Raw genomic sequence first — 55,255 nt, forward strand, 5'->3', positions numbered from 1 at the left:
CGCTGCTGTCCTGGCTCATGGGTGATGTGCCCACGGCTTTCCGGGCCGAGGGCCGCGCGATCCTCGACGGACGCGACCTGACCGGCCTGCCACCCGAGGCGCGGCGCATCGGCATCCTCTATCAGGATCCGCTCCTGTTCCCGCATCTCGACGTCGCGGCCAACCTCGCTTTCGGCCTGCCACACGGCGGTACCCGCACAGGCCGGCGGGCGCAGGTCGCGGCGGCATTGGAGGAGATCGGGCTGGCCGGCTTCGGACCCCGCGATCCGGCCACGCTGTCGGGCGGTCAGGCGGCGCGCGTCGCGCTCATGCGGGTGCTTCTGTCGGGGCCGCGCGCGCTCCTGCTGGACGAGCCGTTCTCGAAGCTCGACGCGGGCTTGCGCGACCGGATGCGGCGCCTCGTCTTCGACCGCGCCCGAGCGGCCGCCATTCCAGTGGTGCTGGTCACGCACGACGAGGCGGATGCGGTCGCGGCGGGTGGGCGCGTCACCTGGCTGTAGCGATCACGCAAGCCGGTCGACAGTCGAGTATTTATGACAGGAAGAAGCCTCAGCGCCGTCTGCGCCGCCCCTCGGAGGCGGTGTTGAAGCTGACATCGGGCAGGGTCAGTTCCGCCATCAGGTGCGGGAACGGGTCGGTTGCGTGGGGGATCGCATTGGCGGCGACGAAATGTTCCTGGAACCGCGGCGCAATGGCCGTCTCGACCTTTTCGATGCGGCGGACCAGCGTCTCGATATGCGCGCGCAGGCCCCGATTGCAGAGCGCCATGCGCGCGCCGTGCCCGGCGGCATTGCCCGCGCTCGTGACCTTCGACAGTTCCGCATCGGGGATCATTCCCAGCACCATCGCGTGACGCGGCGAGATATGCGCTCCGAAGGCGCCCGCGAGCGTGACGCGGTCGACATGGTCCACCCCCGCCTCGTCCATCAGGAGCCGCGCCCCGGCGTAGAGCGCCGATTTGGCAAGCTGGATCGCGCGGATGTCGCCCTGCGTCACCTGGATGCGTCGGTCGCCGTCCTGCCAGAGCAGATAGGCGTGGGTGCGGCCCGTCAGTTCGCACCGCGGCGTGCCGACCTGCTCGGGCGATCCGATCAGTCCCCGCGCGTCGACGATGCCGGCCATGCGCATCTCCGCCACCGCCTCGATGATGCCGGACCCGCAGATGCCGGTGATGCCCGTCTGTGCCGTGGCGGCCGCGAACCCCGGATCGTTGGACCAGAGGTCGCTGCCGATGACGCGGAAGCGCGGCTCCCGGGTGGCGGGGTCGATCTGCACCCGTTCGATGGCCCCCGGTGCGGCGCGCTGCCCTGCGCTGATCTGCGCGCCTTCGAACGCGGGTCCGGTGGGCGAGGAGCAGGCGAGGATGCGGTCGCGGTTGCCCAGGATGATCTCGGCGTTGGTGCCCACGTCCACGATCAGGGTCAGGTCGTCCGCCTGATCCGGCGCCTCGGACAGGGCGACCGCTGCCGCGTCGGCGCCCACGTGTCCGGCAATGCAGGGCAGGATGTAGACGCGCGCAGCCGCTCCCACCGATGTCAGCTCGATCTCCGAGGCATTCAGGCGCAGCGCGTCCGAGGTGGCGAGCGCAAAGGGCGACTGTCCCAGTTCGACGGGATCCACGCCGAGCAGAAGGTGGTGCATGACCGGGTTGCAGACAATCACCGCTTCGAGAATGTCCTCCGCCGGCACGCCCGCTTCCGCCGCCAGTTCGACGGCCAGCGCGTCGAGCGCGTCGCGGACGGCGCGCGTCATCTCGGCATCGCCGCCGGGGTTCATCATCGAATAGCTGACCCGGCTCATCAGGTCTTCGCCGAAGCGGATCTGCGGGTTCATCACGCCGCCCGAGGCACGCACCTCACCCGTGGACAGGTCGCAGAGATGCGCTGCGATGGTGGTCGAGCCAAGATCGACGGCAAGACCCAGGACCGGCGCCTCCCGCAGGGCCGGGAACAGCCCGGTGATCGTGTCGCTGTCGTGGTCGACGGCCACCGTGATCTGCCATTTTCCCTGCCGCAGGACGGGCTGCAGGCGGGCCAGCAAAGGCAGTGGCAGCGTCAGGTCATCGAGGCCCCACTGGTCCGAGAGAGCCTCGCGCAGACGCTCCAGATCGCCGGAGGGGGCGTGCATGTCCGGCTCCTCCACCGTGACGAAGTGCAGGCGCGTGGCCGGGTCCATGACGATCGGCCGGTCGCTCGCGGCCTTTCGCACCACCTGGCGGTGGACCTGGCTCTCGGGCGGGACATCCAGCACCACGTCGCCCTGCACGCGGGCCTGGCAGCCCAGGCGCCGGCCGGCTTTCAATCCGCGCTTCTCGTCGTAGCGGTGTTCGACTGCATTGAACGGGCTCAGCGCGTCGGCGGCCACGGTCAAGCCCAGCTTCGGGAAGGCGCCGACACCGGGCTGCACCTGACATTTGGAGCAGATGCCCCGACCGCCGCAGACCGAATCCAGATCGACGCCCAACTGCCGCGCGGCATCGAGGACGGACGTGCCCTCCGCGATGCGGCCGCGCTTGCCCGAGGGCATGAAGATCACCTGATGGTCGGTCATCGGTGCGGCCCTCAGGCGCGGCTGCGGCCGCCGCGGCGCCCGCCGCTGCGGGCTCCGGAGGCGCGGGCGGCGGCAGAGGCTTCGGCGAAGGTCGCGCCCTCCTTCATCGCGTCGAGAACGCGGCTGAACCCGATCCAGCGCCCGCCGTTCGGATCGTGGTTCATCAGCAGGTTGGCGGCGTTGATCGCCTCCATCTCGACGGACCGGACGGGGTTCATGATGGCGCTGGTCATGCCTGCGCCGATGGCCATGGGCAGGAAGGCGGCGTTCACGCCGTGGCGATGAGGCAGGCCGAAGCTGATGTTCGAGGCGCCGCAGGTGGTGTTCACCCCAAGCTCGTCGCGCAGGCGGCGGACCAGCGAGAACACCTGATGCCCGGCCGTGGCCATGGCGCCGATGGGCATCACCAGCGGGTCGACCACGATGTCGTGCGCGGGGATGCCGAAGTCGGCCGCGCGCTCCACGATCTTCCGGGCGACGGCAAAACGGACGTCGGGGTCTTCGGAAATGCCCGTGTCGTCGTTCGAGATCGCCACGACCGGGACGTTGTACTTCTTGACCAGCGGCAGGACCAGTTCCAGCCGCTCCTCCTCGCCCGTGACCGAGTTGAGAAGGGGGCGTCCCTCCGCCGCCATCAACCCGTTTTCCAGCGCGCCGGGAACCGAGCTGTCGATGCAGAGCGGCACGTCCACGAGCGCCTGGACCCGCTCGACCAGCTGCTTCATCAGCGTCGGCTCGACGAAATTGTTGTCGGCGTAACGCTTGTCCGCGGCCATCTTGTTGGTGAAGACCGCGCCGGAATTGACGTCGAGAACCATGGCGCCGCAGGCGACCTGCTCCAGCGCGTCCTTTTCGACCGTCGAGAAATCGTCCATCTCAAGCTCGGCAGCCAGCTTCTTGCGGCCGGTGGGGTTGATGCGTTCGCCGATGACGCAAAACGGCTCGTCAAAGCCGATAACGACCGTCTTTGTCTTCGATTCCAGTACGGTACGCGTCATTCTTCATCCTTTGCGTGGTCGTTGAGCCAGTCGGCGGACGCCTTGATCCCGCCCAGCGGGAAAACATGCACGGACTCGATGTTGAAGGCAGGGTTGGCGGCCTTGTGGTGGGCTAGCTCCGACAGGAACTCCGTCGGCTCATAAGGTAGCAGCAGCTTGGTTACATCCGTCGCGCGCTTTTGCAGGACGCGGAGCGACGGTCCGACACCACAGGCGATGGCGAACTTGATGAGGGTCTGGAGTTTCGCGGGTCCGGCCGTACCGATGTGGACGGGCAGGTCCACGCCAGCAGCGCGGATCGCATCAGCCCATTCGATCACGGGACCGGCCTCGAAACAGAACTGGGTGGCCAGGGCCATGGCAGCGTTGGTGCGCTCGGAAAACTTCTGTTTCCAGGCAAGTGCTTCCGACACGTTCTTCATGCTGCCGTCGGTGTCGATGTCGCGGTTGCCTTCGGGGTGGCCCGCGACGTGCAGACGCTCGAAGCCGTCGAAGGCACCGGACTCGAGCAATTCCATCGAGGTGGAAAACTCGCCCACCGGCTCCGGCAGGCCGCCGGCGAGAATCAGGCCCTGCGTCACGTCCGCTTCCCCGCGGTACCGCGCGACCCAGTCGGTCAGGGTGGCGCGGTCGGCGATGATGCGGGCGGGGAAATGGGGCATCGGCTCCATCCCCTCGGCGCGCAGGCGGGCGGCGGTGGCGACCATGTCCTCGATCGGGGTGCCGCGGATATGCGCGACATAGACGCGTGTGCCGCGCGGCAGGATCGCGCGGAAATCGTCGACCTTCTCGGCGGTGCGGGGCATGACCTCGAGCGAGGCGCCGGTCAGGAAGTCCGCCAGCACGCCATTCGCGGGCGGGGCGGAGGATCTGAGAAAACCGAAGACCGCCATCAGACTTTTCCTTCCTTGCCGCCGGCCAAGGCCACGGCCTGCAGACGCTCGCGCGGCCATTCGGCATCGAGCGCAGTCGCGCGGGCTTCGGCCGCGGCGATGTCGTCGCCTTCGACCTCGCCCTCCGACACCTTGCGCCAGTCGGCCAGGTAGGCGTCGGTGTCCGAGGCTCCCGACCGCATGGCCGCGCGGTCGATGGCCTGCTCGAACCGTTCGGGCAGTTGGACCTTCGCGACGCGGCGACCCTTGCCGGCGATGACCTGCGCGGGAATGTCCCGCCAATAGACGACCGTGATCTGGGCCATGACACCTCCGGCTCTGGCGATTGGGCGAGGTATAGGGGGCGGCGCCGTCCCGTCGCGTCCCGATATCGACTTCGCGCCGCCCGATGGCGACACCCTGGGTCTAGCCTGCGCGTCGTGGGCGGACGAGGGGGGCGAACCATCGGATCCTTCAAGTCCGACATGAAGACTTCTTGTAAAACCGCCCATGCAGTGACTATTGTTTCCTTAACCAGAAATACGGAGGCGGCGATGCCACCGGAAGACCCGGCCCGGGGGCCGGTGCCCGATGCCGGTGCCACGCGCGCCGCCGGGCCCGCCCCGTTTGTGGGGCCGACCCAACGTGACCGGCCCGACCCGGCGGAGCTTTATGCCGCGCTGGATCTGGGAACGAACTCATGCCGCATGCTGATCGCGCAGCCCAAGGGCAGCCAGTTGCATGTCGTGGACAGCTTTTCCAAGTCGGTCCAGCTCGGCAACGGGTTGGAAGCGTCGGGTCGCCTGTCGCGGTCGTCGATGGCACGCACCATCGGCGCGCTCAAGATCTGTCGCCGGAAGCTGGAGATCCACGACGTCAAGCGAATGCGGCTGGTGGCGACCGAGGCCTGCCGGCGCGCGACCAACGCGCGCGACTTCATCGATCTCGTCCGGCGCGAGACGGAACTGCCGCTGGAGATCATCGAGCCGGAGGAGGAGGCGCGGCTGGCGGTCGTGTCCTGCGCCCCGCTGGTCAGCGCCAAGACCGAGCAGCTTCTGGTGGTCGACATCGGGGGCGGCTCGACCGAGCTGGTCTGGATCGACCTGACCCGCGTGCCGCGCCACGACCGCGCGCGGGCCATCATGCGCCTGCACGCCGGGTTCCAGGGGGGTGCGACCGACCCTTTTCCGCGCGCCAAGGTGGTCGACTGGATCAGCGTGCCGCTGGGGGTCGCCACGTTGAAGGATCAGTTCCGCGACGTGGCCGACGACGCGGCCCGCTTCGCGCTGATGTCCTGGCACTTCGAGGAATGCCTGGCCGAATTCTCGCCCTATGCCGATGCGGCGGGCGATGCGGATCCGGGGTTCCAGATCGTCGGCACCAGCGGAACGGTCACGACCGTCGCCGCCACGCACCTGAACCTGCGCCGCTACGACCGCAGCAAGGTGGACGGGCTGCGGATGACGACGCATCAGATTGACCGCGTCGTTCGGGGATATCTGGCGCAGGGGCCGGAAGGGCGGCGCAACGATCCGCGCATCGGGCGCGACCGCCATTCCCTCATCATGTCGGGGGCGGCGATCCTGCAGGCGCTGCTGCGGGTCTGGCCCACCGACCGCCTGTCGGTCGCGGACCGGGGCCTGCGCGAGGGGCTGCTCTATGCCCAGATGTCGGCGGACGGGGTGCTGGACGACGGGCCGTTCTAGACCGGCCTGATCAGCGCCAGATCGTCGGTCTGCGTCCGCGCGCGGGTCGGGAACTCCACCCGGTCGATCGCCCCGTCGATGGTCAGGAACACGTCCCTTAGGAAGACGGGATCGTCGAAATACCAGGTATGCGCGTTCGCGACTGTGGGCCCGCCGAGGTGCAGGTTGAAATACCGCCCGCAATGGATGTCCACGGCCTTGGCCGGCTTGGTCGCGGGCAGGCCGATACGCCCGGCGCGCGGGGCCACGCCGATACGCTTGATGTTCGACAGGCTCAGCACGTCGTCATAGTGGTTGTAGTAGTTCGTCAGCCGGACGCAGTGGCGGTAGAGCGACGACGACTTGGGGTTGCCGTCCGCCATTCCAGCCGCCGAGACGTCCGCCGCCACCAGCATGATCTGGCTGACCGACCAGCTGTTCTGCGCGATCGCGGGGCGGTCGTCGGCGTCGTCGAAGGCCTCGCGCACGACATAGGCACCCAGCGAATGGGCGAGGATGTGCATGTTGATCCGGCAGGCGGGCGTCTGGAGCGCGGCAAAGGTGCGGATGCCCTCGTCAACCAGGCGAAAGGCGGTCTGCTTGGCGTCCACCCGGTCCTCCAGGTAGTTCAAGGCGGTGTCGGCGCTGGGCCAGTCGAAGCTGACCACGACGCCCTTGAACCCGTTGGCCCGCAGGCCCGCCGCGATCTTGCGATGGCGGGAAAGGACGGCACGGGTCGAGGTGTTGAACCCGTGGACGTAGAACACGATGTCGCCGCGCCCCACGTCGCCGCCTTCGGGGGCATGGCGGGCTTCCTCGATGACCTGGCGAACCCAGGACGCTTTAGTAATGCGCTGGTTCGGGATCAGATCGGTCGCCCCGTCCGGCACCGCCAGAAAGCTGGAGGCTGACGGCTCGTCCCCGAAACGGCCGCCGCGGATGCCCCGCACCGAAAAGACGTGATCCATGACGGCCTCCCTCGCGTCTGTCGCCGGTTCATCCTAACGCGGCATTGCCGCTGCGACAGTAGGGCAATCCCCACTTGTGCTTCCCATCCCCCGCGGGACGACCTATCTGCGGGTCATGACCAAACCGCCCACCAGGAACACCTCCGGCCGCGGACGCCGCGATCTGACCGTCAAGGTCAAGACTGCGCGGGGCAGGCGGCTGTCATCGAAGCTGTGGTTGGAGCGGCAGTTGAACGACCCCTATGTCGCCCGTGCGCGGGCCGAAGGGTATCGCGGTCGCGCCGCGTTCAAGATCATGGAGCTTGACGACAAGTATCGGTTTCTGATTCCCGGCGCGCGGGTTGTGGACCTCGGCTGCGCGCCCGGAGGCTGGTTGCAGGTGGCGGTGCCGCGCATCAATTCCAACGCCGACGACCCGAAGAAGAAGGTCGGCCGGATCATCGGCGTGGACCTGCAGGAGGTGGACCCGGTGCCGGGGGCCGAGATCCACGTTCTCGACTTCCTGGCCGAAGGGGCGGACGAGACGATCAAGGGTTGGCTCGACGGTGAGGCGGATGTGGTGATGTCGGACATGGCCGCCAGCAGTTCGGGTCACAAGCAGACCGATCACCTGCGGATCATCGCGCTTTGCGAAGCGGCCGCGGAACTGGCCTTCGATGTGCTGGCGCCCGGCGGAACATTCGTGGCCAAGGTGTTGGCCGGAGGCGCGGAGGGCGAGTTGCAGAAGCGCCTGAAGCAGCGGTTCGCCAAGGTCGCCAACGTCAAGCCGGGGTCGAGCCGGGCCGACAGCTCCGAGAAGTTCGTGGTGGCGCAGGGGTTCAGGGGTCGCGAAGACACCTGACCTGTCAATCCTTGGGCGCCTCGTTCCCCCTGATCTGCTTCTCGCGCTCCTCGTCGATCACAAAATCGTCCGCGGCCTTGGCGGGCTTGTCGTATTTGCCCTTTTCCTGCGCGGGCTTCTTCTCGGCCTTGCTCTCTCCGTAGGGGTTTTCCTTGGCCTTTCCCGGGGCGTGGGGCTTTTCGGGGATGGGTTGCTGGCTCTTGGTCATGACGGTCTCCGTTCGTGGCTGTCAGGACAACGCGAAGCGCGGGCTGATGGGTCCGGGGGTTTGCGGCCCGCGACCCGATGTCCTAGCAACCCGGCACCCACAGGCGGAGGCGATCCCATGGCGCAGACCATCACCCGCAACGGCAACGCACTTGCGTATCGCGCGACGCCCGGCGCCGGCCCCGGCGTCGTGTTCCTGGGCGGTTTCAAGTCGGACATGCAGGGCACCAAGGCGCTTGCGCTCGAAGACTGGGCGAGGGCACAGGGGCGGGCATTCCTGCGCCTCGACTATTCCGGGCACGGGGAGTCGGGCGGTACGTTCGAGGAGGGCGGCATCGGCGACTGGTTCCGCGACGCCATGGCGGTGATCGAAAGCGCGACAACCGGCCCGCAGGTGATCGTCGGGTCGAGCATGGGGGGCTGGATCTCCCTGCTTGTCGCGCGGACCCATCCCGAACGGGTCGCGGGCCTGGTCACGATCGCGGCCGCTCCGGATTTCACCGAAGACGGATACTGGGCGGCCTTCGACCCCGATCAGCGGGCGACCGTCATGGACAAGGGGCGGATTTCGGTGCCGTCGGATTACGGCGACCCCTACGTCATCACCCGCCGGCTGATCGAGGATGGGCGCGACCATCTGGTGCTGCGGACGCCGCTGCGCCTGCACGTGCCGGTGCGGATGCTGCAAGGCACCGCCGATGAGGCCGTGCCGGTCGCCACCGCGTTGCGCCTTCTGGACCATATGGAAGGCGACGACATCCGACTGACATTGGTCAAGGACGCCGATCACCGCTTTTCCACCGGGCCCGATCTCGCCCTGATCCAACGGAGCGTCGAGGAGGTGATCGCGGCCATCTGACATACCGTTGCAAGCGTATGCAAAAACCGCTTGGACGGGCTGCGGCGCAGGGTCTAGGCTGCTGCCGGAGCATTGCAACTGGAGGCACCGATGGCCGAGCACCTGAAAACCGCGAAATCCCTGTCCGACCGGGCGGAGGATGACGCCAAGGTCCGCCAGTCGGTCGAGGAGATCCTGCACGACATCGAAGACCGGGGCGACGAGGCCGTGCGTGAGTTATCGAAAAAGTTCGACAGCTATTCGCCGGACAGCTTCCGCCTGACGCAGGACGAGATCGCCTCTCTGATCGGGGAGCTGTCGGAGCGGGAGCTCGACGACATCCGCTTCGCGCAGGAGCAGGTCCGCAACTTCGCGCAAGCGCAGCGGGACTCGATGCTCGACATCGAGGTCGAGCCGATCCCCGGCGTGATCCTGGGCCACCGCAACATCCCGGTGCAGTCGGTGGGATGCTATGTTCCGGGCGGCAAGTTCCCCATGGTCGCCAGCGCGCACATGTCCGTCGCCACGGCGTCGGTCGCCGGCGTGCCCCGCATCATCGCCTGCACGCCCCCGTTCAAGGGCCGGCCCAATGCCGCCGTGATCGCCGCGATCCACATGGGCGGGGCGCACGAGATTTACGTCATGGGCGGCATCCAGGCCGTGGGCGCCATGGCGCTCGGCACCCAGACCATCGACCCCGTGGACATGCTGGTCGGTCCCGGCAACGCCTATGTGGCCGAAGCCAAGCGACAGCTTTACGGCCGCGTCGGTATCGACCTCTTCGCAGGCCCGACCGAGACCATGGTGATCGCCGATGACACCGTCGATGGCGAGATGGTGGCAACCGACCTGCTGGGGCAGGCCGAACACGGCTACAACAGCCCCGCCGTCCTGCTGACGACCTCGCGCAAGCTGGCCGAAGACACCCTGGCCGAGATCGACCGCCTGCTGGAGATCCTGCCCACAGCGGAGACGGCGGGCGTCAGCTGGCGCGATTATGGCGAGGTCATCGTCTGCGACGACCACGGCGAAATGCTGGCCCTGGCCAACGATATAGCGTCCGAACATGTGCAGGTCATGACCGACCGCGACGACTGGTATCTGGAGAACATGCACAGCTATGGCGCGCTGTTCCTCGGGCCGCGCACCAATGTGGCCAATGGCGACAAGGTCATCGGCACGAACCACACGCTGCCGACGAAAAAGGCCGGGCGCTATACCGGCGGTTTGTGGGTCGGCAAGTTCATCAAGACGCACAGCTATCAGAAGATCACCACGGACGAGGCGGCAACGCGCATCGGGGAATACGGCTCCCGCCTCTGCATGCTCGAGGGGTTCGTGGGCCACGCGGAGCAATGCAACGTCCGCGTGCGCCGCTATGGCGGGATCAACGTGCCCTACGGTGAGGGTGCACCCCGGCGCGACGCGGCAGAATAAAGATGCTGCACCGGCTGGGCGATTGCGACGCAACGGCGATGGAGGAGGCTGTCCGCGCTTTCGTCACCGCCGACGCCGTCGTTCACCTGTTCCATCCGCTGGGTGACGTGACCGGCGGCGCGGAGTTCGTGCGGGCGGCGCTGGGGCCGCTCTGGGCCGCGTTCCCGGATGCGGAGCGGCGGGTGGACATCTCGATGACGGGCGTCGACGGGCACGGAGAGACGTGGCTGGGGCAGGCCGGGCACTACGCCGGCCGCTTCGCCGCGCCGTTCCTCGACGTGCCGCCGACGGGGCGGCTGGCCTTCCTGCGGTTCCACGAGTTCTACCGGCTGGAAGACGATCGGGCGGTGGAGGTTCAGGCGATCTGGGATCTGCCCGACCTGATGATGCAGGCGGGCGTCTGGCCCATGGGTCCGGCCCTGGGGCGCAGCGGTCTGGTCCCCGGCCCGATGACGCAGGACGGGCTGCGGGTCGAGGGCGACGGCCGCCACGCGATGAAGGTCATCGGCGACATGCTGGACCGTCTGCATCTGTCTCGGCAGGGTGAGGCGGCGATGGACCTGCCCGCCGCGTGGCACCCGCGGTGCAACTGGTACGGACCGGGCGGCATCGGCACGGCGCGGGGCATCAGGGGGTTCCGCGATCACCATCAGATCCCGTTCCTCGACGCCATGCCCGACCGGCGCGGCCTGATCGAGCGGGGGCATTTCTTCGCGCAGGGCGATTACGTCGCCTTCACCGCCTGGCCGGGGATGGAGATGACGGTCTCGGGCGACGGTTGGCTGGGCATCGCGCCGTCGGGGCGGCGGATCACCATGCGGTCGCTCGATTTCTGGCGGGTGGAAGGCGACCGGATCCGGGAGAACTGGGTCTGTGTCGACCTGCTGGACGCATGGCATCAACTGGGCGTCGACGTCCTGCACCGGATGCGTCAACTGGCCTAGGGCCAGAGCCACCAGACGCTGACGAGCGCGCCGAGGAAGGCGGCCCAGGCCATCGCCATGACCCGTCCGTCCCGCGTCACCATGGCGATACCGAACAGCATGATCGCCCCCGTCGGGATGGAGGACGCGAAGGGCAAGAGTTCCAGCGGCGGGATCGTCAGGCATAGCCCCAGGACCGCGAGCGCAGCAAGGCGGGGTGCGGGGCCGTCCACCAGCACGGTCAGATGCCTTCCCAGATGCCGGTCGGACCAGCGGGCGATGCCGCGCAGCTTGTCCACGGCCTTGCCCATCTTGTCTGCCGACACGCTGCGCTTGCCGACCCAGTGCGGCAGCCACAGGTCATCGCGACCCCACAGGATCTGCCCCGCGAAGATCGCGATGATGAGGGCGATGAAGGTCGGCACGCCGGGGATGCCGCCGATGGGCGTCCATTCGATCGCAGCGGGCACGACCAGTGCCGCCCCCGCGCCGCGATGGCCGAGCTTGTCGCTGATCTGTCCGATGCTGACGCTGTCGCCATCCTCGGTCGTCTCATCCAGTGCGTCGAGGATATCAGTGGCCGTGGTCATGCATCCTCCTGCGATGTTTCCTGCTCAATGCGCGAGTTCCGCCTCCGGTTCACGAAACGGCTTGAAACCGGAGGCGAAGGGGTGTCTGCATACCTATGCAACTGCTCGGAGGTTTCCATGGCGCTTCCCCAGACCCCGTCGTTCCGGCTGGACGGCCGCCGCGCCTTTGTCCCCGGCGGATCGCGCGGCATCGGGCTGGCCTGCGCCGCCGCTCTGGCCCAAGCGGGAGCACATGTGGTCGTCGCCGCGCGAGGCGACGATGGGGTGCGGACGGCGGTGGCCGAGCTGACGGCGGCAGGTCTCAGCGCCGAGGGAATGGCGATGGACGTGGGCGACCTTGCGGCGCTGGACGACTTTCTGGCCGATCAGGCGCCCTTCGACATCCTGTGCAACTCCGCCGGTCTGGCGCGCCACGGCCCCGCCATCGAAACGACGCCGGAGGATTTCGACGCGGTGGCGCGTCTGAACCTGCGGGGGGCGTATTTCCTGGCACAGAGGGTCGCAAGGGGCATGACCGGCGGCGGGTCGATCATGCAGATCTCCAGCCAGATGGGCCATGTCGGCGGCGTGGATCGCGCGGTTTACTGCGCGACGAAGTGGGGGGTCGAGGGCATGACCCGCGCCATGGCCATCGAATGGGGCCCGCGCAACATCCGCGTAAACACGATCTGCCCCACGTTCATCCGCACGCCCCTGACCGAAGCCACATTTGCCGACCCCGAACGCCGCGCCTGGATCGACGCCAACATCAAGCTGCCCCGGGTAGGCGAGGTCGAGGACGTGATGGGCGCAGTGCTGTTCCTCGCCTCCGATGCGTCCGCCATGGTCACGGGCACGTCGCTCCTGATCGACGGGGGATGGACGGCGGGATGACACGAAAGAAGGTGACCAGCCTCGACGTCGCGCGGATGGCGGGCGTCAGCCAATCAGCGGTCAGCCGGGTTTTCACCGAAGGCGCATCGGTCAGCGGCGAAATGGACCGGCGCGTCCGCGCCGCGGCGGAGGAGCTGGGCTATCGCCCCAACGCCCTGGCCCGCGGCCTCATCACCGGGCGGACGCGGATCATCGGGCTGGTCGTGGCCTATCTGGATAACCCCTTCTATCCCGACGCCATCGAGAAGCTGAGCCATGCGTTGCAGGAAAAGGGCTATCACCTGCTGATCTTCACGACCGGCAAGCACGGGATCGACACCGAACGGGTGATCTCTGACCTGCTGGACTATCAGGTGGACGGCATCGTGACGGCCTCGATCGACCTGTCGAACGAGTTGACGCGGCAGTGCGCACGAGCGGGCATCCCGGTGGTCCTGTTCAACAGGGGCATCCCCGGATCGGGCCTTGCCGCGGTCACGTCGGACAACCTGGCCGGCGGACGGAAAGCGGCGGAGTTCCTTCTGGCCGGCGGTCATGCCCGCATCGCGCATATCGCGGGTTTCGACGGCGCGCAGACCAGCCGCGACCGCCTCAGCGGGTTCCGCACCGCGCTGGAGTCGGCGGGGCAGGGTCTGCACGCGCTGGCCGATGGCCGCTATGACCGGGAGGCGGCGGCACAGGCCGCGCGCGACATGATGGACCGAGCCGACCCGCCCGACGCAATCTTCGTGTCGAACGACCACATGGCGCTGGCGGTGATGGACGTGCTTCGCTTCGACCTAGGCCTGTGCGTGCCGGAAGACGTCAGCATTGTCGGATACGACGACGTGCCCATGGCGGCCTGGCCTGCCTATGACCTGACGACCGTGCGCCAGCCCACCCGCCGCATGGTCGATGCGACAGTGACGGAATTGATGACCCTGCTCGACCGCCCGAACCGCGCGGCCCGCGTGATCCAGATCGACGGCCCGCTGGTGGTCCGCGGATCGGCGCGCATACCCGAAGGATACGAGACATGACCATCGGCACCCGCTGGAAGGACCTGCCCGACTATATCATCGGGATCACCCGCGAGATCTGGGAGGATCGGGGCATCTCGACCCTCCACGACTACTATGCGCCCGGCATCGTCGTCCGGTCGCCCGCTTCGGTCGTGGTCGGCAACCAGAACGTCATCGGCGCCACGCTGGCGACACTGGCCGAGTTTCCCGACCGCACCCTTCTGGGCGAGGACGTCATCTGGTCGGGCGAGAACGCCGAGAAGGGGATGCTGTCGTCGCACCGCCTTCTGTCGACCGCGACGCACCTGGGTGACGGCATCTATGGCAAGGCGACGGGCACGAAGCTGGTTTATCGCATCATGGCCGATTGCCACGTCCGCGACATCACCATCGACGACGAATGGCTGATCCGCGATCAAGGCGCCATCGTCCGGCAGCTTGGCTGGACGCCCGAAGCCTATGCCGCCGACCTGATCGAGCGGGAAGGCGGGCGAGAGAACGCGGTGAAACCGCTGACCCCCGAAACCGACCGTCCCGGCCCCTATGGCGGACGCGGCAACGACAACGAATGGGGCGCGCGTCTGGCCCAGGTCCTGACCCGGATCATGGGCGCCGACATGCGCGCCATCCCGCAGTCATACGACCGGGCCTGCCAGCTCGAATACCCGGGCGGCGTGACGGGGCACAGCCACGGCGACGCGGACCGCTTCTGGGTGTCGCTGCGCGCGGCGTTTCCCTCCGCGGAATTCAGCGTCCATCACGTCATCGGGCGGGAGGATGCGGTGATGCCGCCCCGCGCGGCCGTGCGCTGGTCGCTCTGGGGCCGGCATGAGGGCTGGGGCGGCTTCGGAATCCCCTCCGGTGCGATGGTTTATGTCCTGGGCATCACCCACGCCGAGTTCGGCCCATGGGGGCCTGACGGGTGGTCGGTGCGGCGCGAATGGACGATGTTCGACGAGACGGCCGTCTGGAAGCAGATCCATCTGGGCACGGTATGACCGATCATCCGCGTTTTCAGCATTTCATGACACACCGAAGGAGAGACACATGACTGCGCCCATCATCGTCCGCTACGGCGAGCTTCAGCCCTGCAAGACGGCCTTCATCGACGCGCATACGCCGGGGTCGAACCAGAAGGAGAACTTCACCATCATCGGTGGCGGCGTGTCGGAATCCGCCGACCAGCATGTCCACATCACCACGCCCCATGGCTTCAACATCGGTGCCGCCGGTCAGCCCCCCAAGTGCCGCAACAGCCTGCACAGTCACCGGACGGCGGAGGTCTTTTTCGTCCTCAAGGGCCGTTGGAGATTCTTCTGGGGCCGCCGGGGCGATGCGGGCGAGGTCGTGCTGGAGGAAGGCGACATCATCGATATCCCGACGGGCATCTTCCGCGGGTTCGAGAACATCGGAAGCGATTACGGCATGATCATGGCGGTGCTGGGTGGCGACGATGCGGGCGGCGGCGTGATCTGGGCGCCGCAGGTGATCGAGGATGCGGCCGACCATGGGCTCGTGCTGGGCGACAACGGCAAGCTCTACGACAGCAAGAAGGGCCAATCCCTGCCCGAGGGCGTGAAGCCCATGCCGCTGCTGACCGAGGAGGAGTTGAAGGACTATCCCGAACTGACCCCCGACCGCGTCATCGGCTGGGGCGTGCGGCGGTATTGGGACATGGTCGCGCTTGCCGGCAAGACACCCGTGACCGTCATCGGCGAGACGGGCATGATCCGCGACAAGCCGGGGTTCGAGGTGTCGCTGCTCACCCGCGGATCCGCGACGGAGGAGCCGCATGAGCATGACCGTCCTTCGGTCCTGATGCCGTTGCGCGGGCACTGGCGCCTGACGTGGAACGGGGGCGAGGCGTTCCTTGCGCCCGGCGACACCGTCTCGGTTCCTGCGGGCCTGCGCCACGCCGCCGTCCCGTCGATGGAAGGGGAGGCCGCGCTTTACCACGTCATTGCCACGGACGATCCGGCAGGGCCGAGCTGGCTCGACTGATCGGTCGGGCGGGGGCGGGGCGCTTTGCCCTTGCCCCCGACCGGACCGGGTGGCACCCCGCCGCAGACCGTCAGCAGGAGGAATATCATGCCCATCCGCGTCACCCATGTGGGCTCGCTGCCCCGCACGCAGGCCACCGTCGACATGATCTTCGCGCGCGAACGGGGCGAGGATTATGATTCCGCTGCCTTCGACGCGCAGATGGCCGCCGCCTGTTCCGAGACGGTCCGCCGGCAGGTCGAGGCGGGGGTGCAGATCGTATCCGACGGCGAGACCTCCAAGATCAGCTATGCCACCTATGTCAAGGATCGCTACACCGGCTTCTCCGGCGACAGCCCGCGCAACGCTCCGGCCGATCTGAAGCTGTTTCCGAGCTTTCTCAAGCGGTTGGCGGACGAGGGCGGAACGCCGCAATACGCCCGGCCCATGTGCACCGGCCCCGTCCGGTCGAAGGGGCAGGACGAATTGCAGAAGGATATTTCCCGGCTGAAGGACGCGATGGCCGAACATGGCGTGGCCGAAGGCTTCATGAACGCGGCCAGCCCCGGCGTCGTCAGCCTGTTCCTGCAGAACGATTACTATCCCAGCCGCGACGAATACCTGGCGGCGCTGTCAGACGCGATGCGCGAAGAATATCGCGCCATCGTCGAGGCAGGGCTCTACCTGCAACTCGATTGTCCGGACCTCGCGCTCTCGCGGCACATGCTGTTCGCCGACCTGTCGGATGCGGAGTTCGTCAAGATCGCCCAGACCCATGTCGAGGCGCTGAACGCCGCGGTCGCGGATCTCGATCCGTCGCGCATCCGGGTCCATATCTGCTGGGGCAACTACGAGGGGCCGCATGTCTGCGACATTCCCATGGACAAGGTCTTTGCGACGTTTCTGGGCGTGCATGCCGACCAGCTTCTGTTCGAGACGTCGAACCCGCGCCATGCCCACGAATGGCAGGTGTTCCGCGACCGCAAGGCCGAGATACCTGAGAGCAAGATCCTGGTGCCGGGCGTGGTCGATTCCACCTCCAATTTCGTCGAACATCCCGAGGTCGTGGCCGAGCGGTTGGGCCGGTTCGCGGCCATCGTCGGGGGTGACCGGGTAATCGCGTCGTCGGATTGCGGGTTCGGCACTTTCGCAGGTTTCGGCGCGGTCGATCCCGACATTGCTTATGCGAAACTGGGATCGCTTGCCGAAGGGGCGGCGCTGGTCAACGCGCGGCTGTGACGCCGGGCGCGGACCGCCCGTTCAGTTGCGGCCGATCGACCGGCGGTTCGCGCGACCCTGCACCACGATGGTGCGGATGCCCGCCAGGTCCTGCCGGGTGAGCATCCGTCCCGCCACCACCTCGCGCGAGGGTTGGGTGCCCACGGGCTGCGGCGCGACGGGCGGCAGGATGCGGAAGTCCATCACGAGGACGGACGGATCGGGCGAGGGGACACGGACCAGTTCCGCCTCCCAGAACCCCTGGGTCGTCGGCAGGCCCACGGTCGACACGATCAAGCCGCTCGGTGTGGGCGACGCCTCCAGCGAGACGACCTGTTCGACGACGGGGAAACCGGCGGTCGCCCGGGCGGTGTCGATCCTCTCCTCGCTCGACGGGCCAAACCAGGTGAGGGGGTTGAGGCGCGATTGGCCACACCCCGCCAGGGCCACCACCGCCAGAACCGCCCCGATGCGCGCCGTCGAACCCATGTCGTCCCCCGTCAAACCTTGCCGGTCCGGGCTAGCCCATCGCGCGCGGTTTGGGAAGCGGCTGGACCTTTGGCCGAAGCGCCCCTAGCTGACGGTCAAGCGGGAAGGGGAGCAAATGGCGCAGCAACGGTTCGAGGATCTGGTCGAGACGTTCGAGTTTCTGGACGACTGGGAAGACCGCTATCGCCACGTGATCGAACTGGGCCGCGCGTTTCCCCCGCTGGACGACGCGCTCAAGGTGCCGGCGACCAAGGTCGACGGCTGCGCGAGCCAGGTCTGGCTGCACCCCCGCATCGACGGGGCAGGCGCTGATGCGACATTCGATTTCGCGGGGGAAAGCGACGCGATGATCGTTCGCGGCCTGATCGCCATCCTGCACGAGCTTTATGCGGGCCTCTCCGTCGAGGAGGTCGGGCAGGTGGATGCGCCGGCGGAACTGGCGCGGCTGGGCCTCAACGATCACCTGTCGTCGCAACGGTCGAACGGCCTGCGCGCGATGGTCGAGCGCATCCGCACGGTTGCGGCGATCGAGGCAGGCTGAACGGCACGACCCATACGAAACGGGCGCTAGACAAAAAAAGGCCGAGCTCAAGGCTCGGCCGAAGTCCAACAGGGAGGTGAAGGAGGCGATGTGCCAACCTTCAAGACGGGAGATATGCCCCGTCATGCCCCCCGGCAAGGATGAAACCCGAGACGTCGGCGCAAACCTGCCATGCCGATCCTGCATGGCTGATGCGGATCAGCCGGCAGCCATCCCCTGGCGCGCCTTGCGATAGGCCACGACCTCCTCGACCACGAAGTCGCGGAACGCCTCGACCCGCTTCGACCCGCGCAGTTCCTCGGGGAACGCAAGGAACACCGGAACATCGTTCGATTCGACGCTGGGAAGAACGCGGATGAGCTGCGGAAAGTCCTGCGTCAGATAGTCGGGCAGAACGCCGATCCCGAGGTTTCCCAGAACGCCCTGGAGGACCCCGAAATAGTTGTTGACGTTCAGCGTGCGCGGGATGCCATAGGTCATCAGTTCGCGCACCAGCGCCGCACCGGCGCTGACCTGAACGACGTCGGGCGCCTGGCACAGAAGGCGGTGCCGTGACAGGTCCTGAAGCGATTTCGGCGTTCCGTTCTCGGCCAGGTATTCGGCCGAGGCGAACAGCTCCATCCGGATGTCCATGAGCCGCTTGCGGATAAGGTCGGCCTGGCTCGGCTCCTTCATGCGTATGGCCACGTCGGCCTCGCGCATGGGCAGGTCGAGCACCCGCTCCTCCAGCATCAGGTCGAGGCTGAGGTCGGGGTATTTCGCATAGAGCTTCGCCAGACGCGGAGCCAGCCAGATCGAGCCGAAGCCGATGGTCGTGGTGACGCGCAGGTTGCCGAAGACCCCTTCCTCGCTGTCGCGGATGCGCGCGGCGGCGGCGTCGAGCCGCTTGGTCATCGACTGCGTCGCGTCGAACAGCAGCTCTCCCTGTTCCGTCAGGATCAGGCCGCGCGCGTGACGGTGGAACAGCGTGGTGTCCAACATCTCCTCCAATGCGCGAATCTGACGGCTGACGGCGGATTGCGACAGGTGCAGGACATCGCCCGCGTGGGTCAACGACCCCGCGTCGGCGACGGCGTGAAAGATCCGCAGCTTGTCCCAGTCCATAACCAACCCAACATCAAAGGAAGCCTTTCGCACGTCCATGGGAAATTCCCAACCGAAATGATGGATAAATTTTGCTTTATGGGTCAGTCTTTTTGACCTATATTGGAGGTGGAGGATCAGATCATGCGCCACGATGTCTCGCTTTCCGACCGCTTCGACCTTGCGAAACAGGACGTTCTGTTGAACGGCACACAGGCGCTGGTGCGCCTGATGCTGATGCAGAAGGAGCGTGATCGCCGTGCCGGGCTGAATACGGCGGGCTTCTGCACCGGCTATCGCGGATCGCCGTTGGGGGGCGTCGACCTGAACATGGCGAAGGCCCGCAAGGTGCTGGAGGCCAATGACATTCAGTTCCGTCCCGGCCTGAACGAGGATCTGGCCGCCACCTCCGTCTGGGGCACGCAACAGGCCGAATTGCGCGGCGAAGGCACGCATGACGGCGTGTTCGCGCTCTGGTACGGCAAGGGTCCTGGGGTGGACCGGTCGGGCGACGTGATGCGGCACGCCAACATGGCGGGCACCAGCCGCAACGGCGGTGTCCTGATGGCGATGGGCGACGACCACACCGGTGAGTCTTCAACCACCTGCCACCAGTCGGACTGGGCGCTCGTCGACGTTCACATGCCCGTGCTGTCGCCCGCCGGCGTGCAGGAGATACTGGATTTCGGCATCTACGGCTGGGCGCTGTCGCGCTATGCCGGGGTTTGGGTCGGGCTGAAGACGATGAAGGACACGGTGGAGGTGACATCTGTCGTGGATGGTCGCCCCGATCGGATGTCGTTCGTCACGCCCGAGTTCGACATGCCAGACGGCGGGCTCAACATCCGGCTGAACGACCACTGGATCCCGCAGGAGGACCGGCTGCTGGGCTATAAACGCTGGGCGGCCGAGGCGTTCAGCCACGCCAACCGGATGGACCGTCGGATGCACGGCAAGGCTGGCGCCAAGATCGGTTTCGTCGCGGCGGGCAAGAACTGGCTCGACCTTGTGCATGCGATGAACCTGCTGGGGCTGGACGAGGACGAGTGTCGCCGTCTGGGCATCACCACCTACAAGGTCGGGCAGACATGGCCGCTCGACATGAAGGGGTTTCACGACTGGGCCGACGGCCTCGACCTGATTGTCTGCGTCGAGGAAAAGCGCAAGCTGATCGAGGTGCAGGTCAAGGAGGCTATCTTCGACGACCGGCACGGCCGCCGTGTCTATGGCTATCGCAAGCAGTCGGGCGGGCCGATCCTGTTCCCGCAGGCCTATGCGCTCGATCCGACCGACATCGCGGAGAAGGTCGGCGGCATCCTGAAGGAGGAAGGCCGCGGCACCGACCGGATCGAGGCGGGCCTGACCCGCATCGCGGAAGCCAAACGCGCCGACAACGCCCCCGACATCGCCAAGCGGACGCCGTGGTTCTGCTCCGGCTGTCCGCACAACACCTCGACCAAGGTGCCCGAGGGTTCGCGGGCGGGGGCGGGCATCGGGTGTCACGTCATGGCGCTCTGGATGGACCGGAACACCGAAGGCTACACCCACATGGGCGGCGAGGGCGTCAATTGGGTAGGCGAATCGCTGTTTTCCAAGCGAAAGCATGTGTTCCAGAATTTGGGAGAAGGCACCTACAACCACTCCGGCATCCTGGCGATCCGCGCCGCGCTCGCTGCGAAGACGACGATCACCTACAAGATCCTCTACAACGACGCGGTCGCCATGACCGGCGGGCAGCACAACGAAGGCGATCTGCAACCCGAACAGATCGCGCGCGAGTTGCAGGCCATGGGCGTGCAGCACATCAGCGTCGTCTATGACGAGAAGGAGGGGGTCGACCGGTCGCGCTTCCCCTCCGGCCTCGACTGGCATGAACGCGAGGAGATGGAGCAGGTGCAACAGAAGATGACCGGCATCGAAGGTGTCAGCGTCATCCTGTTCATCCAGACCTGCGCCGCCGAAAAGCGGCGTCGCCGCAAACGCGGACAGTTTCCCGACCCTGACCGCCGACTGTTCATCAACACCGACGTCTGCGAGGGCTGCGGCGACTGCGGGGTGCAGTCGAACTGCGTCTCCCTCGTCCCGGTCGAGACGGAATTCGGCACCAAGCGCGCCATCGACCAGTCGTCGTGCAACAAGGACTACAGCTGCATCAAGGGGTTCTGCCCCTCCTTCGTCTCGGTCGAGGGAGCGCAGCTGAAGAAGGCGCCAACCGCCGCGCTCGACTTGCCCGACCTGCCGGAGCCCGAGCTGCCCGTGATCGACGGCACCTGGAACACCGTCATCACCGGCGTGGGCGGCACGGGCGTCGTCACCATCGGCGCGGTTCTGGCCATGGCCGCGCATCTCGACGGCAAGGGCGCGGGCCTGATGGAAATGGCGGGTCTTGCGCAAAAGGGCGGCGCCGTCGCGCTGCACTGCCGCCTGTCGAACGACCCCGCCGACATCAGCGCGATCCGCGTGGCCCTGGGCGAGGCGGACGCCCTGATCGGTGGCGACCTTGTGGTCAGCGCCGACAGCAAGATGCTGGCGCTGACCTCGACCGGCCGTACGGGTGCCGTCGTCAACAGCCATGAGATCGTGACGGGCGACTTCACCGGCAATGCGGACTTCCGTTTGCCCGCCGACCGCCTGACCCTGTCGCTCCAGGCGCGGCTGCGGGACCGGCTGACGATGTTCGATGCCAGCGCGCTGGCCGAGCGTCTGCTGGGCGATACGATTTTCTCCAACATGATGATTTTGGGTGCGGCTTGGCAGAATGGCTTGGTGCCCCTGACGCGCGAGGCGATCATGAAGGCTGTCGAGCTGAACGGCGCGGCGGTCGAGCGCAACCAGCGCGCCTTCGACATCGGCCGCTGGGCAGTGCTGCACGCACAGGACGCGCAGGCGATGCTGGCCGATAAGGTCGTTGCCCTGCCGGACACGCCGGAGCAGAAGATCGCCGCACGCGTCGCGCATCTCAAACTTTACCAATCCGACCGGCTGGCGCGACGCTATACCGACCGGCTGGACGGGATTGCCGACCCGGAGGTGCGCCTTGCCGTCGCGAAGGGCTATCACAAGCTGCTGGCGTACAAGGACGAATACGAGGTCGCGCGCCTTTTGCAATCGACACGCGACCGCGTGCGGGAAGCTTTCGACGGCGACCTGAAGCTGACCTACCACCTCGCCCCGCCTGTCGTGTCGCAGGACGGCCCGGACGGCCGCCCGAAGAAGCGGGCGTTCGGCCAGTGGATCGAGCGGTTCTATCCGCTGCTCGCTCGTGGCAAGGTGCTGCGCGGCACGGCCTTCGACCCCTTCGGGCGCACCCCGGAGCGGCGGATGGAGCGGGCGCTGATCGAGCAGTACGAGGCGGATCTGAACGACGTCCTGCCTCGGCTGACCGATGCGACGCGCGATGCCGTCGTGGCCCTGGCGGAACTGCCCCTTGCCATCCGCGGCTTCGGGCCGGTCAAGGAGGCCAATCAGCGGATGGCCGCCAAGCGGCGGGAGGAGTTGCTGGCCGTCATCCGGTCCGGCGGCCCCGACATGGCGCGCGCCGCCGAATAGGCGGCGTCACCCCTTGCGAAGGCTGTAGGCGTGGCCTTCGACGCCCAGAAACTCGTGCCCGCCCTCGGCGCAGAAGTGCGGCACATCGATCTGCGCGGCCGGGTCGTCGGCGAGCAGGACCACGGTCGCGCCCGACGGCAGGGGCGCCATCCGCTTGCGCAGCCGCAGGACGGGCAGGGGGCACAGCAGGCCAAGGGCATCCACTTCGAGATCGGCCATCGCACCGTCCTTATGTTCGCGGGACGCATCTGTCATGATGCCCGGCAAAGAGGCAACCCATGACCCAGACCGTGACCCGCCGCCGGGTTCTCTATATCCCGGGCTACGATCCGTTTCATCCCCGCCGGTACCGTGAACTCTATCGAAAGGAGGGGGCGGCGCAGGCCGCGATCTCGGGGTATTCGCTGTCGCAGACCAGGGGAAGCGGGCCGTATTCATGGGTCGTCGATGCACGGATGGATGGCGCCCGTGTCACCGCCGAGATCGAGGTGCTGGTCTGGTCGGACATCGTGTCGTCGAGCATGGCGGCCTCGATCCCCGCGACCTATGCCCAGCTTGTCCGCACCGCCTGGACCTACATCGCGTCGGGCGCGCTGTTCCGGCTGATGAAGCTGCGGAAAGGGCCGGTGATCGCAGCGCTCTATCCGATCCTGTTCCTTCTGGGGCAACTCGTCATTGCGTGCCTCATCGGCTGGGCCGTGGTCGCGGTCGTCAGGCTGGGCGTGGTCACGCTCTGGCCCGGCGGGCAGGCGGCGGGCTGGACCCTGGGGCTGGTCGTCGGCGCGGGTGTGGCCATCGCCACGCTGCGGTGGTTCAAGGCGAAGGATGTGAAGGTTTTCGCCTACTACCTGATGCACGACTATGCCTTCTCGGCGCGGTGGGGCGGAGCCTATCCGCCCGAACTCGAAAACCGCATGGCCGCCTTCGCCGACCGCATCGTGGAGGCTCTGGCCTCGGACGCGGATGAGGTGCTGGTGGTCGGCCATTCCTCGGGCGCGCATCTGGCGATCTCGGTTCTGGCAGACATGATCCGCGCGGGGCGGATGTCGCCGGACCGATGCGCGTTCCTGAGCCTGGGCCACGTCGTGCCCATGGTCAGCTTTCTGCCCAAGGCCAACAGGTTGCGAGACGATCTTCATGTGATGGGCGAACAGGAACGGGTCCCTTGGGTCGACGTCACCGCGCCGGGCGACGGCTGCGCCTTCGCGCTCTGCGATCCCGTGGCGGTCAGCGGTGTGGCGCCGAAGGTGCAGACGGGGCCGCTGGTCCTTTCGGCCGCCTTCTCGCGAACGCTCAGCCCCGAGCGGTGGAAGGCGTTGAAGCGGCGGTATTTCCGGCTGCATTTCCAGTATCTCTGCGCCTTCGACCGGCCCGGCGACTACGACTATTTCCGCATCACCGCTGGGCCCCTGACGCTGGCCGAACGGTTCGCGGGCCGCGCGCCCAGCCCGTCGGCGCTGCGGTCGCCGGTCAACCGCTACACCGACCGCGCCGCATGACGCCGCCCAAGCCGCCGTCGCGTGTGGGGCGCGTGGGTCTGCTGGGATACGCTCGCCTGTTCCGCGCCGATATCCTGAGCGCGCAGCCCGCCCGGCTCTACCGTGCCTGGATGGCGGAATTCCGCACGCCGTTCTTCCGCAGCTACATGATGAACGACCCGGCGCTGGTGGACCTCGTCCTGAAGGTCCGACCGGACGATTTTCCCAAGTCCGGTCGCGTGCGCGAGGGACTGGCCCCCCTGCTGGGCCGGTCCGTCTTCGTCACCAACGGCGAGGAGTGGAAACGCCAGCGGCGCATCATCGACCCGGCCTTCGCGGGCGGGCGGCTGCGCGACGCGTTCCCCGGTATGCTGGCTGCCGCTCAGGCGATGGTGGACCGGCTCGACGATGGCCCCTGCGAGATGGAGGAGGTGGCGAGCTATGCCGCAGCCGACGTCATCTTCCGCACCCTGTTCTCCGTCCCGATCGAGGATCGGCTGGCGGCGCAGGTCTTTCGGGAGTTCCGCGATTACCAGCGGACGCAACCCCTGCTGAACCTCGCCGCTCTGGTTCCCCTGCCGGGATGGATGCCGCGGTTTCATCGGCGGCGCACCCTGCGGGCGGCGCAGTCGATCCGGGCCGCGATTGCCGCTCTGGTGGATCGCAGGGCGACGCAGATTGCGGAAGGGACCGCGCCCGACGATCTTGCGAGCAAGATCATGACCTTTCCCGACCCGGTCACCAGGCACCGATTCTCCCCAGCGGAAATGGTCGATCAGGTCGCCATCTTCTTCCTGGCAGGCCATGAGACCAGCGCCTCGGCCTTCGCTTGGGGGCTCTACCTGCTCGCCACGCACCCGGAGGCGCAGGCGCGCGTGGCGGAGGAGGGGGCGCGCGACTGGGACGGTTTTGCATTCGGCGACCTGTCCCGCCTGTCGTTCACCCGCAACGTGTTCCGCGAGACGCTGCGCCTCTACCCTCCGGTTCCGATGATGGTGCGTCAGACAACCCGGCCGGAGGTCTTTCGCGGCCGGACCGCGCCCGAGGGGGCGCAGGTGGTGCTGTCGCCCTGGCATCTGCACCGGCATGAACGGATGTGGGACAGGCCAGACGAGTTCGACCCCCATCGCTGGGCCACGGCCGAGGCGAAGGAAAGCGCGCGGCGCGCCTATATCCCCTTCAGCGCCGGGCCACGCGTCTGCACCGGGGCGGGGTTCGGGATGGCCGAGGGCGTGCTTCTCCTGGCGCGGTTGGTCGGCGCCTTCGAGGTGTCGCCGGAAGGTCCGCCGCCCGTACCTGTCGCCCATCTGACCGTGCGCGCACGCGACGGCATCCACCTGCGCTTGCGCCGCAGGTCAGGTGCCGGTCAGTCGCGGCCGCGATAGGGTTCGACGTATTGCAGCGCCATGTCCCAGGGAAAGAAGATCCAGGTGTCCTGGCTCACGCCGGTGATGAAGGTATCCACCATCGGCTCCCCCTTGGGCTTGGCATAGACGGTGGCGAAATGCGCCTTCGGATACATCGCGCGCACCACCTCCAGCGTCTTCCCGGAGTCCACCAGGTCGTCGACCACAAGGATGCCGGTCCCGTCGCCCACGACCTCCGGGTCGGGCTTCGACAGGACCTGCGCGTCGCCTTGCGACTGGTGGTCGTAGGACTTGATGCTGATCGTGTCGACCAGCCGGATGTCGAGTTCGCGCGCCACGATCATCGCGGGCGCCATGCCGCCGCGGGTGATGGCGACAATCGCCTTCCAACGCCCGTCCTCCGGGCCCCGCCCGTCGAGCCGCCAAGCCAACGCCCGGCTGTCACGGTGGATCTGGTCCCAGCTGATGTGGAAGCCCTTTTCGTGGGGGAGCGTGTCGGACATTGGCAAACCCTTTTGCGGCGTCAGGTGGTTACGAGAAGGCGAAGCCCCAGCCCGCCCAGGACGATGGCGGTGGCCCGCCCGATGAACGGCTTGAATGCCAGATACCGCGTCCGCACGGCGGCGCGGGACATCAGCGTCGCGAGCGCGGCGTAAACGGCCACTTCCAGCGCGATCTGGTTGCCGACGATGAGCGCCATCTCGACGGGCGACAGGCCGGGCGGGAAGATGACCAGAAGGACGCCCGCGGCGAACAGGATGGACTTCGGATTGCCGAGGTTCAGCGCGAAGCCCCGCAGAAACGCGCGGTGCGGCGAGACGGGGGCCGCCGTCTCGACCGGGCTGGTCGCGCCGCGCCACATCAGCACGGCGAAGACGATCACCAGGATCGCGCCGCCCACGCGCATCGCGGTATAGACGAAGGGAAACAGCCGGAACACGGTGTCGAGGCCGGCCAGCGCCGCCAGCGTCCAGAGCCCTGCCATCGCGCCGAGGCCCAACCCGGTCAGCACCCCCTCCCGCCGCCCGCCTCGCAGCGATGCCTGCACGCAGACGAGGAACGCGGGGCCGGGTGCGATCAGGGCGAGCAACAGCGCCAGGTTGAAGGCCAGCAGCTGCGCGACGGTCAGCACGCGATCAGGCGTCCTTCTTGTCGATGGTCATGTCGGGGGCGTCGACGTTCTTCATGCCGACGACGTGATAGCCCGCGTCGACATGGTGGATCGTGCCCGTGACCGCCGACGACAGGTCCGACAGCAGGTACATCGCGGACTGCCCCACCTCGTCGATGGTGACGGTGCGGCGCAGGGGCGAGTTGTATTCGTTCCACTTGAGGATGTAGCGGAAATCGCCGATGCCGGAGGCTGCCAACGTCTTGATCGTGCCGGCCGAGATCGCGTTGACGCGGATGCCGTCGCGGCCCAGATCCTCGGCCAGGTACTGCACCGAACATTCGAGCGCGGCCTTGGCCAGACCCATGACATTGTAATGCGGCATGACCTTTTCGGCACCGTAGTAGGTCAGCGTCAGGGCCGACCCGCCCTGCGTCATCATCTTTTCCGCCCGCTGCATCACGGCCGTGAAGGAATAGACCGAGATGTTCATCGTCTTCAGGAAGTTGTCGAGCGACGTTTCCAGATACCGGCCGCGCAGTTCGTTCTTGTCCGAGAACCCGATGGCATGGACCACGAAATCCAGCCTGTCCCAGCGATCGGCCAGCGCGTCGAACAGCCCGTCGATGGAGGCGCCTTCGCCCACGTCGCAGGGCAACACGATGTCCGACCCGACCGAGGCGGCCAGGGGATCGACCCGCTTTTTCAAGGCGTCGCCCTGATAGCTGAACGCGAGCTCCGCGCCCTGGTCCGCGCAGGCCTTGGCGATGCCCCAGGCGATGGACTTGTCGTTGGCAAGCCCCATGATGAGGCCGCGCTTGCCTGCCATTATCCCCGCCATCAAAATCTCTCCCGGCTTGTATTGAAAACGGCTTTAGGCGAAAGGCGATGGTGCGGCAAGGTTCACGCGGCCACGGGCAGGGGGATGGCGAAATGGCGACGGAGCGGGGTGGCATTTTCGCGGGCGACGACCCGGTCGCGATCGCACAACGCTGGCTGACCGAGGCCGAGAAGTCCGAGCCCGAAGACCCCAACGCCATCGCGCTGGCCACTGTCGACGAGGCAGGTCTGCCCAATGTCCGCATGGTTCTTCTGAAGGAGATCGAGGTCGGGGAGGGGGCGTTCGTCTTCTACACCAACTTCGAGGGGACGAAGGGGAAGGAACTGGCGGCGAACCCGCAGGCGGCCTTCGTGATGCACTGGAAATCGCTTCGCCGGCAGGTCCGCGTCCGTGGCCCGGTGGAGCGCGTGCCGGATGCGCAGGCCGATGCCTATTACAACAGCCGGTCGCTGCAATCGCGCCTCGGGGCCTGGGCCTCGGCCCAGTCGCGCCCCCTGTCCAGCCGGGGCAGCCTTATGACCGAGGTCGCGAAGGTGACGGCGACCAAGGGGCCGAACCCGGAGCGGCCGCCCTTCTGGGGCGGCTTCCGCATCCGGCCGGTGGAGATCGAGCTCTGGGCCGACGGGGCATTCCGCCTGCACGACCGGTTCCGCTTCACGCGGGCGGCGCCGGAGCAGGGCGAATGGGCGGTGCAACGGCTCAACCCCTGACGACCCTGCCGGGATGACGTGAGGGCATACCGCGGCGGCACCCGTTGAAACCGCCGCCTCCATCCCCGATCTTGCCGCCATGCCATCATCGAATGAAACGCCGCCGATCGTTCCGGCGGCCGAATGCACGACCGCGGACGGCGGCGACCCTGTCATCGGACAGGTCAAGTGGTTCGACCCTGCCCGGGGCTACGGCTTCGTCGTGGCCGAGGGGGTCGAAGGCGACATCCTGTTACATGGAAACGTGCTGCGCGACTATGGGCAGGGGTCGGTGGCGGACGGCAGCACGATACATCTGATCTGTCAGATGGGAGAGCGTGGGCGTCAGGCGGTCAAGGTCCTGTCGGTCGATGTGCCCGAGGGTCCGGCAGGGGATACCGCTTTCGACGAACTTTCCCCGATACCCGACGACCTGCCTTATCTGCCCGCGCGCGTGCGCTGGTTTGACAAGAGCCGGGGTTTCGGCTTTGCGAATGTCTTCGGGGATCCGGTTGACGTCTTCGTGCATGTGGACACCCTGCGTCGGTTCGGGCTTGCCGACCTGACGACAGGCGAGGCAATCTGCCTGCGTGCGCTCGACAGCGCGCGGGGACGTCTGGCAGTCGAGGTGCGCCGTTGGGAATTCTACGCCGGTTGATCGCGGCCTTCGGGCTGGGTGCGATGATTGCCTGGGGCGGAGCCGTGGCTGCGCTGACGCCGGAGCCGGCCTGTGCGCCGGGCATCGTCGACATACGGGGCGACTTCGGGTCGGTTCGCCTGAAGGTGGACCTGGCGCTGACGCCGCAGGAACAGGCGCGGGGCTTGATGTTTCGCGAATCCATGCCGCGCTTTTCGGGAATGCTGTTCGTTTATCCGCGCGAATCGCAGGTGTCGTTCTGGATGCGGAACACGCTGATCCCGCTCGACATGATCTTCGTGGGCGCGGACGGCCGCATCGTGGATGTGCATGAGAATGCCGTGCCGCTGGACGAGACGCCGATCCCCTCCGCCGCGCCCGCGCTGGCCGTACTGGAGGTCAACGGGGGTCTGACGGAGACGCTGGGCATCGACGTGGGCGACGCGCTTCGCAGCTCGGCGCTTCCGCAGGACAATGCGGCCTGGCCCTGCGACTGAGGCTTTTCCCCCGCCGATCCGTCTGCTAGGCGGCATTCGTCGGGGCGTGGCGCAGTCTGGTAGCGCACCTGTTTTGGGTACAGGGGGTCGGAAGTTCGAATCTTCTCGCCCCGACCATGTGACGGCCTTCGCTCAGCGGCGAGGGCCGTTGTCGTTTGGGGCCGCCCTGCGGTCTGAAACCCTGTGGATGAAATTGTATGCCTAGATGGCGTTGCCGGTCTGCCACGGCGATCCGTCCTACGATTTCGACGGCCGCGCGAACCGGAATCCCAGCCCCGCATGGCCCGCGCGGCGCCGTCGACAACCCGCTTGCCAGAAGCCGAATCGCGGCTCTCAACGTCAAGCTGTTTCTTTGGGATTTATCCCCGATATCCACATTGACCGCCCCTCTTTGACGCATGTAGTGGTGTGGATGAAGCCCTTACCCACCATATCTGGTGTTCGCGGGCCAATGACCGGATGATCACCTCCGACCTGGACCACAGGCGGGACCCCTGTGTCCCCCCACTGCCGGCCCCATGCGGAATAGCGACCTATCCGGGCAATTGAGAACAGATGCGGCGGGGGGGTCCCCGCCATGATGATACTATGATGGACAAGGGGTTCACGACATGCGGCTTGAGCGGAAATTCACGGAAGCGGGCAAGGATGCCTATGCGGCCCTGACCTTCACGACGACGACGTCGGAGATCCGCAACCCGGACGGCACCGTCGTGTTCCACCTCGACGCGGTCGAGATCCCCGAAGGCTGGTCGCAGGTCGCCTCCGACGTCATCGCGCAGAAGTACTTTCGCAAGGCCGGCGTCGCCGCGCGCCTGAAAAAGGTGCCGGAGAAGGACGTGCCGGAGTTCCTGTGGCGGTCGGTTCCCGACGACGCGGCGTTGGCCGAACTGCCCGCGGATGAGCGTTTTGGCGGCGAGACCTCCTCCCGTCAGGTGTTCGACCGTCTGGCCGGTGCCTGGGCCTACTGGGGCTGGAAGGGCGGCTATTTCACCACCGAGGACGACGCCCGCACCTATTTCGACGAAATGCGCGTGATGCTGGCCCGGCAGATGGCCGCACCCAACAGCCCGCAGTGGTTCAACACCGGCTTGCACTGGGCCTACGGCATCGACGGTCCGGCGCAGGGGCACCATTACGTGGACCCGAAGACCGGCAAGCTGATCCGCTCGAAATCCTCATATGAGCATCCGCAGCCCCATGCCTGCTTCATCCAGTCGGTCAGCGACGATCTGGTGAACGATGGCGGCATCATGGACCTTTGGGTGCGCGAGGCGCGGCTGTTCAAATACGGCTCGGGCACGGGCACCAACTTCTCGTCGCTGCGCGCGGCAGGTGAGAATCTGTCGGGCGGCGGCAAGTCGTCGGGCCTGATGGGCTTCCTCAAGATCGGTGATCGGGCTGCCGGCGCGATCAAGTCGGGCGGCACCACGCGGCGGGCGGCCAAGATGGTCATCGTCGACATGGACCATCCCGACATCGAGCAGTTCATCGACTGGAAGGTCGTCGAGGAACAGAAGGTCGCCGCCCTGGTCGCCGGATCCAAGGCGCACCAGGCTCAGTTGACGAAGGTGATGGAGGCCGTACGCGCCTGGGACGGCAGCCTTGACGACGCCTGCGACCCGGCGGTGAACGAGACGCTGAAAAGCGTGATCCGCGGTGCCAAGAAGCACATGATCCCCGAGGCCTATATCCTGCGTGTGCTGCAATACGCCCGGCAGGGATACGACAGCATCGAGTTTCCGACCTACGACACCGACTGGGATTCGGAGGCGTACAACTCCGTCTCGGGCCAGAACTCGAACAACTCGGTCCGCGTGACCAATGCCTTTCTGCATGCCGTCGAGAAGGATGCCGACTGGGAGTTGACGAACCGGACCGACGGCCGCGTCGCCAAGACCGTCCGCGCCCGCGACCTGTGGGACAAGGTAGGCCACGCCGCATGGGCCTGCGCCGATCCGGGCATCCAGTTCCACGATACCGTGAACGACTGGCACACCTGCCCGGCCGACGGGGCGATCCGCGGATCGAACCCGTGCAGCGAATACATGTTCCTGGACGACACGGCCTGCAATCTCGCCTCGATGAACCTGCTGAAGTTCCTCAACGCCGATGGCAGCTTCGATCACGACGGTTACGTCCACGCCAGCCGCTTCTGGACCATCACGCTCGAGATCAGCGTCGCCATGGCGCAGTTCCCGTCGAAGGAAATCGCGCAGCGTTCGTATGACTTCCGCACGCTGGGCCTCGGCTATGCCAACATCGGCGGCCTGTTGATGAACATGGGTCTCGGCTACGACAGCCGGGAGGGCAGGGCGCTTTGCGGCGCGCTGACGGCGGTCATGACCGGCGTGTCCTATGCCACCTCGGCCGAGATGGCCGGTGAACTGGGTCCGTTCCCCGGATATGCCCGGAACGCCGCACACATGCAGCGCGTGATGCGCAACCACCGCACGGCGGCGCAAGGCAGGACCGAGGGCTACGAGAAGCTGGCCGTCAAGCCGGTCGCGCTCGACATGGAAGGTTGCCCCGACAAGCAGCTGACCGATCTGGCCCGCAAGATCTGGGACGAGGTGGTCGAGGCCGGCGAAAAGCATGGCTTCCGCAACGCACAGAGCACCGTCATCGCGCCCACCGGCACCATCGGTCTGGTCATGGATTGCGACACCACGGGGATCGAGCCCGACTTCGCGCTGGTGAAGTTCAAGAAGCTGGCCGGCGGCGGTTACTTCAAGATCATCAATCAGTCCGTCCCTGCCGCCCTCCGCAAGCTGGGTTACGGCGAGGCGCAGATCGGCGAGATCATTGCCTATGCGGTAGGCCACGGGTCGCTTGGCAACGCGCCGGGCATCAACCACACCGCCCTGATCGGCCACGGTTTCGGCCAGGCCGAACTGGACAAGATCGAGAAGGCGCTGCCCTCGGCCTTCGACATCCGCTTCGTCTTCAACCAGTGGACCCTGGGCGCGGAGTTCTGCACCGGTACGCTGGGCATTCCGGCGGCGAAGCTGGCCGATCCGACGTTCGACCTGCTGCGGCACCTGGGTTTCTCGAAGAAGGACATCGAGGCCGCGAACGACCACGTCTGCGGGACGATGACGCTGGAAGGAGCGCCCGGCCTGAAGGACGAGCATCTGACCGTTTTCGATTGCGCCAACCCCTGCGGCAAGAAGGGCAAGCGGTTCCTGTCGGTAGAAAGCCACATCCATATGATGGCCGCGGCGCAGAGCTTCATCTCGGGCGCGATCTCCAAGACGATCAACATGCCCAATTCGGCCACTATCGGGGATTGCAAGGCAGCTTATGAGCTGTCGTGGTCGCTCGGCGTCAAGGCGAACGCGCTCTACCGCGATGGGTCCAAGCTGTCGCAACCGCTCGCCGCCGCCCTGATCGAGGACGACGACGAGGCCGCCGAAGTCCTGGAAACCGGCACGCCCACGGCGAGGGGGCAGGTTCTGGCCGAGAAGGTGATCGAGAAGATCATCGTCAAGGAGCTTGTCCGCTCGCACCGGGTCAAGATGCCCGAGCGGCGCAAGGGCTATACCCAGAAGGCGACGATCGGCGGGCACAAGGTCTATGTCCGCACCGGCGAATACCAGGACGGCACGCTGGGCGAGATCTTCATCGACATGCACAAGGAAGGCGCGGGCTTCCGTGCCATGATGAACAACTTCGCCATCGCGGTGTCGGTCGGCCTGCAATACGGCGTCCCGCTGGAGGAGTTCGTCGACGCCTTCACCTTCACCAAGTTCGAGCCGGCCGGCATGGTGCAGGGCAACGATTCGATCAAGAACGCGACGTCGATCCTCGACTACATCTTCCGTGAGTTGGCCGTCAGCTATCTCGACCGGGAGGATCTGGCCCATGTGAAGCCCGAAGGCGCCACATTCGACAGCATCGGCGAGGCCGAAGCGCCGGCGGGCGAGGACGGCAACGTCGAGGCCACCGGCCAGTCAGCGGCGTCGAAATCGCTGGAAGTCATCAAGTCGGTCACCTCGTCGGGTTATCTGCGCAAACGGCTGCCGCGTGATCTCGTTGCCCTGCGGGGCGGCGCGGACCGCGTCGCGGCGCAGATCGCGGGCACCACCACGATGACCGTCGCACGCTCCGAAACGTCCACCCTGTCGGTCGCCACCGATCTGGATGCGCGCACCAAGGCGAAGATGCAGGGATATGAGGGCGAGGCCTGCGGCGAATGCGGCAACTACACCCTCGTCCGCAACGGCACCTGCATGAAGTGCAACACCTGCGGCGGAACCAGTGGCTGCAGCTAACGGGAACCGGTGAATTTCGGCCTCCCGGGCATAGTTTGTCCCGTTTGGGGCAAAGGTTGTCCGGGAGTGGCGAGAACGATCTTCCGGATGGGCCACCGGCAAAAACAAAGCGAGCGGTGAACCAACCGAGGCCTTTTCAACGACCCCAAGGGGGTCCCCTTTACGGTGCCCCTCCTCTTTGATCTGTAGATCGCTCTATTGCACAAATCGCCTGAGGCCCAAGGCGTCCCTTTTCCCAAACAGACTTATCCAATGGCTTTTGTGACGGGGATGCCAAGGGCAGTCCAGCCGTTCATATCGGAAATGCGGACCCGGTCCTCCGCTTGCCGATCGAAGCCCTGCGCCGTGGCCCGCTGCTCGAGCAGTTTCACGCCGTGCATATTGGTCTCGCCGCCGCTTGGGCGGTCGTATCCGCTCCAGTTTCGCCAGATCGCGCGGCCGAGGCATCTCGACACCCGCAGCGCTTGGATTTCTGGGGGAGCGTTGTCAGCCAATAGTCCGAGGACAACGGTGAGCGCGCCCACGGCAACGGTCTGTCACGGTATGGCGTTCTTGCGAGGTGGCATCGCAGCGCAGGAACGTCTCGCTCGCATAGCGCCTCTTGCGCCGAACCTGGACGCGGTAGGCATCGGACGGGAGTTTGTTTATGGTGGCCATCTGGCGTGTGCGCTCCGTGCGCATTGAATCGTCGTAGAGGGTCGGATCGCCGGATATCAGGGCGTAATCTGGCGTAGGAGCCGCGACCCGGAATAGTTTGAACGCAGAATAAAAATGGAAATAAGTCAACACGCTAGACTGTCCGTCGCCCCGATGATGGATTGGACCGATCGGCATTGCCGGGCGTTCCATCGCGTTCTGTCGCGGCAGGCGCTGCTCTATACGGAGATGGTGACGTCGGCGGCGCTGGTGCGGGGCGGGGCGGGGCATCTTCTGGATTTCGACACGGCGGAGCATCCGGTTGCCCTGCAATTGGGGGGGAGCGATCCGATCGAACTTGCCGAGGCCACGGCCATGGGCGTCGCGTGCGGCTATGCCGAGGTGAATCTGAACGTCGGTTGTCCGTCCGACAGGGTGCAGTCGGGCTGCTTCGGCGCCGTGTTGATGGAACGTCCGGCATTGGTGGCGGAGTGTCTGTACGCCATGGTGCGGGCGGCGGGCGACGTGCCAGTCACGATGAAATGCCGCATCGGCGTGGACGATCAGGATCCTGCCGTCATCCTGCCGGATCTGCTCGCCCGAATGACGGACGCGGGTGTCAACCGCGTGACCGTCCATGCAAGGAAGGCCTGGCTTCAGGGGCTCAGCCCGAAGGAAAACCGTGAGGTTCCGCCGCTCGACTACGCCCTTGTCTATGCCATGAAGGACAGGTTTCCCGGACTGCATCTGTCGGTCAACGGCGGAATCGCCACGCTGGAGGACGCGTTGGCCCATCTGGAGCACGTGGACGGTGTGATGGTCGGTCGGGCGGCGTATCACGATCCCGCCGCGATCCTGCTGGAGGCCGACAGCCGCATCTTCGGTCAGTCCGATACCTGCCCGGACCGGGTAACTGCCGCGCTCCGCATGGTGCCGCATATAGAAGCGCACCTGGCGCAGGGTGGCAAGCTGGCACAGGTGACGCGCCACATGCTGGGTCTGTTCGCGGGTCTGCCCGGCGCGCGAGGCTGGCGGCGGACCCTCTCGGAAGGCGCGCACCGGCCGGGCGCGGGCGTCGACGTCCTGCATGCCGCCCTGGACCGCGTCGCCCGCGCCGCTGCCTGACCCATCTGGCACGCCGGGGCAGCGCAGGGTAAGGCGCGGTCCGACAGCCATTGGAACTCGCCATGCCCGACCTTTCCGTCCTTCTTCCGCTCGTGGCCTTACTGATGGCGGTCGGTGCCTTCGCGGGTGTTCTCGCGGGCCTTCTGGGCGTCGGCGGCGGCATCGTGCTGGTGCCTGCGTTCTATTACGTATTTCATGCCTTGGGCTATGACGGTCCGAACATCATGCAGGTCTGCGTGGCCACGTCGCTCGCGACGATCATCGTGACCTCCCTTCGGTCGGTCCGGTCTCACCAGAAGAAGGGCGCGGTCGAGTTCGACATCCTGAAAGGCTGGGGCCCCGGCATCGCGATCGGGGCGTCCATCGGATCGCTGACCGCCACGCAGCTCCGCTCCGAGACGCTGACAGCCGTCTTCGCGGGTCTGGCGCTGTTGGTCGCGGTCTACATGGCGGTATCCCGTCCGCACTGGCGGATCGCGGACGAGATGCCGAAGGGATGGCGGCGGTACCTCTATTCGCCCGGCGTCGGGTTCCTGTCGGTTCTCATGGGCATCGGCGGGGGCAGCTTCGGCGTGCCATTGATGACGCTGCACGGCATCGCGATCCATCGCGCCGTTGCCACGGCAGCGGGCTTCGGCGTGCTGATCGCGGTTCCGGCCGTCCTTCTGTTCCTGGTCCTTCCCGCCGAGGGATTGCGCCCGCCGCTCACCGTGGGGCTGATCAACCTTCCGGCCTTCGTGGTCATCGTGGCGATGACGCTGATGACGGCGCCGCTAGGGGCGCGGCTGGCCCATTCCATGAACCCCGCGCCCCTGAAGAGGGCCTTCGCGGTGTTCCTGTTCCTCGTCGCCGTCAACATGCTGCGAAAGGTGTTCGGCTAGGACGCCTTGCGCTTCCTTTGCAACCGGGCCGCGCGTCCGCCCCGCCGGACCTTCGGTGCAGGAGAGCGGGACGGCAGGTCGTCCATCACGGCGGCGCGTCCTTCCGGCGTCATGCGCGACCAGCCCGCGATCTCATCCATCGACCGCGCGCAGCCGAGGCACAGTCGCGTCTCCGGGTGGATGGTGCAAAGCCTCGTGCAGGGGCTTTCGATCTCGGCGCGGGCCCAGATCCGGTCGGAGGTGGGGCGGTCTGTCAATTCGGGCCTCCGATATGGCGCAGACGATCCAACGCGCCTTGCAGGATATAACCGGCCGCGACGTGATCGATGACCTCTGCGCGACGCTTTCGTGACGTATCCGCCTCCAGCAGCGCGCGTTCGGCGGCAACGGTGGACAAACGTTCATCCCAGAAAGCGATAGGCGTGTCGATGCGATGCGACAGGTTGCGGGCGAAGGCGCGCGTGGATTGCAGACGTGGCCCTTCGGACCCATCCATGTTGAGCGGCATGCCGATGACGATGCCGACGATGGACCGTGCCGCCAGCAGCGCCTCGATTGCCAAAGCGTCCTGCGTGAACTTAGTCCGGCGGATCGTCTCGAGGGGGGTGGCGATGCTGCGGAAGGTGTCGCTCACCGCGACGCCGCAGGTCTTGGTGCCGAGATCGAGCCCCATCAGGGCGCCGAGACGGGGCAGGGTGGCCGCGAAGTCCTCGACCGTATCGTGGATCACGGGGTCAGCCCCGCCTGTTCCGCCGCCCGCGCCAGCACGTCCAGCCCGGCGGGATCGTCGGTAAACGTCATCTTTGCCTCGGCATAGACCCGCGCCGCATCGTCTGTCCGGCCAAGGACGCCGTAGGACGTGATGAGCCGCGCCCAGTCCGACGGCGGCCCGCCTTCGTCGGCGAGCCTCGCGGCCAGACCGTCCACCATGCCCGCGATCATCTCGACCCGGTCCTCGGGCGACATCGACGCGGCCCCGGCCAGATCCTCCGCCGTGGGTCCACGGGGCTGGGGCAACTCCTCGAGCGGTGTGGGATAGCCGGCCAGAACCGACACATCTTCGATCCGTGCGTAGATCGGGTCGAGCCACGGGTCCCCCGGCCGGCTGTCCGCCACGAGCGCGCGCCAGACGGGCCAGGCAAGGTCGGGTCGACCGCCCTGCGCGTACATCAGGCCCCGGTAATACCGCGCGGTTCCGTTCGCGGGGTCGCGTCGCAACGCCTCGGCCAGGGCGCGCTCGGCCTCGGGCGAGACATATCCGTCGGCCGCCGCCACCATCAGCTCGGCCAGAAGCGCGAAATCATCGGCGGTCGCGTCCTCGCCGGCGAGCGCCAGCACGCGATCCTGCGCGCGCCATGCGGCAGCATAATCTCCAAGCCCCGCCTCGGTCTGCACTGCCAGCCGCCAGCCGCGAAGATCGTCCGGGCGACCTTCCAACACCTCGCGCAGTTGCGCCGCCATCCGCGTCATGTCGGGGTTGCTGTCGTCGACCCGCGCGGGAACGTCCGCCTCCGCGCTTGCCTGGTCCGGGCGGGCGGCGCGGGCTTCCTCGATCCGGTCGATGCGCGCCTGCAGAGGCAGATCCGAATAGCCGGGCGCGCCGATCCACAGGTAGACGCCGACCGAAACGACGAGCGTGGGCAGGGCCACGAGTGCCAATCCGAGAGCCGTCCACCCCTGCCGACTGCCAGCCGTTCGCTCCCTGTCGGCGGCCAGAAGGCGACGCGCGACTTCGGCCCGTGCGGCCGCGACTTCCGGCTCGGGCAAGACCCCGCGCGCGGCATCCCGGTCAAGCTCGCGCAGTTGATCGCGATAGACGGCGACATCCTGTCGGTCGGCCGGCGCACGGTCCGTACGCAGCGCGGCGCCCATCGCCGCGACGCAGGCGACCAGCAACAATCCTGCGAGAATCCAGAATGTCATGCCGCTCCCCTCCTGAGATCGGCCCCCCTTACCCCTCCGGGTGCACCGACAGAACCCCCCTTGCGTCGATGTGAACATGCGGTCCGCCATCGACAACGCACCCGTCGGCCTTTTCGCGGTTCAGGCATGGATGAGCGACGATAGCACGCCCCGGGGTTCGTTCAGGCTAACGGGTTCGACTATTCGGTCGGGGTAGGCGGAGATGGCGAGTTGCTGACCGGATGGATGGGCAAACTTCAAAGAATCGGGGTAACGGTCGATGACCTGTGCACTGCGGCGCGATTGTTTCGCACTGGCGCACGAACGCATCGCAAGATGGGGATAGGCGGAACCTCGCCATTCGTGTATGGTTGTTATCGGATAACGAAGCTAACGAAGGCCATCTGCCATGGCTCATTCTGCCAGTCACCGCCGTCCGCGCGGCATCAACTTCCTTCTTGGGGGCACCGTCGTCACTGTCGGCGTTCTCCTTTACACGATGTTCGGCGGACCGCTGGACTTCAGCATGGGCGGCGCCCCGTCCGTCCGGATCGATCAGGCCGAAACCGTCGTCGGACGCTGAACGCGGTGGAGCTGCCTTCGCGGGGCGCCTCAGGGCACACCCGCCGCATCGAGACGGGGACGTTGATCGAACCCATCCCGCACGACCCGGCCGGCACTGCGCGTTCCTTCGCACCGTATCCACGGGGTCTGACCTTGGAAAAGCGCGGCGTCGGTCGCCCGACCCGCGCCGGGCCTTGACCCCGACGCCATCCGCGCGACATGTCATGTGACACCAATCAGGAGAGATGACATGGCCTTCGATCTGCCCGACCTGCCGTATTCCCACGACGCCCTTGCCGACAAGGGAATGTCGAAGGAGACGCTCGAGTACCATCACGACCTCCACCACAAGGCCTATGTCGACAATGGCAACAAGGCCATCGCCGGCACCGAGTGGGAGGGCAAGTCGCTGGAGGAGATCATCACCGGCACCTACGACAAGGGTGCGGTGGCGCAGTCGGGGATCTTCAACAACATCAGCCAGTTGTGGAACCACAACCAGTTCTGGGAGATGATGGGCCCGGGCGACAGCAAGATGCCGTCCGAGCTGGAAAGCGCACTGAAGGAGGCGTTCGGATCGGTCGACAAGTTCCATGAGGAGTTCGCCGCCGCCGGGGCTGGTCAGTTCGGCTCGGGCTGGGCTTGGCTTGTCAAGGACAAGGACGGGTCGCTCAAGGTCACCAAGACCGAAAACGGCGTGAACCCCCTATGCTTCGGCCAGACCGCGCTGCTCGGCTGCGACGTCTGGGAACATTCCTATTACATCGACTACCGCAACAAGCGGCCGGCGTATCTGGACAACTTCCTCAAGAACCTCGTGAATTGGGAAAACGTCGCCTCCCGCATGTGACCGACTTGTGGCCTTTCGTCCGGGCAGGAACCGCTGCCCGGACCGACACGTTGGTTCTCCGACACGCAACGGAGGACTACACCATGGCCGAGAGACACCGCTCCAACGATGGCAGCCGCGATACCGACAAGTTCATCGAGGACATGCCCGAAACCCCCGATCAGCAGGGCCGTGCCGGAGGCAGGGTCGCCAGGGACGTCGGTACGCAGGATTCGCTCAAGCGTGCGACGAAGCAGGGCGTGTCCGGCGTCACCCGCGTCACCAAGGCCGATGAAGATGACGATGCGGAGGACAACTGATGCCCAGCCTGCAGAACGGCACGATGGTCGTCGTCACCGATAGCGAGAAGGCCCTGTTCCTCATCAATCTGACCGACGCGGAAGATCCGAACCTCGACGTCGTCCGCAAGGACGAGGAGGAGAATCCGCCCGATCGCGAACAATCCGCAAATCGCCGGGGCCGCCAGCAGGAGAGTTCGGGCGCGCGGCGCTACGCCTACAGCGATACGGACTTCCATGAGTTGCAGAAGGATCGGTTCGCGTCCGACCTTGCCGACAAGCTCTACAAGATGGCGCACAAGGGGCGGTTCGAGTCGCTTGTCATCGTGGCCCCACCTCAGGTTCTGGGCGTCCTGCGCGACGAGTTGCACAAGGAAGTGTCAAGCAAGGTAATCGCGGAAATTCCAAAGACGCTGACCAATCATCCGGTCGACGAGATCGAGAAGATCGTGAAGGACGACCTGGCGGAGATGGGCGACGCTGCCTGAGCCAACTTCTTTGACAACGCCGAGGACGGCCCCCCGTCGGGGGCCGTTCGCATGAAGGTTTGACCATCCGGCACGCGAAATCGAGCGCAACGGTGCGGTTCAGGCGGCCAGCAGATCCGTCGCGCCTGATATGTACGTCAGTTGCAGCATGGCAATCTGCCGGCGCATTGGATGCCTGAACGGCAGAAACCGCGTAACCGGCGCGGCACATCGGCACCGATGCATAGGGGTTTCCTTACCATTTGACGTCCTCTAGGTTTTGTCCCGCCGTCAGGCCGTGCTAACCTGCGTGCGGCTTGCGGAGGGGACGACATGGCCCAGGGATTTTCGATCGGCAGGGGGGCGGGGGTCGCCCTGATTGTCCTCGGCCTCGGAACGGCCGCCGGTTTTTTGCTGTTCGAACGGGAGCTGCCGCAGCCGCAGCCGCCCGCGCTGGTTCCCCTGTCTGAAGATCCTGACGCCCCACCGGTCCGGGATGGCACGCCAACCGATGATACCGTTGCAGCCGTTGACGCCAACGCGCCGACACTCGACGTCGTGCGGGTCGACGCGAACGGCGCGGCGGTGGTCGCGGGCCGGGGGGCGCCGGATACGGACGTCGTCCTGCGTGTCGATGGGCGCACCGTGACCACGGCGCGGACGGACAGCGCGGGAGATTTCGTGTCGTTGTTCGACATCGCCAAAAGCACCGACCCCTCCCTGCTGACGCTCGAATCCGTGGACGCACAAGGCAACGTGGCGCGCGCCAAGGAGGAGATCATCCTGGCCCCCGCCGATCCGGGCACCGCGACCCCGATCAGCGATACCGAGACCGCGAACGCCACCGCAAAGCCGCCGCGCCTGTTCCGCTCGGGCTCCGACGGGGTGACCAGGGTCGCCGCGGACACCTCTTCGGGCGGTACGGATACGACGCTCGGCATCGACGCGATCAGCTACGATGGGGATGGCCAACCGCAGTTGACCGGTCAGGGCGCCAAGGACAGCCGGCTTCGCATCTACCTTGACGGGCAGCCGGTGCGCGAGGCGCGTGTCGACCCGACGGGGGCCTGGGTGTCTCCGCTGCCCGCCGTGGAAACAGGCGTCTACACCCTGCGCGTCGATGCGCTGGCCGAGGACGGCAGCGTCACCGGACGGGTGGAGACGCCGTTCCAACGCGTCGACCCCGATGTCGCCGTCGCCCAAGGCGAAAGCGTGCGGGCCGTCACCGTGCAACCCGGGGCTACGCTCTGGGCCATCTCCGAAGGGCATTTCGGCGAGGGGATCCGCTACGTCCAGATATTCGAAGCCAACCGCTCCCAGATCCGCAATGCCGACCTGATCTATCCGGGGCAGATCTTCACCCTGCCGGACGGCTAGGGCGGTTTCCATTTCCGATCCCGGGCCCTAGGTTTCTCGACAGCCATCCGGGGACCAAATGCGCCGCACCGATCCTGACCCATCCCAGGCGCCCGCCGGTGCCCTCGGCATCATCCGTCGCGTGATCCCCTACCTCTGGCCCGCGGGCGAGACCGGTGTGAAGGTCCGCGTCGTCATCTCCCTCCTCATGTTGCTGGTGGCGAAGTTGATCGCGGTGACGGTCCCGCTGATCTACAAGCAGGCCGTCGACGCGCTGGCTCCCGATACCGTGACTGCGGCATGGGCCCTGGGATTGGGGGCGGTCGGCCTGACGGTGGTGTATGGTCTGGCCCGCGCGCTCAACATCGGGTTCCAGCAGCTGCGCGACGCGCTCTTCGCTCCCGTGGGCCAGCGCGCACTGCGGCGGCTCGCGGCCGAGACCTTCGCGCACATGCACCGCCTGTCTATGCGCTATCACATCAGCCGAAAGACAGGTGGCCTGTCGCGGATCATCGAGCGCGGGGTCAAAGGCGTCGACTTCCTGCTTCGGTTCCTGCTGTTCTCCATCGGCCCGCTCATCCTCGAGCTCGCGATGATCTCGATCATCCTCTTCTTCATATTTGACGTCTGGTACCTGGTCGTCGTGCTGGCGACGATCCTGCTTTACGTCGCCTTCACCTTTTCGGTGACCGAATGGCGTGTCCGGATCCGCCGTTTCATGAACGAGCAGGATACCGACGCGAACCAGAAGGCCATCGACTCCCTCCTGAACTTCGAAACGGTCAAGTATTTCGGCGCCGAAGCGCGTGAGGCCGGCCGCTATGACATGGCCATGGCACGGTACGAAGGCGCCGCGCTGCGCACGCAATATTCATTGGCGTTCCTGAACTTCGGGCAGTCCCTCATCATCACCACCGGGCTGGTCGGCGTCATGGTGATGGCCGCCATCGGCGTTCAAACCGGCGACCTGACGGTGGGGGACTTCGTTATGGTGAATGCCTACATGGTGCAGATCACGATGCCGCTGAACTTCCTCGGGACCGTCTACCGTGAGATCCGGCAAGCCCTGGTCGACATGGGCGAGATGTTCGGCCTTCTGGAGCAACCGGCCGAGGTGCGCGACGCTCCGGGGGCACCGGATCTGACGGTGAACGAGGGAGTCGTGGAGTTCCGCAACGTCCACTTCGGCTATGAGTCCGCCCGGCCGATCCTCCAGGGTGTTTCGCTGACCGTGGGGGCGGGGCGGACAGTGGCGGTCGTGGGCCCTTCGGGATCGGGCAAGTCGACGCTCGGCCGCCTTCTGTTCCGGTTCTACGATGTGGGCACGGGAGCGATCCTGATCGATGGCCAGGATATCCGCGACGTCACGCAGGAGAGTCTGCACGCACATATCGGCGTCGTGCCCCAGGATACCGTGCTGTTCAACGACACGCTCCGCTACAACATCGCCTATGGCCGCCCCGACGCCACCTTCGACGAGGTCCGCGGCGCAGCGCGCGCGGCTCGGATCCACACTTTCATCGAAGCGCTGCCCGATGGGTACGAGACGACCGTGGGTGAACGGGGGCTCAAGTTGTCGGGCGGCGAGAAGCAGCGGGTGGGGATCGCACGGACCTTGCTCAAGGACCCTCCGATCCTGCTTCTCGACGAGGCAACTTCTGCGCTCGACACCGAGACGGAGCGGTCGATCCAGGGCGAACTGCGTGCGATGGCTCAAGGCCGCTCGGTCATCACTATCGCTCACCGCCTGTCGACCGTGGTGGATGCCGATCTCATCGTCGTGCTCGAGGCAGGCCGCATCACCGAGCGAGGGACACACGAGGAACTTCTCGCTTTCGGTGGGCGCTATGCGTCGATGTGGAACCGCCAGCAGGCGGAGGAGGAGGCCGCCTGAACGCTCATCGACGTTCGGGCGACATGTCGCCGTAGTGCCCCGATCGGTGGTTCCGGTTGCCGTCATCCTCAGAAAAGCTCGATCGGAGGGTCCGCCTCGTCCTGAGCGCCTTCGGCGAGGCGGCGCCGAAGCGTGGCCTGACGAATTGCTCCAAGGACGTTGTCGGACAGCACGAAATCTCCCGCCCCGCCGTCGCGGGCCAGACGATCGAACAGCGCGCCGAGGTCCAGGAGCGTCTGCTGCACGATGTCCAATGCCTGAAGCTGAGCGGCCATCCTGTGCGTCACGCATTCCGGCGGCAGGTCGTCGTCCAGCGTCCGTTGAAGCGTTCGCAGCCTGTGTGCAGCGCGCCCGCATTCTGACGCGACCTGCGCGGAGAATCCCCCCGTTCCTCGTGTCACAATCGACCGACCACGGCCTCGATCGAGACTTTCAGTTCAGCAGCGCTGTAGGGCTTCGGGAGAAAGTTGTTCATCCCCAGCTTCTGCCCCGTCGTCAGGACTTCGTCGTCACTTCGTCCGCTGACAAGAATGAAACCGACTGTCCGGGTCAGCGGATCGACACGCAATTGCTGCAGCAACTGAAGCCCGTTCATCTGCGGCATGTAGAGGTCTGACATCACGAGATGTGGAAGGGATTGCCGTGCCTGCCGCAATGCCGCCTTCCCGTCCTCGGCATAGCTCACGTTGGTCAGGCCCAGCGCGTCGAGGGCTTGTAACAATATGCCCCGGCTCGTGGACATGTCGTCCACCACAAGTATGCGCAGCGTGTCCCTCAGCAGCATGTCGCACCATTCGCTTTCCGGTCGTTGATCGGCCGCCGAAACGCGGTCCGTCCGGCGGGGGCCAAAGGAGGGTGCTGACCCAGAAGCCGTTCGGAATGTCCGATAGCGAACAAGCCGCCAGGCGCGATGCGTTGCCGCAGAAGGTCGTGGACTTTCGCCTGTGCGTCGCGGCTGAAGTAGATCAGGACATTGCGACAGAAGATCGCGTCGAACTGGCCACCCACGTCCAGTTCCTGCGTGAGGTTGTGATGCATATAAGTGATCGCGGTCTGCAGTTTCCGGATCAAATGGGCGGGGTTCTCGACGGCCGCCGCCCGGGTGCGGAACGGCGTATTGGGGCCCGTCAGCAGCAGCCGACCTAGCTCCAGATCCTCCGACCGGTCGCGTGCCTTTTCGAGGACGAAGCGGTCGACGTCGGTGGCGAGGATGCTCACCTGCGTGGACCAGCCCGTTCCGAGCGTGGCCCGGCAGGTCGCGGCGAGCGACAGAGGCTCCTCGCCGGTGGAGCAACCCGCCGACCATATCCTGTATTTTCGCTCCCGCCTGATGCCGTGGTCCAAAGTCTCCACAAGGTGAGCGGCGAGCAGGTCGAAGTGATGCGGCTCTCGGTAGACGCCTGTGACGTTGGTCGTCAGTGCCGACACCAGGAACTCGCGTTCGCGCAGGCCATCGGCTCCGTCGCCCTCCACCAGACGGAGATAGGCGTCGAATGTTCCCGCGCCGGTGGCCCGCAAGCGCCTTTGGAGGCGGGACGCGACGAACGTTCGCTTGCTTTCCGGAAGATTCAACCCGGCCTCGCGGTCGGCTATGACCGCAAGCCGCTCGTACTGACCTGAGAACAGCGGGATCACGTGCCATTCTCCGCACGAGCCGAACAGACCGCAGGAAGAATGCGGGAGGTTGAGAGGACCTGGATCATCTCGTCGTCCAGAATGAAAAGCCTTTCAGCCATGGTACCGGGCTCCTCCGGGCCTGCCGGTGGAACGTCCTGCAGCTGGTCCGCGCCGGGATGGACGATGTCCGATACGGACTCGACCAGCAGGCCGTGCACCCGCCGGCCGTCCTGTACGACGATGATGACGTTGCGCGGGTCATCAACCGTGCGGGCCTGACCCAGCCGCTGGGCAAGGTCCATCACCGGCAGGACGGCGCCGCGGAGGTTCACCATACCCCGCATGAACGGTGCGGCGTGGGGCAGGGGGGTGGGTTCGCTCCAGCCCCTGATCTCGCGGACTGCCATGATGTCGATGCCGTAGCTCTGCCCTCCGCACCGGAAGGTCAGCAGTTCCGCAACGGTCGCTGGATCGAGCGGGATATCGTCCCGGCCGTGGAATGTCATGATGCGCGCGCCTCCGTGGCGAGATGCTCGTGGGTCTCCGGGCGAAGTCCCGCGTGGCGGGCTGTGCCGGCGGGATCGACGATCAGGGCAACCTGCCCGTTCCCGAGGATCGTCGCGGCAGAGACGCAGGGGATGTGGCCGAAGTTGTCGCTGAGTCCCTTGATGACGACCTGCCGTTGCGCTTCGATCGCATCCACGCGGAGGGCGTAGATCCCGCCGTTTTCTGGCTGCACGAATAGAAGCGCCGCCTCGTCGTCGTCCTGTCCTCCGACTGCGGATCCGACCGGAAAGCCCATGCACTGCCCCAGGTCGAGCATCGGTACGAAGCGATCCTGCATGAGCACCACCTCCTGCCCGGCCGAAAGCATCTCGGTCCGGGCGGTGTCGGCGGACTGCGTCTCGACGATGGACGATAACGGCAGGACCATGTGATGTCCGCTCGCCCGCACGATCATTCCGTCGAGGATTGCCAGCGTCAGCGGAAGGCTGATCGAGATCGTACAGCCCTTGCCGGTTTCGGAACGCACGGAAATGGTTCCGCTCAGGTCGCGGATCGCCCGCTGCACGACGTCCATTCCGACGCCGCGCCCGGACAGCGACGATATTTCGGTCACGGTGGAAAGGCCGGGCTTGAACAAAAGACGGTCGATCTCGGCCGGATCGAGGATCGAACCTGCCTCGACCATCCCCCGCGTGATCGCTTTTTCAAGAACGCGTGCGCGGTCTATACCCCGTCCGTCATCGGAAACCTCGATCACGACACGGTCGGATTTCTGGCGGGCCGTCAGGCGGACGACCCCTATCGCGGACTTGCCTACCCGGACCCTTTCGGCGGGATCCTCTATTCCGTGGTCGATGGCGTTCCGCACCATGTGCGTAAGGGGGTCGGTCAATCGCTCCACGACCGTCTTGTCGATCTCGGTGGCTTCGCCCTCGGTGACGAGGTGGATGTCCTTGCCGGTGGCTGTCGATACCTCACGAACGATGCGGGTCATCCGCTGGAAGAGCGGCTTCACCGGCTGGGCACGGATGGACATGATGCTGTCCTGGATGTCGCGGGTCAGCTGCTGCAGGTCTTCGAGCGTCGCGATCGCTTCCGAGCGGTGATCCAAGCCTGCCTGTGCCAAGCCCTGGGCCAGAACGGACTGGCTGATGACGAGTTCGCCGACCAGGTCAACGAGACGGTCGACGCGCGTCAGATCCACCCGGATCGTCGCCGGGCCCGAAGGGGCGGCCACCGTGGCTGGGGCGGCTGTTTCCGGGGGCGCCACGTCGCCGCGTTCCGCAATGTCGGGGGCGAACGGTGCGATGGGCGTCGCGGGCCGGTCGCCGTCCTGCATCGCCGACACTTCGAGGATGCAGAGGTCGACCGCGAACTCGAAAACCGCTTCGATCTCGGTCTCCGTGAGGTCGGGCGCGGAGGGGGTGAGCCGCACCGACCAACGCAGGCGCGGTACGTCGGGGTCGAGACGGTCGAGCGTCGGCAGGTCGGTCTCGATCGCCGTGACCTCGATCCGGCCCAGAACCTCCAGCGCGCGAAATAGATAGAGCGGCTCGTTCCCGCTGCCCAGAAGTTCGGGCAGGGGTTCGAAAAGGATTGTCCAAACGCGGCGGACGTCAGGACGGACGGGACCGTTCATGTCCTGCCCGAGATCGATCATGACGGGCACGAAGCCCCCCCCAGCCGACGATGGCGTTCCACCCGACAGCAGACGTGCAAGATCACGAGTGTCGGGCGCGTCGACCGGCAGGTCGTCGCGGACCGCCGAGACAAGGTCGCCCAACGTGTCCGATGCCCGCAGGAGAACCGCAAAGGCGTCGCTCCCGCCCTTGAGCTCTCCGTTCCGGAGCGCGTCGAGCACCGTCTCGAACTCATGCGCGAACCCCACGAGAAGGCCCAGGTTAAAGGCCGCGGCCCCCCCCTTGATCGAGTGGACGGCGCGAAACACGGCGTCGATCGTGTCCGCATCGGGCGTACCGGCCTGTAGCGACAGCAGTCCATCCTCCAGCACTTCGAGAAGCTCGGCACATTCCTCGAAGTAGGTGGCGCGGATGGCGTCCATCGGGTCCATCACGCGAGGCCGGTGACGGTGCGCAGGGCCACGACGAGGCGGGCTGGATCGAAAGGCTTTACGATCCATCCGGTTGCTCCGGAAGCCCGGGCCCGCAGTTTCAGGTCGCGCGCGCTTTCAGTCGTGAGGACGAGGATCGGAATGCCTGCATATTCCGGCTGCTGGCGAACGCGTTCGATGAACCCGAAGCCATCGAGGCGGGGCATGTTCACATCCGTCAGAATCGCATCGGGATGCGTGTCCATGCCATCCAGAACCTCGATCCCATGGATCCCGTCGTCCGCCAGGACCGTCTCGATCCCCTCCCGCTCCAGCGTCAGGCGCACCATGTCCCGGATCGTCCGGCTGTCGTCTATGGCCAAGACCCTCATGCCGCGCGCGCCGGCGTCTGCAACCGGTCGAGCGTCACGCCGAGCGTGGTGGCGCAGGATGAAAAGGCCGGCGAGGGGTTCGCGACGGTCAGGCCGCGGCCGAGGGTCCGCTGCCGGTCCCGCCCAGCCATCAGCACCTGGAGACAGGGCGTCGTGAGCAACCGGACGTTCCGGGCATCGAGCACGATGTCGCCGTCACATCCCAGAAGCACCTTCCGCAGTGTCGCCGCCGCCGCGATGTCGAGCCGTTCGGGCAGGGCGATGTCCCCGCCTTGGTCCGTCATGCCGACCGTTCCATCCATCTCGCTTCGCCCCCTCACGCTTCGATCGGGCAGGCTTAGCCGAAGGATTGCTAAGAAACGGTTACCGGCGGACGGTACGGATCAGTCGGGGAAATCCACCAGATGCGCCGCGCAGCCGGTCAGTGCGGCGAAATCGTCGGCGATCAGAAACACCGGAAAATTCGACATGAATCCGGCGAAACGACCCTTGTCGCGGAAGGCCGTGTCGAACCCCATCGGCGACAGATGCGGCGCCATGGCCCGCGCAACGCCACCCACAAGATAGATGCCGCCCAGCGGTAAATGGATCAACGCGAGGTTGCCCGCGACGGTGCCCAGGATGCGGACGAACTGCTGCACTGCCGCATTCGCGCGCGGGTCGCTGTCGATGCGGCCCATGATCTCGGAGGCGAGCAACTCATCCTCCGATCCCGCCTCGCTGGCAAGCCATCGGTAAATCTGTTCGAGACCGCGGCCCGACAGCACATCCTCGACCGACGGAAAGCCATGCGTCGTGGACACGAAGGTGCACAGACGCAACTCGGCCTCGGTGCGGACGGGCATGTTCGCGTGACCGGCCTCGCTCGGGGGGACGAAACGGCCGGCGTGGGTCAGATGGACGGGGGCAGCGTTGAACCCTGTGCCGACGCCAATGACGAGCCGTGCGGCGTCGTCGCGCACGGGCGCGTCGACGATGGTCAGGCAATCCGAGTCCGAAAGGTGACCCAGAGCGTGACCCTGCGCCTGGAGATCGTTCAGGATGGCGGCCCGGCGCGCGCCGGTGCACCGGATCAGCCGCGCGGTATCGATCGACCAGTCGAGATTCGTCAGCTCGGCCCGCCCCCCCGATACCGGCCCCGCGACGGCCACGCAGGCCCCGTCCGGCGTCTCACGTCCATGATCCTCGCAGTATTGCGTCAGAAGGGGGGCGAGGTTGGCGAAATCGCGGTTGCCATAGCGGTGGACCGTGTCCGGCAGGATACGCCGGCCACGGGCCAGAGCCACGCGGGTGTTCGTGCCTCCCACATCGGCCACAAGGAAAAGCGGATCATCCGTCATGCCACGGCCGTATCAATGCGACAGCGCGCGGGCAAGCCGCCGGTAGCTTGCCCGGGGGGTTCGCTTCTGCGTGGCGAAGTCGACGTGGACCAGCCCGAAGCGTTTGTCATAGCCCAAAGCCCATTCGTAATTATCCAGAAGGGACCAGAAGACATAGCCCGCCAGCGGTATCCCGTCGCCGATCAGGCGGCGCGCGACGGCGAGATGCCGGTCGAGGTAGTCGATGCGCCCGTTGTCGGCCTTGCCCGGCCCGTCGTCGCCGGCCATCCCGTTCTCCGTGATCCAGAGCGGCAGATCGCCGGTGTAGTCCGTAACCGTCCGACGGAGCAGCCAGTCGAGACCTTCGGGGCAGATCTCCCATCCCATCGCGGTGAGCGGACCGCGCGCGGGCGCGAGGCCCAGGGCGGGCCACTCCCCCTGCGTGGCCTCGATCCGCTGGCACGTGTAGTAGTTGACACCAAACCAATCAACGGGTTGCGAAATGATCTTCATGTCGTCCTGCCAGTTGGCGGGCAGGTGGGGCTTGAGTCCGCGCAGGATGTCGTCGGGGTATGTGCCGTGCATCATGGCGCCGGGAAACCACCGGTTGTAGATACCGTCATAGCGGTGCGCCGCCTCGACATCGGCAGGGGCGTCGCTCGCCGGAATGGCGTATTCCATGTTGCAGACGGCCCCCAGGTTCCGCACGCTGCGGGCGCGCAGCGCGCCGATCGCAAGGCCATGCGCCAAGCCGACATGATGCATCGCCCGCGCGGCAGCCCGCAGGTCCGTCAGGCCGGGGGCATGGATGCCGTCGTGATAGCCGAGCCAAGCGATGCACCAGGGTTCGTTCACCGGGGCGGTGGAAAACAGGCGGTCGCCCAGGCGTGCGGCGACGACATCGGCGAAATCGGCGAACCGTTCCGGCACCTCGCGCACCGTCCAGCCGCCCTTCTTCGCCAGCGCATCCGGCAGTTCCCAGTGATAGAGGGTGGCCATGGGGCGCAGGCCACGTTCCAGCATGCCGTCGACCAGACGATCATAGAAATCAACGCCCTTCGGGTTGACGTTGACACCATCCGGCATGATCCGCGCCCATGAGGTCGAAAAGCGATAGGCGTCGAGTCCGGCGTCGCGGGCAAGGTCGAGATCTTCCGGCCAACGGTGATAATGGTCGCAGGCGATGGCGCCGGTCTCGCCGCGCACGACCTTGCCGGGAATGGCGGCGAAGCTGTCCCAATGGGTGCGGCCGGCACCGCCAAAGGCATGGCCCTCGATCTGGTAGGCGGAGGTCGCGGCGGCAAAAACGAAGTTTTCGGGAAAGTCGGAGCGGGAGAAGGTGAAGTCGTCCATCATGCCCCCGTCAGCGCAGGGCCGGTCGATCCGCCCAGCACCAGTTCGCATTCCCACACCTCCTGCACCGGCGGGGCAGAATCGCCCGTGATGCGCGCCAGCAGGATCTCGGCACAGCGCCGCCCCGCCGCGCGGACGGAGGAGCGCGTGGCCGTGAAGATGGGCACCTCGGTTCCGTTCGTCAGATAGCCCAGCATGTCGTCGTGGATCACCACCGAGACGTCGCGTCCCATCGTCAGGCCGCGGTCGCCCAGAGCGCGCCGCACGCCGATCCCCATGATGAGGGAGGAGGCGAGGAACGCGGTGGGCGGATCGGCGAGATCGAGCATCCGCCGGGTGGCGGCATGGGCGGCATGCTCCGTCATTTCGGTTGCGGAGATGAGCGCGGGGTCCGCCTCGATACCCCGCGCGACCAATGCCCCGACGACGCCGTCGCGTCGCCTGCGGGCGAAGTCCATGGTCGCGATCCCGTTGAGCAGCGCGATCCGCCGGTGTCCCAGGTCGAGCAGCAGGTCCGCCGCCCGTCCGAATGCACGCCTGTTGTCGACGTCCACGAAGCTGTAGTCCGTGTCATCACCCGGAATGCGACCGTGGACGACGAAGGGCAGGCCGGTCGCGCGCAGCAACCCCAGCCGCGGATCGTCGGCACGGGGGCCGTGCACGATCAGACCGTCGACATTCCCGGTATTGGCCATGTGACGATAGGCGCGCAGCTCGTCGCCGTCGGGCACGACCGACAGCAGCATGTCATAGCCCGCGCGCGCATAGACGTCGCCGGCCCCGGCGATGAAGTCGGCGAAGACGGGGTTGACCATCTCGTGATTCAGGGCGGTCGGGATGACGTGGCCGATGGCCATCGCACGCCCCGTCGCCAGCGCCGCGGCCCTTCTGTTGGGGCGATAACCATGGGCGCGGGCGGCCTCCAGTACGCGGCGGCGGGTTTCCTCCCGTACCTCTGGATAGCCACCGAGCGCGCGGCTGACTGTCGTGGGGGACAGGCCCAGAAGCTCGGAGAATTCCTTGAGGGTCATGTCGAGAAGTCAACTCAAAGCGGTTTCAATGTCAGGATACGGTTTGATGTTACTACCCAAGACGTGCCCCGGAACGGGGCAGTGGAGCAACACCAAAGAATACGAAAACGTTCGATAACTCTTCAGCGCCGTTGACAGGGCCGGGGTAGCGCCTCCATGCTGCGTTTGTCAAAGCGGTTTGGAAAGCACGCCGCAGCGCGGCGAGACTGGCGGATTTTCGCGGGGAGGAACGATGAGGAAATTACTGACTGGTACCGCCATCACGGTACTGAGCATGGGCGCCGCTGCCGCGCAGGAGATCGGGCCGTTCACGGTGGGCGAGGGGCCCTTCGACTGGGACGGCTATCAGGCTTTTGCGGATGCGACCGACCTGTCGGGACAGACGGTGACGATCACCGGGCCCTGGACGGGCGACGAGAAGGCCAAGTTCGACAACGTCATGGCCGTGTTCGAGGAGGCGACAGGCGCCAACGCGGAATATTCCGGCTCCGACAGCTTCGAGCAGGACATCGTGATCTCGGCAAGGGCGGGATCCGCTCCGAACCTCGCGGTGTTTCCGCAGCCGGGCCTGGCCGCCGACATGGCGGGGCAGGGCCTGCTGACACCCTTGCCGGACGGCACGGCGGACTGGCTGCGCGACGGCTATGCCGCGGGCGACTCCTGGGTCGATCTGGCCACGTTCGAGGGGCCGGATGGGGAGGAAGACCTCTATGGCATGTTCTACCGCGTCGATCTGAAGTCGCTGGTCTGGTATTCACCCGCCGCCTTCGACGAGATGGGATACGATATCCCCGGGACGATGGAGGAGTTGAAGGCCCTGACCGATCAGATCGTCGAGGATGGCGGAACGCCCTGGTGCATCGGCCTCGGCTCCGGCGCGGCAACAGGCTGGCCCGCGACCGACTGGGTCGAGGACATGATGCTGCGCCTGCACGCGCCCGAGGATTACGACGCCTGGGTCACGAACGACCTGAAGTTCGACGACCCGAAGGTCATCGCCGCGATCAAGGAGTTCGGAAGTTTCGCCCGCAACGACGACTACGTGGCCGGCGGGGCCCAATCGGTGGCCAGCACGGACTTCCGCGACAGCCCCACGGGCCTGTTCGAGATTCCGCCCGCCTGCTACCTGCACCGGCAGGCGTCCTTCATCCCGGCCTTCTTCCCTGATGACGTCGAGGTCGGGCAGGATGCGGATTTCTTCTATTTTCCCGCCTTCGAGGGTCAGGATCTGGGCCAGCCCGTGCTGGGCGCCGGGACGCTGTTCGCCATCACCGATCCGTCGGACGCGGCGAACGCGATGCTGGAGTTTCTCAAGCTGCCCATCGCGCATGAGACGTGGATGGCGCAGGGCGGGTTCCTGACGGCCCATGCGGGCGTCAACCCCGAAGCCTATGCCGACGACGCCCTGCGCGCGCAGGGCGAGATCCTGCGCGACGCCACGACGTTCCGCTTCGATGCGTCCGACCTGATGCCGGGCGAGATCGGCGCGGGGGCGTTCTGGACCGGCATGGTCGACTACGTCACCGGCGCCTCGGCCGAAGACGTGGGCGCGGCGATCCAGAGCCGCTGGGACGCACTGAACTGACCGTCCGGCCCGTGCCTTCGGGTGCGGGCCGGTTCACCTGACACCGCAACACGGAAAAGGGGCCGCAGCCGTGTCACCGCTCATCCAGGGGCTTCTCACGATCCTGATCGGCGTCGGCGGCTGCGTCGGCTATTTCTGGGCGTCGAACGTCGTTCTCGACAAGGTGGTCTTTCCCGCCAAGGGCCCCAACATCGGCCGCAACATCAACCGGGCGAACGCCGTGCGGCCCTGGCTGTTCATGCTGCCGGCGCTGGCCGCGCTCGGGCTGTACCTCGTCTATCCGGTTTTCGGCAGCTTCTGGCGGTCGCTGTTCAACCGCTCGGGCGCGGACTTCATCGGGCTCGGCAACTACTCCTTGCTGATGCAGGACGGAGAGTTCCGCACCGCGCTGTTCAACAACTTCCTCTGGGTGCTGGTAGTGCCCGCGCTGTCCACGTTCCTCGGGCTGCTCGTCGCGCAGCTGACTGACAAGCTCCGGTGGGGCAACATCGCCAAGTCGCTCATCTTCATGCCGATGGCGATCTCCTTCGTGGGCGCCTCGCTGATCTGGAAGTTCGTCTATGCCGTCGATCCCGAGATCGGCATCATCAACGCGATGCGCGACGCGATGGGTTTCGCCCCCCTCGACCCGTTGCAGGTGGGGTTCTGGAACAACTTCTTCCTCATGGTGATCCTTGTCTGGATCCAGACGGGGTTCGCCATGGTGATCCTCTCGGCGGCCCTGCGCGGCATCCCGGACGAGACGGTCGAGGCCGCGATCATCGACGGCGCGTCACCCGCGCAGATCTTTTTCCGCATCAAGATCCCGCAGATCATGGGCACCATCGTCGTCGTCTGGACGACGATCACGATCCTCGTGCTCAAGGTCTTCGACATCGTCTACACGATGACCGGCGGCAACTTCGGCACGCAGATCCTGCCCAGTTACATGATGGAATACATGTTCCGCGATGACGGGCGGGCGACGGCCGTAGCCTTCGTCATCATGATCATCGTCCTGCCGGTGATGGTCTGGAACATCGTGCAGGCCCGCAGGGAGGTGCGCTGACATGGCGGTCGACGATGACGGCATCGCGGGCGCGAAAAGCTCCCTCTCGCTGGTGACGAACCTGACGGTGGCGATCCTGGTGATCTTGTGGCTCATCCCCACGATCGGCCTGCTGGTGTCGAGCTTCCGCGACCGCGACGCCATCTCGCAATCCGGCTGGTGGAAGGCGCCGTTCCCGACGCAACAGAATTTTGCCGTGCGGACGGAGGGCGAGTTCATGCCCGAGGGCGACGGCTGGGTACTGACCGGCAACCTGTTCGGGCCCGAAGGCTCGGGCAGCATCGCGGCCTTCGGCGGCCTGCGGTCCGACCCCACCGCCTTCGCGCCGGGCGAGACGGGGGAGCTTGTGCGCGGCCGCACCCTGACGGTCGAGGAGAACGGCGACTACATCTATTTCGACCCTGCGGACGAAGCGCCGACGCGCAACCCGACCGTCTATCTGGCCTCATCCGTGCCGCCCGACTTCTCGCTCGACAACTACGACACGATCCTGACCTCCGCCGGGATGGACGTGGCCTTCATCAACACGCTGACCGTGACCATTCCGGCGACGATCATCCCCATCCTGATCGCGGCTTTCGCGGCCTATGCGCTGGCGTGGATGGATTTTCCCAGCCGCGGTGCGATCATCGCGCTGGTCGTCGGCCTGCTGGTGGTGCCGCTGCAACTGGCGCTGGTGCCGATGCTCAAGTTCCACAATGCCATCGGGATCGGCCAGTCCTTCTACGGCATCTGGTTTGCGCATACCGGGTTCGGCCTGCCGCTCGCCATCTATCTGCTGCGAAACTACATGGTCGGGTTGCCGCGCGACATCATCGAAAGCGCAAAGGTCGACGGCGCGACCGACTTCCAGGTCTTCACCC

56 protein-coding genes, 1 tRNA gene and 1 pseudogene (2 of these 58 running past the window's edge) are annotated in these 55,255 nt (G+C 66.4%); 31 read left to right on the forward strand and 27 right to left on the reverse strand.

Annotated features, from left to right (window positions below; all coding sequences use genetic code 11):
* A protein-coding gene (locus JAN5088_RS13795) for an ATP-binding cassette domain-containing protein (RefSeq protein WP_055683417.1) crosses the window boundary here: on the forward strand, positions 1-500 show its 3' portion. The gene continues 130 nt to the left of window position 1, outside the view; 500 of the gene's 630 nt are visible here — the last part of the coding sequence; its start codon lies off the left edge, out of view; the stop codon is at positions 498-500.
* Between the two features lie 49 nt (positions 501-549).
* Here the strand turns inward: JAN5088_RS13795 and JAN5088_RS13800 are convergent, their stop codons facing one another.
* Genes JAN5088_RS13800 through JAN5088_RS13815 form a run of 4 tightly spaced genes read right to left on the reverse strand, consistent with a single transcriptional unit; the run spans position 550 to position 4,746 of the window.
* Positions 550-2,550, reverse strand: coding sequence for an ASKHA domain-containing protein (locus JAN5088_RS13800; protein WP_055683418.1), 2,001 nt, complete (start codon positions 2,548-2,550; stop codon positions 550-552).
* A gap of 11 nt (positions 2,551-2,561) precedes the next feature.
* Entirely contained in the window at positions 2,562-3,548 is a 987-nt protein-coding gene (locus tag JAN5088_RS13805) for a methyltetrahydrofolate cobalamin methyltransferase (protein ID WP_055683419.1), read from the reverse strand.
* A complete protein-coding gene (locus JAN5088_RS13810; protein ID WP_055683420.1) occupies positions 3,545-4,441 on the reverse strand; it encodes a methylenetetrahydrofolate reductase in 897 nt (298 codons plus the stop codon). Before JAN5088_RS13810 ends, JAN5088_RS13805 begins: the two co-directional genes overlap by 4 nt.
* Positions 4,441-4,746: a virulence factor gene (locus JAN5088_RS13815; RefSeq protein ID WP_055683421.1), complete on the reverse strand. Its 306-nt coding sequence runs from the start codon at positions 4,744-4,746 to the stop codon at positions 4,441-4,443. The genes JAN5088_RS13810 and JAN5088_RS13815 overlap by 1 nt, the downstream gene beginning before the upstream one ends.
* Before the next feature lie 228 nt (positions 4,747-4,974).
* Here JAN5088_RS13815 and JAN5088_RS13820 point away from each other — a divergent pair, with 228 nt between their 5' ends.
* Positions 4,975-6,126, forward strand: coding sequence for a Ppx/GppA phosphatase family protein (locus JAN5088_RS13820; RefSeq protein ID WP_055683422.1), 1,152 nt, complete (start codon positions 4,975-4,977; stop codon positions 6,124-6,126).
* Here JAN5088_RS13820 and JAN5088_RS13825 read toward each other — a convergent pair.
* The gene (locus JAN5088_RS13825) at positions 6,123-7,073 is read right to left on the reverse strand and encodes an alpha/beta hydrolase (protein WP_055683423.1); all 951 of its coding nucleotides are present in this window, start codon (positions 7,071-7,073) and stop codon (positions 6,123-6,125) included. The two genes, JAN5088_RS13820 and JAN5088_RS13825, sit on opposite strands and share 4 nt — an antisense overlap.
* Before the next feature lie 115 nt (positions 7,074-7,188).
* Between JAN5088_RS13825 and JAN5088_RS13830 the strand changes: the two genes are divergently transcribed.
* The gene (locus JAN5088_RS13830) at positions 7,189-7,914 is read left to right on the forward strand and encodes an RlmE family RNA methyltransferase (protein WP_055683785.1); all 726 of its coding nucleotides are present in this window, start codon (positions 7,189-7,191) and stop codon (positions 7,912-7,914) included.
* A 4-nt stretch (positions 7,915-7,918) separates the two neighbouring features.
* On the opposite strand, the gene JAN5088_RS13835 is transcribed toward JAN5088_RS13830, so the two are convergent.
* Positions 7,919-8,122, reverse strand: a complete 204-nt coding sequence (locus JAN5088_RS13835; RefSeq protein WP_055683424.1) for a hypothetical protein — start codon at positions 8,120-8,122, stop codon at positions 7,919-7,921.
* A 117-nt stretch (positions 8,123-8,239) separates the two neighbouring features.
* Between JAN5088_RS13835 and JAN5088_RS13840 the strand changes: the two genes are divergently transcribed.
* From JAN5088_RS13840 to JAN5088_RS13850, 3 genes are all read left to right on the forward strand, one after another.
* Positions 8,240-8,980, forward strand: coding sequence for an alpha/beta hydrolase (locus tag JAN5088_RS13840; RefSeq protein ID WP_055683425.1), 741 nt, complete (start codon positions 8,240-8,242; stop codon positions 8,978-8,980).
* Between the two features lie 90 nt (positions 8,981-9,070).
* Positions 9,071-10,396: a histidinol dehydrogenase gene (hisD, locus tag JAN5088_RS13845; protein ID WP_055683426.1), complete on the forward strand. Its 1,326-nt coding sequence runs from the start codon at positions 9,071-9,073 to the stop codon at positions 10,394-10,396.
* 2 nt (positions 10,397-10,398) lie between these two features.
* Positions 10,399-11,340: an ester cyclase gene (locus JAN5088_RS13850; protein WP_177220060.1), complete on the forward strand. Its 942-nt coding sequence runs from the start codon at positions 10,399-10,401 to the stop codon at positions 11,338-11,340.
* Here JAN5088_RS13850 and JAN5088_RS13855 read toward each other — a convergent pair.
* Positions 11,337-11,909 carry an exopolysaccharide biosynthesis protein gene (locus tag JAN5088_RS13855; protein WP_055683427.1) on the reverse strand — a complete coding sequence of 191 codons (573 nt, stop codon included), beginning with the start codon at positions 11,907-11,909 and terminating at the stop codon, positions 11,337-11,339. The two genes, JAN5088_RS13850 and JAN5088_RS13855, sit on opposite strands and share 4 nt — an antisense overlap.
* A 117-nt stretch (positions 11,910-12,026) precedes the next feature.
* On the opposite strand from JAN5088_RS13855, the gene JAN5088_RS13860 reads away from it, so the two are divergent.
* From JAN5088_RS13860 to JAN5088_RS13880, 5 genes are all read left to right on the forward strand, one after another.
* Positions 12,027-12,782: an SDR family NAD(P)-dependent oxidoreductase gene (locus tag JAN5088_RS13860; protein ID WP_055683428.1), complete on the forward strand. Its 756-nt coding sequence runs from the start codon at positions 12,027-12,029 to the stop codon at positions 12,780-12,782.
* Positions 12,779-13,801: a LacI family DNA-binding transcriptional regulator gene (locus tag JAN5088_RS13865; protein WP_055683787.1), complete on the forward strand. Its 1,023-nt coding sequence runs from the start codon at positions 12,779-12,781 to the stop codon at positions 13,799-13,801. Before JAN5088_RS13860 ends, JAN5088_RS13865 begins: the two co-directional genes overlap by 4 nt.
* Positions 13,798-14,781, forward strand: coding sequence for a nuclear transport factor 2 family protein (locus tag JAN5088_RS13870; RefSeq protein WP_055683429.1), 984 nt, complete (start codon positions 13,798-13,800; stop codon positions 14,779-14,781). Before JAN5088_RS13865 ends, JAN5088_RS13870 begins: the two co-directional genes overlap by 4 nt.
* Positions 14,782-14,830: 49 nt before the next feature.
* Positions 14,831-15,784, forward strand: coding sequence for a cupin domain-containing protein (locus JAN5088_RS13875; protein ID WP_055683430.1), 954 nt, complete (start codon positions 14,831-14,833; stop codon positions 15,782-15,784).
* 87 nt (positions 15,785-15,871) lie between these two features.
* Positions 15,872-17,002, forward strand: coding sequence for a cobalamin-independent methionine synthase II family protein (locus JAN5088_RS13880; protein ID WP_055683431.1), 1,131 nt, complete (start codon positions 15,872-15,874; stop codon positions 17,000-17,002).
* A gap of 21 nt (positions 17,003-17,023) precedes the next feature.
* Here JAN5088_RS13880 and JAN5088_RS13885 read toward each other — a convergent pair whose 3' ends face one another.
* The gene (locus tag JAN5088_RS13885) at positions 17,024-17,470 is read right to left on the reverse strand and encodes a hypothetical protein (protein WP_055683432.1); all 447 of its coding nucleotides are present in this window, start codon (positions 17,468-17,470) and stop codon (positions 17,024-17,026) included.
* Between the two features lie 115 nt (positions 17,471-17,585).
* On the opposite strand from JAN5088_RS13885, the gene JAN5088_RS13890 reads away from it, so the two are divergent.
* Positions 17,586-18,011: a SufE family protein gene (locus JAN5088_RS13890; RefSeq protein WP_055683433.1), complete on the forward strand. Its 426-nt coding sequence runs from the start codon at positions 17,586-17,588 to the stop codon at positions 18,009-18,011.
* A gap of 198 nt (positions 18,012-18,209) precedes the next feature.
* On the opposite strand, the gene JAN5088_RS13895 is transcribed toward JAN5088_RS13890, so the two are convergent.
* Positions 18,210-19,115, reverse strand: coding sequence for a LysR family transcriptional regulator (locus tag JAN5088_RS13895; RefSeq protein WP_055683434.1), 906 nt, complete (start codon positions 19,113-19,115; stop codon positions 18,210-18,212).
* A 120-nt stretch (positions 19,116-19,235) separates the two neighbouring features.
* Here JAN5088_RS13895 and JAN5088_RS13900 point away from each other — a divergent pair, with 120 nt between their 5' ends.
* Positions 19,236-22,643 (forward strand): indolepyruvate ferredoxin oxidoreductase family protein, encoded by a 3,408-nt coding sequence (locus tag JAN5088_RS13900; RefSeq protein WP_370736420.1) that lies wholly within the window; start codon positions 19,236-19,238, stop codon positions 22,641-22,643.
* A gap of 6 nt (positions 22,644-22,649) precedes the next feature.
* Here JAN5088_RS13900 and JAN5088_RS13905 read toward each other — a convergent pair whose 3' ends face one another.
* The gene (locus tag JAN5088_RS13905) at positions 22,650-22,862 is read right to left on the reverse strand and encodes a sulfurtransferase TusA family protein (protein ID WP_055683436.1); all 213 of its coding nucleotides are present in this window, start codon (positions 22,860-22,862) and stop codon (positions 22,650-22,652) included.
* Positions 22,863-22,921: 59 nt separating this feature from the next.
* Between JAN5088_RS13905 and JAN5088_RS13910 the strand changes: the two genes are divergently transcribed.
* Together JAN5088_RS13910 and JAN5088_RS13915 are read left to right on the forward strand one after the other, a co-directional pair.
* Positions 22,922-24,142 (forward strand): hypothetical protein, encoded by a 1,221-nt coding sequence (locus JAN5088_RS13910; RefSeq protein WP_055683437.1) that lies wholly within the window; start codon positions 22,922-22,924, stop codon positions 24,140-24,142.
* Positions 24,139-25,506 carry a cytochrome P450 gene (locus JAN5088_RS13915; protein ID WP_055683438.1) on the forward strand — a complete coding sequence of 456 codons (1,368 nt, stop codon included), beginning with the start codon at positions 24,139-24,141 and terminating at the stop codon, positions 25,504-25,506. The genes JAN5088_RS13910 and JAN5088_RS13915 overlap by 4 nt, the downstream gene beginning before the upstream one ends.
* Here JAN5088_RS13915 and gpt read toward each other — a convergent pair.
* Genes gpt through fabI form a run of 3 tightly spaced genes read right to left on the reverse strand, consistent with a single transcriptional unit; the run spans position 25,488 to position 27,440 of the window.
* Positions 25,488-25,991 (reverse strand): xanthine phosphoribosyltransferase, encoded by a 504-nt coding sequence (gpt, locus tag JAN5088_RS13920; protein WP_055683439.1) that lies wholly within the window; start codon positions 25,989-25,991, stop codon positions 25,488-25,490. The two genes, JAN5088_RS13915 and gpt, sit on opposite strands and share 19 nt — an antisense overlap.
* Before the next feature lie 20 nt (positions 25,992-26,011).
* Positions 26,012-26,620, reverse strand: coding sequence for a LysE family translocator (locus JAN5088_RS13925; RefSeq protein WP_233489796.1), 609 nt, complete (start codon positions 26,618-26,620; stop codon positions 26,012-26,014).
* Between the two features lie 4 nt (positions 26,621-26,624).
* Positions 26,625-27,440 carry an enoyl-ACP reductase FabI gene (gene fabI / locus JAN5088_RS13930; protein ID WP_055683440.1) on the reverse strand — a complete coding sequence of 272 codons (816 nt, stop codon included), beginning with the start codon at positions 27,438-27,440 and terminating at the stop codon, positions 26,625-26,627.
* Positions 27,441-27,532: 92 nt separating this feature from the next.
* Between fabI and pdxH the strand changes: the two genes are divergently transcribed.
* From pdxH to JAN5088_RS13955, 5 genes are all read left to right on the forward strand, one after another.
* The gene (pdxH, locus tag JAN5088_RS13935) at positions 27,533-28,150 is read left to right on the forward strand and encodes a pyridoxamine 5'-phosphate oxidase (protein ID WP_055683441.1); all 618 of its coding nucleotides are present in this window, start codon (positions 27,533-27,535) and stop codon (positions 28,148-28,150) included.
* A gap of 79 nt (positions 28,151-28,229) precedes the next feature.
* Complete coding sequence (locus JAN5088_RS13940) at positions 28,230-28,787, forward strand: cold-shock protein (RefSeq protein ID WP_082430021.1); 558 nt, start codon at positions 28,230-28,232, stop codon at positions 28,785-28,787.
* Positions 28,766-29,263 (forward strand): DUF192 domain-containing protein, encoded by a 498-nt coding sequence (locus JAN5088_RS13945; protein ID WP_233489797.1) that lies wholly within the window; start codon positions 28,766-28,768, stop codon positions 29,261-29,263. The genes JAN5088_RS13940 and JAN5088_RS13945 overlap by 22 nt, the downstream gene beginning before the upstream one ends.
* A gap of 40 nt (positions 29,264-29,303) precedes the next feature.
* Positions 29,304-29,380, forward strand: a tRNA-Pro gene (locus JAN5088_RS13950).
* A 494-nt stretch (positions 29,381-29,874) separates the two neighbouring features.
* Positions 29,875-33,537, forward strand: coding sequence for a vitamin B12-dependent ribonucleotide reductase (locus tag JAN5088_RS13955; protein ID WP_055683442.1), 3,663 nt, complete (start codon positions 29,875-29,877; stop codon positions 33,535-33,537).
* 245 nt (positions 33,538-33,782) lie between these two features.
* Here JAN5088_RS13955 and JAN5088_RS19680 read toward each other — a convergent pair.
* A pseudogene (locus JAN5088_RS19680) lies at positions 33,783-34,004 on the reverse strand (IS5/IS1182 family transposase); the annotation flags it as partial.
* A gap of 304 nt (positions 34,005-34,308) precedes the next feature.
* Between JAN5088_RS19680 and dusA the strand changes: the two are divergent.
* Complete coding sequence (gene dusA, locus JAN5088_RS13965; protein WP_055683443.1) at positions 34,309-35,298, forward strand: tRNA dihydrouridine(20/20a) synthase DusA; 990 nt, start codon at positions 34,309-34,311, stop codon at positions 35,296-35,298.
* Positions 35,299-35,360: 62 nt separating this feature from the next.
* On the forward strand, positions 35,361-36,179 hold the full coding sequence (locus tag JAN5088_RS13970; RefSeq protein WP_055683444.1) for a sulfite exporter TauE/SafE family protein: 819 nt from the start codon (positions 35,361-35,363) through the stop codon (positions 36,177-36,179).
* On the opposite strand, the gene JAN5088_RS13975 is transcribed toward JAN5088_RS13970, so the two are convergent.
* Genes JAN5088_RS13975 through ccmI form a run of 3 tightly spaced genes read right to left on the reverse strand, consistent with a single transcriptional unit; the run spans position 36,176 to position 38,102 of the window.
* Positions 36,176-36,436 carry a DUF1289 domain-containing protein gene (locus JAN5088_RS13975; protein WP_055683445.1) on the reverse strand — a complete coding sequence of 87 codons (261 nt, stop codon included), beginning with the start codon at positions 36,434-36,436 and terminating at the stop codon, positions 36,176-36,178. The two genes, JAN5088_RS13970 and JAN5088_RS13975, sit on opposite strands and share 4 nt — an antisense overlap.
* On the reverse strand, positions 36,433-36,909 hold the full coding sequence (gene ruvX / locus JAN5088_RS13980) for a Holliday junction resolvase RuvX (protein WP_055683446.1): 477 nt from the start codon (positions 36,907-36,909) through the stop codon (positions 36,433-36,435). The genes JAN5088_RS13975 and ruvX overlap by 4 nt, the downstream gene beginning before the upstream one ends.
* Complete coding sequence (ccmI, locus tag JAN5088_RS13985; protein ID WP_055683447.1) at positions 36,906-38,102, reverse strand: c-type cytochrome biogenesis protein CcmI; 1,197 nt, start codon at positions 38,100-38,102, stop codon at positions 36,906-36,908. The genes ruvX and ccmI overlap by 4 nt, the downstream gene beginning before the upstream one ends.
* 388 nt (positions 38,103-38,490) lie before the next feature.
* Here ccmI and JAN5088_RS18945 point away from each other — a divergent pair, with 388 nt between their 5' ends.
* The 6 genes from JAN5088_RS18945 to JAN5088_RS14010 all read left to right on the forward strand — a co-directional run bounded on the left by JAN5088_RS18945 (position 38,491) and on the right by JAN5088_RS14010 (position 43,490).
* Positions 38,491-38,664 carry a hypothetical protein gene (locus JAN5088_RS18945; protein ID WP_158448490.1) on the forward strand — a complete coding sequence of 58 codons (174 nt, stop codon included), beginning with the start codon at positions 38,491-38,493 and terminating at the stop codon, positions 38,662-38,664.
* 231 nt (positions 38,665-38,895) lie between these two features.
* Positions 38,896-39,495 (forward strand): superoxide dismutase, encoded by a 600-nt coding sequence (locus tag JAN5088_RS13990; protein ID WP_055683448.1) that lies wholly within the window; start codon positions 38,896-38,898, stop codon positions 39,493-39,495.
* Between the two features lie 83 nt (positions 39,496-39,578).
* On the forward strand, positions 39,579-39,794 hold the full coding sequence (locus tag JAN5088_RS13995; protein ID WP_055683449.1) for a hypothetical protein: 216 nt from the start codon (positions 39,579-39,581) through the stop codon (positions 39,792-39,794).
* Entirely contained in the window at positions 39,794-40,261 is a 468-nt protein-coding gene (locus JAN5088_RS14000; RefSeq protein WP_055683450.1) for a host attachment family protein, read from the forward strand. The genes JAN5088_RS13995 and JAN5088_RS14000 overlap by 1 nt, the downstream gene beginning before the upstream one ends.
* 312 nt (positions 40,262-40,573) lie before the next feature.
* On the forward strand, positions 40,574-41,617 hold the full coding sequence (locus JAN5088_RS14005; RefSeq protein ID WP_055683451.1) for a LysM peptidoglycan-binding domain-containing protein: 1,044 nt from the start codon (positions 40,574-40,576) through the stop codon (positions 41,615-41,617).
* Between the two features lie 58 nt (positions 41,618-41,675).
* Complete coding sequence (locus tag JAN5088_RS14010) at positions 41,676-43,490, forward strand: ABCB family ABC transporter ATP-binding protein/permease (RefSeq protein WP_055683452.1); 1,815 nt, start codon at positions 41,676-41,678, stop codon at positions 43,488-43,490.
* Between the two features lie 68 nt (positions 43,491-43,558).
* Here JAN5088_RS14010 and JAN5088_RS14015 read toward each other — a convergent pair whose 3' ends face one another.
* The 10 genes from JAN5088_RS14015 to JAN5088_RS14060 form a co-directional block, all read right to left on the reverse strand.
* Complete coding sequence (locus tag JAN5088_RS14015; protein WP_143114701.1) at positions 43,559-43,765, reverse strand: hypothetical protein; 207 nt, start codon at positions 43,763-43,765, stop codon at positions 43,559-43,561.
* A gap of 122 nt (positions 43,766-43,887) precedes the next feature.
* Positions 43,888-44,274, reverse strand: a complete 387-nt coding sequence (locus tag JAN5088_RS14020; protein WP_055683454.1) for a response regulator — start codon at positions 44,272-44,274, stop codon at positions 43,888-43,890.
* Entirely contained in the window at positions 44,265-45,125 is an 861-nt protein-coding gene (locus tag JAN5088_RS14025) for a CheR family methyltransferase (RefSeq protein ID WP_055683455.1), read from the reverse strand. The genes JAN5088_RS14020 and JAN5088_RS14025 overlap by 10 nt, the downstream gene beginning before the upstream one ends.
* Positions 45,122-45,613, reverse strand: coding sequence for a chemotaxis protein CheW (locus tag JAN5088_RS14030; protein WP_055683456.1), 492 nt, complete (start codon positions 45,611-45,613; stop codon positions 45,122-45,124). The genes JAN5088_RS14025 and JAN5088_RS14030 overlap by 4 nt, the downstream gene beginning before the upstream one ends.
* Entirely contained in the window at positions 45,610-47,676 is a 2,067-nt protein-coding gene (locus JAN5088_RS14035) for a chemotaxis protein CheA (protein WP_158448491.1), read from the reverse strand. Before JAN5088_RS14035 ends, JAN5088_RS14030 begins: the two co-directional genes overlap by 4 nt.
* An 8-nt stretch (positions 47,677-47,684) precedes the next feature.
* Positions 47,685-48,056, reverse strand: coding sequence for a response regulator (locus tag JAN5088_RS14040; protein ID WP_055683458.1), 372 nt, complete (start codon positions 48,054-48,056; stop codon positions 47,685-47,687).
* Positions 48,053-48,358: an STAS domain-containing protein gene (locus JAN5088_RS14045; protein ID WP_055683459.1), complete on the reverse strand. Its 306-nt coding sequence runs from the start codon at positions 48,356-48,358 to the stop codon at positions 48,053-48,055. Before JAN5088_RS14045 ends, JAN5088_RS14040 begins: the two co-directional genes overlap by 4 nt.
* A gap of 81 nt (positions 48,359-48,439) precedes the next feature.
* Complete coding sequence (locus tag JAN5088_RS14050) at positions 48,440-49,396, reverse strand: glucokinase (RefSeq protein WP_055683460.1); 957 nt, start codon at positions 49,394-49,396, stop codon at positions 48,440-48,442.
* A gap of 12 nt (positions 49,397-49,408) precedes the next feature.
* Positions 49,409-50,728 (reverse strand): GH1 family beta-glucosidase, encoded by a 1,320-nt coding sequence (locus JAN5088_RS14055; protein ID WP_055683461.1) that lies wholly within the window; start codon positions 50,726-50,728, stop codon positions 49,409-49,411.
* Entirely contained in the window at positions 50,728-51,759 is a 1,032-nt protein-coding gene (locus JAN5088_RS14060; protein WP_055683462.1) for a LacI family DNA-binding transcriptional regulator, read from the reverse strand. The genes JAN5088_RS14055 and JAN5088_RS14060 overlap by 1 nt, the downstream gene beginning before the upstream one ends.
* A 232-nt stretch (positions 51,760-51,991) precedes the next feature.
* On the opposite strand from JAN5088_RS14060, the gene JAN5088_RS14065 reads away from it, so the two are divergent.
* The 3 genes from JAN5088_RS14065 to JAN5088_RS14075 all read left to right on the forward strand — a co-directional run.
* Positions 51,992-53,344 carry an ABC transporter substrate-binding protein gene (locus JAN5088_RS14065; protein WP_055683463.1) on the forward strand — a complete coding sequence of 451 codons (1,353 nt, stop codon included), beginning with the start codon at positions 51,992-51,994 and terminating at the stop codon, positions 53,342-53,344.
* 70 nt (positions 53,345-53,414) lie between these two features.
* Complete coding sequence (locus JAN5088_RS14070) at positions 53,415-54,392, forward strand: carbohydrate ABC transporter permease (RefSeq protein WP_055683464.1); 978 nt, start codon at positions 53,415-53,417, stop codon at positions 54,390-54,392.
* A 1-nt stretch (position 54,393) separates the two neighbouring features.
* On the forward strand, positions 54,394-55,255 hold the 5' portion of the coding sequence (locus tag JAN5088_RS14075) for a carbohydrate ABC transporter permease (protein WP_055683465.1). 281 nt of this gene lie beyond the right edge of the window; only the first 862 of its 1,143 coding nucleotides appear in the window; the start codon lies at positions 54,394-54,396; its stop codon lies off the right edge, out of view.

Source organism: Jannaschia rubra (genome assembly GCF_001403735.1).
GTDB lineage: Bacteria > Pseudomonadota > Alphaproteobacteria > Rhodobacterales > Rhodobacteraceae > Jannaschia > Jannaschia rubra.

Excerpts from the sequence above, each read along its gene's own strand:
- JAN5088_RS14010 (WP_055683452.1), top strand. The coding sequence starts at position 41,676 with ATGCGCCGCACCGATCCTGACCCATCCCAGGCGCCCGCCGGTGCCCTC.
- JAN5088_RS13940 (WP_082430021.1), top strand. The coding sequence starts at position 28,230 with ATGCCATCATCGAATGAAACGCCGCCGATCGTTCCGGCGGCCGAATGC.
- JAN5088_RS13895 (WP_055683434.1), bottom strand. The coding sequence starts at position 19,115 with ATGGACTGGGACAAGCTGCGGATCTTTCACGCCGTCGCCGACGCGGGG.
- JAN5088_RS13915 (WP_055683438.1), top strand. The coding sequence starts at position 24,139 with ATGACGCCGCCCAAGCCGCCGTCGCGTGTGGGGCGCGTGGGTCTGCTG.
- dusA (WP_055683443.1), top strand. The coding sequence starts at position 34,309 with ATGGAAATAAGTCAACACGCTAGACTGTCCGTCGCCCCGATGATGGAT.
- JAN5088_RS13995 (WP_055683449.1), top strand. The coding sequence starts at position 39,579 with ATGGCCGAGAGACACCGCTCCAACGATGGCAGCCGCGATACCGACAAG.
- JAN5088_RS14055 (WP_055683461.1), bottom strand. The coding sequence starts at position 50,728 with ATGGACGACTTCACCTTCTCCCGCTCCGACTTTCCCGAAAACTTCGTT.
- JAN5088_RS14065 (WP_055683463.1), top strand. The coding sequence starts at position 51,992 with ATGAGGAAATTACTGACTGGTACCGCCATCACGGTACTGAGCATGGGC.
- JAN5088_RS14030 (WP_055683456.1), bottom strand. The coding sequence starts at position 45,613 with ATGACATTCCACGGCCGGGACGATATCCCGCTCGATCCAGCGACCGTT.
- JAN5088_RS13825 (WP_055683423.1), bottom strand. The coding sequence starts at position 7,073 with ATGGATCACGTCTTTTCGGTGCGGGGCATCCGCGGCGGCCGTTTCGGG.
- JAN5088_RS13840 (WP_055683425.1), top strand. The coding sequence starts at position 8,240 with ATGGCGCAGACCATCACCCGCAACGGCAACGCACTTGCGTATCGCGCG.
- ccmI (WP_055683447.1), bottom strand. The coding sequence starts at position 38,102 with ATGACATTCTGGATTCTCGCAGGATTGTTGCTGGTCGCCTGCGTCGCG.
- JAN5088_RS13805 (WP_055683419.1), bottom strand. The coding sequence starts at position 3,548 with ATGACGCGTACCGTACTGGAATCGAAGACAAAGACGGTCGTTATCGGC.
- JAN5088_RS13800 (WP_055683418.1), bottom strand. The coding sequence starts at position 2,550 with ATGACCGACCATCAGGTGATCTTCATGCCCTCGGGCAAGCGCGGCCGC.
- JAN5088_RS13835 (WP_055683424.1), bottom strand. The coding sequence starts at position 8,122 with ATGACCAAGAGCCAGCAACCCATCCCCGAAAAGCCCCACGCCCCGGGA.
- fabI (WP_055683440.1), bottom strand. The coding sequence starts at position 27,440 with ATGGCGGGGATAATGGCAGGCAAGCGCGGCCTCATCATGGGGCTTGCC.
- JAN5088_RS13815 (WP_055683421.1), bottom strand. The coding sequence starts at position 4,746 with ATGGCCCAGATCACGGTCGTCTATTGGCGGGACATTCCCGCGCAGGTC.
- JAN5088_RS13910 (WP_055683437.1), top strand. The coding sequence starts at position 22,922 with ATGACCCAGACCGTGACCCGCCGCCGGGTTCTCTATATCCCGGGCTAC.
- JAN5088_RS13850 (WP_177220060.1), top strand. The coding sequence starts at position 10,399 with ATGCTGCACCGGCTGGGCGATTGCGACGCAACGGCGATGGAGGAGGCT.
- JAN5088_RS14050 (WP_055683460.1), bottom strand. The coding sequence starts at position 49,396 with ATGACGGATGATCCGCTTTTCCTTGTGGCCGATGTGGGAGGCACGAAC.
- JAN5088_RS14040 (WP_055683458.1), bottom strand. The coding sequence starts at position 48,056 with ATGAGGGTCTTGGCCATAGACGACAGCCGGACGATCCGGGACATGGTG.
- JAN5088_RS13875 (WP_055683430.1), top strand. The coding sequence starts at position 14,831 with ATGACTGCGCCCATCATCGTCCGCTACGGCGAGCTTCAGCCCTGCAAG.
- JAN5088_RS18945 (WP_158448490.1), top strand. The coding sequence starts at position 38,491 with ATGGCTCATTCTGCCAGTCACCGCCGTCCGCGCGGCATCAACTTCCTT.
- JAN5088_RS13905 (WP_055683436.1), bottom strand. The coding sequence starts at position 22,862 with ATGGCCGATCTCGAAGTGGATGCCCTTGGCCTGCTGTGCCCCCTGCCC.
- JAN5088_RS13880 (WP_055683431.1), top strand. The coding sequence starts at position 15,872 with ATGCCCATCCGCGTCACCCATGTGGGCTCGCTGCCCCGCACGCAGGCC.
- JAN5088_RS13820 (WP_055683422.1), top strand. The coding sequence starts at position 4,975 with ATGCCACCGGAAGACCCGGCCCGGGGGCCGGTGCCCGATGCCGGTGCC.
- JAN5088_RS14020 (WP_055683454.1), bottom strand. The coding sequence starts at position 44,274 with ATGCTGCTGAGGGACACGCTGCGCATACTTGTGGTGGACGACATGTCC.
- JAN5088_RS13855 (WP_055683427.1), bottom strand. The coding sequence starts at position 11,909 with ATGACCACGGCCACTGATATCCTCGACGCACTGGATGAGACGACCGAG.
- JAN5088_RS13890 (WP_055683433.1), top strand. The coding sequence starts at position 17,586 with ATGGCGCAGCAACGGTTCGAGGATCTGGTCGAGACGTTCGAGTTTCTG.
- JAN5088_RS14035 (WP_158448491.1), bottom strand. The coding sequence starts at position 47,676 with ATGGACGCCATCCGCGCCACCTACTTCGAGGAATGTGCCGAGCTTCTC.
- JAN5088_RS13885 (WP_055683432.1), bottom strand. The coding sequence starts at position 17,470 with ATGGGTTCGACGGCGCGCATCGGGGCGGTTCTGGCGGTGGTGGCCCTG.
- JAN5088_RS13970 (WP_055683444.1), top strand. The coding sequence starts at position 35,361 with ATGCCCGACCTTTCCGTCCTTCTTCCGCTCGTGGCCTTACTGATGGCG.
- JAN5088_RS13865 (WP_055683787.1), top strand. The coding sequence starts at position 12,779 with ATGACACGAAAGAAGGTGACCAGCCTCGACGTCGCGCGGATGGCGGGC.
- JAN5088_RS14005 (WP_055683451.1), top strand. The coding sequence starts at position 40,574 with ATGGCCCAGGGATTTTCGATCGGCAGGGGGGCGGGGGTCGCCCTGATT.
- JAN5088_RS13990 (WP_055683448.1), top strand. The coding sequence starts at position 38,896 with ATGGCCTTCGATCTGCCCGACCTGCCGTATTCCCACGACGCCCTTGCC.
- JAN5088_RS14015 (WP_143114701.1), bottom strand. The coding sequence starts at position 43,765 with ATGGCCGCTCAGCTTCAGGCATTGGACATCGTGCAGCAGACGCTCCTG.
- JAN5088_RS14045 (WP_055683459.1), bottom strand. The coding sequence starts at position 48,358 with ATGGATGGAACGGTCGGCATGACGGACCAAGGCGGGGACATCGCCCTG.
- JAN5088_RS13810 (WP_055683420.1), bottom strand. The coding sequence starts at position 4,441 with ATGGCGGTCTTCGGTTTTCTCAGATCCTCCGCCCCGCCCGCGAATGGC.
- JAN5088_RS14060 (WP_055683462.1), bottom strand. The coding sequence starts at position 51,759 with ATGACCCTCAAGGAATTCTCCGAGCTTCTGGGCCTGTCCCCCACGACA.
- pdxH (WP_055683441.1), top strand. The coding sequence starts at position 27,533 with ATGGCGACGGAGCGGGGTGGCATTTTCGCGGGCGACGACCCGGTCGCG.
- JAN5088_RS13830 (WP_055683785.1), top strand. The coding sequence starts at position 7,189 with ATGACCAAACCGCCCACCAGGAACACCTCCGGCCGCGGACGCCGCGAT.
- hisD (WP_055683426.1), top strand. The coding sequence starts at position 9,071 with ATGGCCGAGCACCTGAAAACCGCGAAATCCCTGTCCGACCGGGCGGAG.
- JAN5088_RS13860 (WP_055683428.1), top strand. The coding sequence starts at position 12,027 with ATGGCGCTTCCCCAGACCCCGTCGTTCCGGCTGGACGGCCGCCGCGCC.
- JAN5088_RS13870 (WP_055683429.1), top strand. The coding sequence starts at position 13,798 with ATGACCATCGGCACCCGCTGGAAGGACCTGCCCGACTATATCATCGGG.
- JAN5088_RS14000 (WP_055683450.1), top strand. The coding sequence starts at position 39,794 with ATGCCCAGCCTGCAGAACGGCACGATGGTCGTCGTCACCGATAGCGAG.
- gpt (WP_055683439.1), bottom strand. The coding sequence starts at position 25,991 with ATGTCCGACACGCTCCCCCACGAAAAGGGCTTCCACATCAGCTGGGAC.
- JAN5088_RS13955 (WP_055683442.1), top strand. The coding sequence starts at position 29,875 with ATGCGGCTTGAGCGGAAATTCACGGAAGCGGGCAAGGATGCCTATGCG.